Here is a 56157-nt window from a genome sequence, read left to right as displayed (position 1 = left end):
CCGACGTGAGCACGGTCAGCGAGACGGTCGTCAGCGGGTCGCTGGTCGCGGCGGCGCCGCTGGCGGCGCTCGCCGGGCTCGTCTCGTTCGCGTCGCCGTGCGTGCTGCCGCTCGTCCCCGGCTACCTGTCCTACGTCACGGGCATGACCGGCGCCGAACTCGCCGAGCAGCGGCGCGGCCGCGTCCTCGCCGGGGTCCTGCTGTTCGTCGCCGGGTTCAGCGTCGTGTTCGTCAGCTACGGCGTGATCTTCGGCGGGCTCGGCCGCTGGCTGCTCGAATACCAGGACACGATCACCCGCGTCCTCGGCGCCGTCACCATCGTGTTCGGGCTGGCGTTCATGGGCCTCATCCCGGGGCTCCAGCGGACGTTCAAGTCCGGCCGCCTCCCGGCCGCCGGGCTCGCGGGCGCGCCGCTGCTCGGCGTCCTGTTCGGGCTCGGCTGGACGCCCTGCATCGGCCCGACGCTCGGCGCCGTGCAGAGCCTCGCCGTCACCGAGGCGAGCGCCGAGCGGGGCGCGCTGCTGTCGCTGGCGTACTGCCTCGGCCTCGGCCTGCCGTTCGTCGCCGCCGCGCTCGCCTACCGCTGGGCGCTCGGCGCGTTCGGCGCGGTGAAGCGCCACTACCCGCTGGTCATGCGGACCGGCGGGGGCATGCTCGTCCTCATCGGGGTGCTGCTGGTCAGCGGCCTGTGGGGAGACCTGACCATCGAGCTGAGGTCGTGGATCAGCGGCTTCGAACCGGTGATTTGAGATGACAGAGACCAGGCACGAGACCGGCCGCGAGAGCGGCCCCGCCGACACCGACGCCCCGGAGGCGGGCACCGAGGCCCCGGCCGCGCGCCGCGCGCCGGGCGAGGCGGGCGGACGGCCGCTCGGCCTCGGCCCGCTCGGCTGGCTGCGCTGGGGCTGGCGGCAGCTCACCACGATGCGGACCGCGCTGATCCTGCTGTTCCTGGTGGCGCTCGGCGCGGTGCCCGGATCGGTCCTGCCGCAGCGCGGCCAGGCGCCGGAGAAGGTCGTCCGCTACCTGGACGAGCACAGGACGCTCGGGCCGTGGCTCGACAAGTCCTCCATGTTCGACGTGTTCGCCGCCCCCTGGTTCGCGGCGATCTACATCCTGCTGTTCGTCTCGCTCGCCGGGTGCGTCATCCCGCGCGCGGGGAAGCACTACCGGTCGATGCGGGCCCGGCCGCCCGCCGCGCCGCGCAACCTCGGGCGGCTGCCGCAGTCCGCGACGTTCGAGACGGACGCGGCCCCGGAGGACGTCCTCGCCGACGCCCGCAAGGCGCTGCGCGGACGCCGGTTCCGGGTGGACGTGTCCGGCGGCGCCGCGGCCGCCGAGAAGGGCTACCTGGGCGAGACCGGCAACCTGCTCTTCCACCTGGCGCTGCTCGCGCTGCTGTTCGCGCTCGGCCTCGGCAACCTGTTCGGCTACCGGGGCAACGTGCTGCTGACCGAGGGCAAGACGTTCGCCAACTCGCTGAGCCAGTACGACCAGTTCACCCCGGGACGCGCGTTCAGCGACGGCGAGCTGGCCCCGTTCACCGTCACGCTGGACGACTTCAAGGCCGAGTACGAGCCGAACGGCGAGAAGCGCGGCCAGGCCACCGAGTTCAACGCCAAGATCCATTACCGGAAGTCGCCGGACGGCAGGGACCAGGCGTACGACCTCCAGATCAACCACCCGCTGAAGGTGGGCGGGGCGAAGGTGTACCTGCTCGGGCACGGGTACGCGCCGGTGTTCACCGTCAAGGACGCCAAGGGCGACGTCGCCTTCCAGGACTCCGTCCCGTTCCTCGCGATGGAGCCGCGGAACCTGACGTCCGAGGGCGTCATCAAGGCCCCGGACGCCGAGCCCGACCAGCTCGCCTTCTACGCCATCCTGTGGCCCACCGCCATGGCCAGCGAGGACCAGAAGCAGATCGTCTCGGCGTTCCCCGCGCCGCTCCGCCCGGTCGTCACGATCACGGCCTTCAAGGGCGACATCGGCCTCGACTCGGGGACGCCGCAGTCGGTCTACCGGCTGGAGGGCATCGGCAAGACGCTCCAGCCGGTCAAGGGCGGGCAGAAGCTGCTGGAGCCGGGGGAGACGTTCACGCTGCCCGGCGGGGCCGGGTCCGTGACGTTCGACGGGCTGCGCGAGTACGCGACGCTGTCGGTGAACCACGACCCCGGACGCATCCCCGCGCTGATCGCCGCCATCCTCGCGGTGCTCGGCGTGGCGACGTCGTTCATGGTCCGTCGGCGCAGGGTGTGGGTCCGTGCGAGCGCCGGGAAGGGCGGGCGTACGGTGGTCGAGGTCGGCGGACTCACGCTGGGCAGCCCGACCTCGGAGTTCGACGACATCGTGACCGCCCTCCGCGGTCCGTCCCCCCACTCCGACGAGCCCGGCGAGACCAGCGGGACCGGCGAGACCGGCGAGACCAGCGAGTCCGGTGAAACGGAACAGGGCGTCGAAACCGACGCGCCCGACGAGACGGAGCCGGGCGCCGCGTCCGGTGCGAGCGAGCCCGACGCCGACCGGGACCCCGGCCCGGCGACCGAACCGAAGGAGTGAGCCGGTGAGCAACGCCGACCTCGCGAACCTGAGCGACAAGCTCATGCTGACCACGGTGCTGATGTACGTCGTCGCCCTGGTCGCCTACGCCGTGGACCTCGGCTTCGGGCGCCGGGGCGCCGCCTCGTCCGCCGAGGCGAAGGCCGAGAAGACCGCCGAGGCGAAGGTCGAGGCAAAGGCCGAGGCGAAGGCGGAGGCGAAGGTGCTCGTCGGCTCGGCGGGCGCCGCCACCGTCGACGCCGCGCCCGCGGCCGAGAAGGACGACGACGGCGGCGGCGGTGAGCGTCGGCAGGTCGACGCCATCCGGCTCGCCGTGCTGCTGAGCGTGCTCGGCTGGGCCACGCACCTCGGCGTCCTCGTGACCCGCGCCGCCGCCGCGCACCGGTGGCCGTGGGGCAACATGTACGAGTTCCTCACCGCGATCTCGTTCGCCGCGGTCACCGCCTTCCTCGTGGTGATGTTCCGCTACCGGGCGCGGTTCCTCGGCGCGCCGATGATGGCCGCCGCCGTCGTCGCGCTCGGCGTCGCGAACATCTGGCTGTACGACTCGGTCGGCCCGGTCAGCCCGGCGCTGAACTCGTACTGGATCGCCATCCACGTGACCGCCGCGATCATCGCGACCGGGTCGTTCTCCGTGGCGGGCGCCGCCACGATCCTCTACCTGCTGAAGATCCGCGGCGAGGCGCGCGGGGCCGCCGCGGCCGGGTTCCTCGCCCGCGTCCCGTCCGCCGAGACGCTCGACCGGCTGTCGATGCGGGTCACGATGTTCGCGTTCCCGATCTGGACGGCCGCGATCATCATGGGCGCGATCTGGGCCGACCAGGCGTGGGGCCGCTACTGGGGCTGGGACCCGAAGGAGGTCTGGTCCTTCGTCACCTGGATCATCTACGCCGCCTACCTGCACGCCCGCGCGACCGCCGGGTGGCGGGGCCGCAAGGCCGCGATCCTGTCGCTGATCGCGTTCGCCGCGCTGCTGTTCAACTTCTTCGGCGTGAACTACATGTTCTCGGGGCTCCACTCCTACGCCTGACCCGGAGCCCGCTCCCGCCGGGCGCCTGATCCGGGTGTAACGGTCCGTCCCGTCCGGGGAATCCGTGACTCCTGGGGATGACGGAATGTCGGCTCCCGGCTTACCCTTCCTCGGGTGGGATCCGGTCGGGCGGCGAGCGCCGCCCGCTCCCCGCGGGTCCCGTAACAGAGGAGCCTGATGCGCTTCAAAGGCGTCCATCGAAAGCCCCGGGAGCTGTGGGGCCGGGAGTCGTCGCGCGGCGGGCGGTTCCGCGGGGCCGAGGTCCGCGAGCAGGCCCGCCAGGAGATCCGCGACGACGCGGCGTACTCGCCGTCCCCGCCCGACTCGGGGCAGGTGCGGCCGCGCAGCAACCAGCCGCGCGACAGGTTCGGACGGTTCCGCAAGGCCGGACGCGACGACGAGTTCGCCACCGGCGCGGACGGCCCGGCCGCCGGGCAGTTGGACGCCGCGCCCGGCCCCACCGGCCGGTTCGGCCGCCGCCAGGTCCGCCCCCGGTCCGGCGACTACGCGTGGAGCGACTTCGAGCTGGACGACGACCGGCTGCGCGTCGAGCCGTACCCGCCGGGCATGCCGCACGCCGCGGACGGGCGGCGCAACTGCGGCGTCCTGGAGAGCGTGCTGTACCGGCAGTGGGACGACCGGCAGGGCCCGCCGCCGCCCGAGGTGATCGGCGCCGTCGACAGCCTGGCGTCGCTGCCGGACCGGCTGAAGGAGAAGCTCGCCGCCGGGCTGGACGGCATCTACGTGGGGCCGGGCGGCGTCCCGCAGCTCGACGACATGGGCCACCTGCGCGACCGTCCGCTGCCCTCCGGCCGCGCCACCTGGGACATCTGCGCGGGCGCGTACGGCGACCGCAAGATCGTGGTCGGCGACCGGCCGTCCCCGACCCCGGACGTGATGCTCCACGAGGTCGGGCACGCGCTCGACGACATCGACGGCGACGACGGCGAGTGGACGTCCGACAGCCCCGCCTTCACCCGGCTCTACGAGGAGTGCCTGCCGCATCTCGCGAGCGACTTCCACCGCCAGCCGAACGCGCTCGGCCGCCGCGAGTTCTTCGCGGACGCGTTCGCCGCGATCTCCTCCCGGCAGCGGCCCGCGCTCGTCGATATGCTCCACGGCAACATTCGGATGGCCCTAGAGGTCATGCTCTTCTTCAACCGCAGGTACGGAATCTAGGACCCTTGGACACCGTGATGTCAGGCCGCGCAACGCCGAACCGCGAGGATGGTCGACGATGTACGTGATCCGACTCCCCGACGGCACGCTGCGGGTGCCGCACAGCGTCCTGTCCGACGCGGACGAGGCCGGCCCGTCCGGCGGCGTGCCCGGCGGCGCGGCGGCCGAGCCCGGGACGACGCGGCGCGAGGAGCGGATCATCGCCGACGCCTACGTCGAGATCGGCCCGGACGACCCCGACTACGACCGCCTGCTCCGCGACTCGCTCACCGAGGAGGAGTTCGCGGACCGGCGCCGCCAATGGCGGGAGGGGGACGCCGACCTGCTCCGCCAGTTCGAGGAGTGGAAGGCGAGCGACTCCGACGAGCGGCCCTAGGGGGAGCGGGCGGCCGTTGGAGCGTTGCAATCGCAAGCCGGGCGAAACGGGAGGTGCGGGGTGGAGGAGACCCTGGCCGCCCGGGCGTGGGGACCGGCCGCGATGGGGCGGTCCGGGCGGCAGGGCCGACAAGCGGGGTGCGGTCGGCCGTTCCGGCCTGGCGGCGGCCAGGATCAGATCGGCCGGTGCCGGGTCAGCGGGCCGAATGCTCGGCGACGGGCTCCTCGCCGCGCAGCAGCGCGTGCACCTCGGACTCCCGGAAGCGGCGGTGCCCCCCAGGAGTGCGGATGCTGCTGATCCGGCCCGCGGCGGCCCACCGGGTGACCGTCTTCGGGTCGACCCGGAAGAGGGCGGCGACCTCTCCTGGGGTCAGCAGGCGCTCGCTCGTGCTCTCCACGTTTTCTCTCCCCCTTTGTCCCGCTCTCGGCGCGGGTGGACTGTTTAACAGTGTGGCGGGTCAAGACCGATTTCTCCCTTGTTTTCGGAAAAGATCACGGACCGTAGTTCGCCGAGCAGCGCCGATGACACTCGGTGCCCGCGTCATCGGCCACAGCGACCCCGCTGACCCCGTTTGACCTGCCAGGTCACGCTCAGAACCGGCGTGCGCGCCCCCGCCGGCCGTCCCGTCCGCCGCACCGCCCGCTTTCCGGGGACGCCTTCCGGAACGTCTTCCCCAGAGGGCGCGGGACGGTTCCCGGACGGCGTGGAGCGTTTGCCGGACGGCGTGGAGCGGCCCGCGCGAAGTAGTCTCCGAGCCATGTCCGATCTTGTCACGCTCCCGGAGATCGAGCGGGCCGCCGAGCGGATCGCCGGCGTCGCCGTCCGGACGCCCCTCGTCCCCTTCCCCCGCGACCCGGCCCCGGCCGCGGCCGGGGAGCCGGTCCTGCTGGTGAAGCCCGAGTCGCTCCAGCCGATCGGCGCGTTCAAACTGCGCGGCGCCTACTCGGCGATCTCGTCGCTGCCCGCGGCCGAGCGCGAGCGCGGCGTCGTGACCCACTCCAGCGGCAACCACGCCCAGGCCGTCGCCTACGCGGCCCGCGCGATCGGGATCCGGGCCGTGCTCGTCATGCCGCACACCACGCCCGGCGTGAAGGTGGACGCCTGCATCGCGCTCGGCGCGGAGGTCGTGTACGTGGAGCCGACGTCGCGGGCGAGGTCGGAGACCGCCGCGAAGCTGGCCGAGGCGCACGGTTTCACGATGATCCCGCCCTACGACGACGCGCGGATCATCGCCGGGCAGGGGACGGCGGGGCTGGAGATCGTCCAGGACCGCCCGGACGTGGACGTGGTGCTCGTCCCGATCAGCGGCGGCGGGCTGATCGCCGGGATCGCCGCCGCGGTGAAGGCGCTGCGCCCGCAGGCGCACGTGATCGGCGTCGAGCCCGAGTTCGCCGCCGACGCCCGCGACTCGATGGCGGCGGGACGCCCGGTCGCGTGGACGGCCGAGGACACCGGCCGCACCATCGCGGACGCGCTCCGCGTCCAGCAGGTCGGCGACCTGCCGTTCGCGCACATGCGCGCCCACGTGGACGGCGTCGTCACCGTCGCCGAGCACGAGATCCGCGGGGCGATGCGCCGCCTCGCCCGCGAGGCCCGGCTGATCGCCGAGCCGGGCGGCGCCGTCGCGACCGCCGCGTACCTCTACCACCGCGACGAGCTCCCCGACGGCCGCGTGCACGTCTCGGTCCTGTCGGGCGGCAACGTCGACCCGGACCTCTTCCAGGACGTCCTGCGCGGACCCCGGACGGAGGCGGCGGAAACCCGGGGATAGGCTCGAGGCGTCATGCGTTCCGTACTCCTCTACACCGCCGCGCGGCTCGTGATCTTCATCGCGACCGCGGGCGTGCTGGCGCTGTTCGGGGCCCGCGGGTTCCTGCTCCTGCTGCTTGCGCTGCTGATCAGCGGCGTCGTCAGCTACGTCCTGCTGTCCGCGCAGCGCGACCGGATGTCGGCCGTCGTCGCCCGGGGCGTCCGCGGCGGGCGGGAGCGGGTCGAGAAGGCGGTCGCCAAGGAGGACGGCGTCCGTCCCGGCGCCGACCGGCGCTGACCCGCCGATGAGCCCTCGCTGACCCGCGAGTGACCCCGGGTGAGCCCGTGCGTCGAGCGGTCGTCCGGGGCTTCTAGGCTGGTGGCATGAGCCGCGCCTCCCTGGAGAAGAAGCCCGCCGACGTCGCGGCGATGTTCGACGGCACCGCCGAGCGCTACGACCTGCTCAACACGCTGATGACCGGCGGCCGCGACCGGCGCTGGCGGCGCGAGGTCGTGCGGTCGCTGGCGGCGCGGCCGGGCGAGCGCGTCCTCGACCTCGCGGCCGGGACGGGCACGTCCTCGGTCCCGTTCGCGGACGCCGGGGCCGAGACCGTCGCCTGCGACTTCTCGCTCGGCATGCTCCGCGTCGGCACGCGCCGCCAGGCGGGCGTGAAGCGGTTGAGCTTCGTCGCGGGCGACGCGCTCCACCTCCCGTTCGCGGACGGCTCGTTCGACGCGGTGACGATCTCGTTCGGGCTGCGCAACGTCGCCGACACCGGCCGCGCGCTCCGCGAGCTGCGGCGCGTCGCGAAGCCGGGCGGGCGCCTGCTGATCTGCGAGGTGAGCCACCCGCCGAACCCGCTGCTCGCGTTCGGGCACAGGGCGCACCTGCGGTACGGGCTGCCGCTGCTGGCGCGGGTCAGTTCCAACCCCGACTCCTACCACTACCTCGCCGACTCGACGCTGGCGTGGCCCGACCAGGCGGCGCTGGCGCGGCTCGTCCAGGACGCGGGGTGGGAGCGGGTCCGATGGCGCGACCTCACCTTCGGGGTGGCCGCGCTGCACCACGCGGTCAACCCGAGCTAGCCGAGGGGGCGGTTTCCAGGACCGATCCATTCGTGGACCCGCCCAGAAGTACGCACCAGTCGTGATAAAGGAATAGACTCCCCACCGGATCCTTGTGAAGTACTTCACAAGCGAACGAGCGCAAAGAGGACCACCGTGACCGACTCCACCCGACACGCGGACGTGATCGTCGTCGGGGCAGGCCCCGCCGGATCGTCGACCGCCTACTGGCTGGCGCAGGCCGGCCTTGACGTGTTCCTGCTGGAGAAGGCCACGTTCCCGCGCGACAAGATCTGCGGCGACGGCCTCACCCCGCGGGCCGTCCGGGCCCTCATCGGCATGGGCGTCGACGTCAACGACCCCGGCTGGGGGCGCAACCGCGGCCTCCGCATCTACGGCGGCGGCGTCAAGGTCGAGCTGCCGTGGCCGGAGCTCGCCTCGTTCCCCGACTTCGGGCTCGTCCGCAAGCGCACCGACTTCGACCAGCTCCTCGCCGAGCACGCGGCCAAGGCGGGCGCGCGGCTGCTCCAGGGCTGCACGGTCACCGGCCCCATCCTGGACGAGCGCACCGACCGTATCGTCGGCGTCACCGCCGAGCACGAGGGCGAGGAACTGGAGTTCCGCGCGCCGCTGGTCGTGGCGGCCGACGGCAACTCGTCCCGGCTGTCGCTCGCCATGGGGCTGCGGCGGCGCGAGGACCGTCCGATGGGCGTCGCCGTCCGCCGCTACTTCGAGTCCCCGCGGCACGACGACGACTTCATGGAGGCGTGGCTCGAACTCTGGGACGGCCAGCGCCTCCTGCCCGGCTACGGCTGGGTGTTCGGCGTCGGCGACGGGACGTCCAACGTCGGCCTCGGCCTGCTCAACACGAGCAAGGCGTTCCAGAACGTCGACTACCGGGGCATGCTCAAGCGCTGGTGCGCGCAGATGCCCGCCGACTGGCGCTTCGACGAGGACCACGCCACCTCCAAGATCCGCGGCGCGGCGCTGCCGATGGGCTTCAACCGGCAGCCGCACTACACCCGCGGCATGCTGCTCGTCGGCGACGCGGGCGGCATGATCAACCCGTTCAACGGGGAGGGCATCGACTACGCGCTGGAGTCCGGGCGGCTCGCCGCCGACATCATGGTGCAGGCCCTCGGCCGCCGCACCCCCGCCCAGCGGGAGCGGACGCTCTACGAGTACCCGCGCATCCTGAAGGACGAGCACGGCGGCTACTTCACGCTGGCCCGGGTGTTCGTCCAGGCGATCGGCGACCCGCGCGTCATGAAGTTCCTCACCGCGCACGGGCTGCCCCACCCCACGCTGATGCGATTCACGCTCAAGCTGCTCGCGAACCTCACCGACCCCAAGGGCGGCGACGCGATGGACCGGGTCATCAACGCGATGCAGAAGGTGGCTCCGGCGGCATGAACGAGCGCATGGCGAGCGTGATTCCGCAGGTGAGCGGACTACAGTGCATTACCCGACCCCCTGAGGGGAGCGCATTTTGATCACCTTGGCTAGGGTGGCGGCGGCTCGCGGAGGACCCGAGTCCTTCCGGGGGGCGCGGGGGGCCGCCCCCCCGCACGAGAACGTCCCGGACAACGCCGTACGTCGCGAGGAGAGGCTGTAGAGAGATGGATCTCTATATTCCGGTCATCGCGCTCGGGGTGCTCGCCTTCGGCTTCGCCGGATTCTCGGTGGCGATGGCGTCGCTCACCGGGCCGAAGCGGTGGAACCGCGCGCGGTTGGACGCCTACGAGTGCGGCATCGAGCCGACCCCGCAGCCGGTGGGCGGCGGCCGCTTCCCGATCAAGTACTACCTGACGGCGATGCTCTTCATCGTCTTCGACATTGAGATCATCTTCCTTTACCCCTGGGCGGTCGCGTTCGACCGGATGGGGCTCTTCGGCCTTGTCGAGATGGTTCTTTTCATCGTCACCGTGCTCGTCGCGTACGCCTACATCTGGCGGCGCGGCGGTCTGGAGTGGGACTGAGATGGGTCTAGAGGAGAAACTTCCCAGCGGGTTCCTGCTGACCACGGTCGAGCAGGTCGCGGGATGGGCGCGCAAGAGCTCGGTGTGGCCGGCGACGTTCGGCCTGGCGTGCTGCGCGATCGAGATGATGGCGACGGGCGACCCCCGGCACGACTTCTCCCGGTGGGGGATGGAGCGCGCCTCGGCGACGCCGCGGCAGGCCGACCTGATGATCGTCGCGGGCCGGGTGAGCCAGAAGATGGCGCCGGTGCTGCGGCAGATCTACGACCAGATGACCGAGCCGAAGTGGGTCATCGCGATGGGCGTGTGCGCGTCGTCCGGCGGGATGTTCAACAACTACGCGATCGTGCAGGGCGTCGACCACATCGTCCCGGTGGACATCTACCTCCCCGGCTGCCCGCCGCGGCCCGAGATGCTGCTGGACGCGATCCTGAAGCTGCACGACAAGATCCAGAACACCAAGCTGGGCCCGCAGCGCGCGAAGCAGATCGAGGAGCTGGAAGTGGCCAAGCGCCGCCAGCTTCCGCTGCTCGGACAGGGGGCGTGAGTTGAGTTCGCAGCACCCTGAGCAGCAGGCCGAGCAGGGCGCCGACAAGCTGCCCGCGCACACCGAGGAGGAGCGGCGCGAGCAGCCGGTCGTCCGCAAGGGCATGTTCGGCGCGCGGACGACCGGCGACACGTCCGGCTACGGCGGGCTCGTCGTCCGGCAGAGCCCGAAGGTGTCGGCGGCCCGCCCGTACGGCGGCCCCGGCGGCGCGGCCGAGCCCGGCGAGTTCGACGCGGTCGCGGACGAACTCGAACGCGCCTACCCCGACTTCGGGGACGCGATAGACCGCGTCGTCGTCGACCGCGGCGAGCTGACGTTCTTCGTCAAGCGCGAGCACCTGCGCGAGGTCGCGAAGACGATGCGGGACGAGCCGTCCCTGCGCTTCGAGCTGTGCTCCGGCGTGTCCGGCGTGCACTACCCGCAGGACGAGGGCGCCGAGCTGCACTCCGTCGTCCACCTGCTGTCGATCACGCACAACCGCCGGGTCCGCCTTGAGGCGACCTGCCCGGACGCCGACCCGCACATGCCGTCGCTGGTGCCCGTCTACCCGACGAGCGACTGGCACGAGCGGGAGACCTACGACTTCTTCGGGATCGTCTACGACGGGCATCCCGCGCTCACGCGCATCGAGATGCCGGACGACTGGGTCGGCCATCCGCAGCGCAAGGACTACCCTCTCGGCGGCATCCCCGTCGAGTACCGCGGAGCGGAGATCCCGCCGCCCGACGAGCGGAGGTCGTACACATGAGCAGTACGAAGTACACCGAGTACGACGCCTACGCCGCGGAAGAGGCGGCCGAGGGCAAGGTCTTCGACATCGGCGGGCAGGACTGGGACCAGGTCGTCGCGGGCGCCGAGGACCTCGGCGACGAGCGGCTCGTCGTCAACATGGGGCCGCAGCACCCGTCCACGCACGGCGTGCTCCGCCTCATCCTCACCCTCGACGGCGAGACGGTGAACGAGTGCCGGGTGGGCATCGGCTACCTGCACACCGGCATCGAGAAGAACATGGAGTTCCGCACCTGGACGCAGGGCACCACGTTCTGCACCCGGATGGACTACCTCGCCCCGATCTTCAACGAGACGGCGTACTGCCTGAGCGTCGAGAAGCTGCTCGGCATCACCGACCGGATCCCGGAGCGCGCCGAGATCATCCGCGTGATGATGATGGAGCTGAACCGGATCTCCTCGCACCTGGTCGCGATCGCCACGTTCGGCCTGGAGATCGGCGCGACGACGGTGATGCTGAACGGGTTCATCGAGCGCGAGTACACGCTCGACCTGTTCGAGGAGATCACCGGCCTGCGGATGAACATGGCCTACGTCCGTCCGGGCGGGGTCGCGCAGGACCTGCCGTCCGGCGCCACCAGCAAGATCCGCGACTACCTCGACCGGATGCCGAAGCGGATCCAGGCGCTGCGCAAGCTGAACGACGAGAACCCCGTCTTCAAGGCGCGCACGAAGGACATCGCCTACCTCGACCTCACCGGCTGCATGGCGCTCGGCGTGACCGGGCCCGTGCTGCGCGCCACCGGCCTCCCGTGGGACCTGCGCAAGTCGCAGCCGTACTGCGGCTACGAGACCTACGACTTCGAGGTCGCGACGCAGGACACCAACGACGTGTACGGCCGCTACCTCGTCCGGATGGACGAGATGGAGGAGTCGCTCAAGATCGTCGAGCAGTGCCTGGACCGGCTCCAGACGGCCAAGGGCCCGGTGATGATCGAGGACAAGAAGATCGGCTGGCCGGCGCAGCTCGCGATCGGCGCGGACGGCATGGGCAACTCGCCCCGGCACATCGCGCACATCATGGGCACCTCCATGGAGGCGCTGATCCACCACTTCAAGCTGGTGACCGAGGGCTTCCGGGTGCCGGCGGGCCAGGCGTACGCGCCGATCGAGTCGCCGCGCGGCGAACTCGGCGCGCACGTCGTGAGCGACGGCGGGACGCGCCCCTACCGGGTGCACTTCCGCGAGCCGTCCTTCGTCAACCTGCAGGCCGCGCCCGTGATGTCGGAGGGCGGCATGATCGCCGACGTCATCGCGGCCGTGGCCAGCATCGACCCGGTCATGGGGGGAGTGGACCGTTGAGTTTCGAACCGGAGGTGCGCGAGCGCCTGGAGCGGGACGCCAAGGAGATCATCGGCCGCTATCCGCGGCCGCGGTCGGCGCTGCTCCCGCTGCTGCACCTCGTCCAGTCCGCCGAGGGGCACGTCTCGCAGGACGGCATCGAGTTCTGCGCCGAGCAGCTCGGCATCACGCCGGCGCAGGTGACGGGCGTCGCGACGTTCTACACGCAGTACAAGCACGCGCCGGTCGGCGAGTACCACGTCGGCGTCTGCATCAACACGCTGTGCGCGATCATGGGCGGCGACCAGATCTGGAACGAGCTGTCCGAGCACGCGGGCGTCGGTCACGACGAGGCCACCGCCGACGGCAAGGTCAGCCTTGAGCGGATCGAGTGCAACGCGGCCTGCGACTTCGCCCCGGTGATGATGGTCAACTGGGAGTTCTTCGACAACATGACTCCCGAGAAGGCCAAGCAGCTCGTCGACGACCTGCGCGCGGGCCGGAAGGTGCTGCCGACGCGCGGCCCCGAGAACCTGGCCACGTGGAAGGAGGCGTCGCGGGTGCTCGCCGGATTCCCGGACGGGCGCGCGAACGAGGGCGTCCAGGCCGGGCCGGAGTCGCTGCGCGGCCTCAAGCTCGCGCAGGAGCGCGGCTGGACGGCGCCCCGCACCGACGTCGACCGCGAGCGTCCCGACGAGCCGGTCAAGCCGGAGCACATCGCCGAGCCGCCGCACGAGCCGGGCAAGCCCATCCCGGGCGAAGCCAAGCCCGGCAGCCAGGAGGGACGGAACAAGTGACCACGCTCACCCCGGTCCTCACCGGCAACTGGGACCAGGCCGACTCGTTCACCCGCGCGGGCTACGAGCGCGGCGGCGGGTACGCGGCGCTGCGCAAGGCGCTCGGGACGGCGCCGGACGAGATCGTCCAGGCGGTCAAGGACTCCGGGCTCCGCGGCCGCGGCGGCGCGGGCTTCCCCACCGGCATGAAGTGGGGCTTCCTCCCGCCGAGCAGCCCGAACCCGCGCTACCTCGTCGTCAACGCGGACGAGTCCGAGCCGGGCACGTGCAAGGACATCCCGCTCATGATGGCGAACCCGCACGTGCTGGTCGAGGGCGTCATCATCAGCTCGTACGCGATCAAGTCGAACCTCGCGTTCATCTACGTGCGCGGCGAGGTGCTGCACGTGATCCGCCGGCTGCACCAGGCCGTCGCGGAGGCGTACGAGGCCGGCTACCTCGGCAAGGACATCCTCGGCTCCGGCTACGACCTGGACGTGGTCGTGCACAGCGGCGCCGGCGCCTACATCTGCGGCGAGGAGACGGCGCTGCTCGACTCGCTCGAAGGGTTCCGCGGCCAACCCCGGCTCAAGCCCCCCTTCCCGGCCGTCGCGGGCCTGTACGGCGGGCCCACTGTCATCAACAACGTCGAGTCGATCGCCTCGGTTCCCTCGATCGTCGCGAACGGCCCCGACTGGTTCGCCTCGATGGGCACCGAGAAGTCGCAGGGCTTCGGGATCTTCTCGCTGTCCGGGCACGTGACGCGGCCCGGCCAGTACGAGGCGCCGCTCGGCATCACGCTGCGCGAGCTGCTCGACATGGCGGGCGGGATCCGCGAGGGGCACCGGCTGAAGTTCTGGACGCCCGGCGGGTCGTCCACCCCGATCTTCACCGACGAGCACCTCGACGTCGCGCTCGACTTCGAGTCGGTCGGCGCGGCCGGGTCCATGCTCGGCACCCGCGCGCTGCAGATCTTCGACGAGACGACGTGCGTCGTCCGGGCCGTGCTGCGCTGGTCGGAGTTCTACGCGCACGAGTCGTGCGGCAAGTGCACGCCGTGCCGCGAGGGCACCTACTGGTACAAGCTCATGCTGAAGCGGCTGGAGGCCGGGCAGGGCACCGAGGAGGACCTGGAGACCCTGCTCGACATCTCCGAGAACATCCTCGGCCGCGCGTTCTGCGCCCTCGGCGACGGCGCGACCAGCCCGGTCGTGTCGTCCATCAAGCTGTTCCGGGACGAGTACCTCCAGCACTTCGAGCACGGCGGCTGCCCGTTCGACCCGGCGAAGTCCACCCTCTGGGCTAACGGAGGTGCCCGATGAGTGCTACTGTGAGTGGCGGCTCGGCGACTCAGAGTGCTCCCCGCGCACGCGGGGGTGATCCGGTGGAGATGGTGTCCTGCACCATCGACGGCTTCGAGATCGAGGTGCCTAAGGGCACGCTGATCATCCGGGCCGCCGAGCTGCTCGGCATCCAGATCCCCCGGTTCTGCGACCATCCGCTGCTCGACCCGATCGGCGCCTGCCGCCAGTGCCTGGTCGAGATCCCGGACGCCGGGAACGGCCGCGGGATGCCGAAGCCGCAGGCGTCCTGCACCACCACCGTGATGCCGGGCATGGTCGTCAAGACCCAGCTCACCTCGCCGGTGGCCGACAAGGCCCAGCACGGCATCATGGAGTTCCTGCTCATCAACCACCCGCTGGACTGCCCGATCTGCGACAAGGGCGGCGAGTGCCCGCTGCAGAACCAGGCGATGTCCAACGGCCGCGGCGAGACGCGGTTCGTGGAGGCGAAGCGGACGTTCCCGAAGCCGATCCCGCTGTCCAGCCAGGTGCTGCTCGACCGCGAGCGCTGCATCCAGTGCGCCCGCTGCACCCGGTTCTCCGACCAGATCGCGGGCGACGCCTTCATCGACCTGTTCGAGCGCGGCGCGAAGGAGCAGGTCGGCGCGGCGGACGGGCAGCCGTTCCAGTCCTACTTCTCCGGCAACACCGTGCAGATCTGCCCGGTGGGCGCGCTGACCGGCGCGGCCTACCGGTTCCGGTCGCGGCCGTTCGACCTCGTGTCGTCGCCGAGCGTGTGCGAGCACTGCGCGTCCGGCTGCGCGATCCGGACCGACCACCGGCGCGGCAAGGTGACGCGGCGGCTGGCCGGCGACGACCCGCAGGTCAACGAGGAGTGGAACTGCGACAAGGGCCGCTGGGCGTTCACCTACGCTTCCCAGCCGGACCGGTTGACGCACCCGCTCGTCCGGAACGAGGACGGCGTGCTGGAGCCCGCGTCCTGGCCGGAGGCGCTGACCATCGCGGCCGAGGGCCTCGCGCGGGCGCGCGGGTCGGCGGGCGTGCTGACCGGCGGGCGCATCACGCTTGAGGACGCCTACGCCTACGCCAAGTTCGCGCGGATCGCGCTCGGCACGAACGACATCGACTTCCGGGCCCGCCCGCTGTCGGACGAGGAGACGCGGTTCCTCGCCGCGTCCGTCGCCGGACGCTCCATCGAGGTCTCCTACAGCGACCTGGAGAAGGCGCCCGCCGTCCTCCTCGCCGGGTTCGAGCCGGAGGAGGAGTCGCCGATCGTCTTCCTGCGGCTCCGCAAGGCGTTCCGCAAGAACCGGCTGAAGGTCCTCGCGGCGGCGCCGTTCGCGACGCGCGGACTGGCGAAGGTCGGCGGCACGCTGCTGCCGACCGCGCCCGGCGCGGAGGCCGACACCCTCGCCTCGATCATCGGGGACGCGGAGCACTCCGACGTGCGCACCCTGCTGGAGGCCCCAGGCGCGGTGATCCTCGTCGGGGAGCGGCTCGCGACCAGCCCCGGCGCGCTGACCTCGGCGCTCCGGCTGGCCCGGGTGACCGGCGCGAAGCTCGCGTGGGTGCCGCGCCGGGCCGGGGAACGCGGCGCGGTGGAGGCCGGGGCGCTGCCCGGCCTGCTGCCGATCGGCCGTCCGGTGACCGACCCGGAGGCACGGGCCGAGGTGGCCCGCGCCTGGGGCGTCGCCGAACTGCCCGCCGCCCCGGGCGAGGACGCGGACGGCATCATCGCCGCGGCCGCGGCCGGACGGCGCGGCGCGCTGCTCGTCGGCGGCGTCGACCCCTACGACCTCGCCGACCCGGACGCGATGCTCCGCGCCCTGGACGCCACCCCGTTCGTGGTGAGCCTGGAGCAGCGGCCGAGCGCGGTCACCGACCGCGCCGACGTCGTGTTCCCGGTCGCGGCGGTCGCGGAGAAGTCCGGGACGTTCGTCGACTGGGAGGGCCGCGGCCGCCAGTTCGACATCGTGCTGAAGTCCGCCGGGAAGATGTCCGACCTGCGGGTGCTGGACGCGCTCGCCGACGAACTGGACGTCCACCTCGGCCTGCCCGGCCCGGACGCCGCCCGCGGCGAGCTGACCCGGCTCGGCGGGTACCGGGGCGAGCGGCCGGCCGCGCCGGACGTCCCGCAACAGCTCCCGCCGCGCGTCGAGCGGGGCGAGGCCCTGCTGTCCACGTGGCGGCTGCTGCTCGACAAGGGCCGCATGCAGGACGGCGAGCCGTTCCTCGCGGGCACCGCGAAGGGCGCGCTCGCCCGGCTGTCGCCCGCGACGGCCGCGGAGCTCGGCGCGACCGACGCGGTGACGGTGACCGGCCCGCGCGGCGCGGTCACGCTCCCGCTGCTCGTCACCGGCGACCTGCCCGACCGGGTGGTGTGGCTGCCGGCGAACTCGGCGGGCCTCGCCGTCCACCGGGACCTCGGCGCGGCGGCCGGAAGCGTCGTGAAGGTCGCGGCCGGGACGCTCGCGACCGCCACCGAGAACGCTGGAGGCACGGAATGAGCGCGCTCGCGCCCTACGCGACGGCCCAGGCGGCTCCCGCCGAGGGCGGGCAGCTCGCGGGCTTCGGCGAGGACCCGTGGTGGCTGATCGGCGGCAAGGTCGTCGTCGTCTTCGCGTTCCTGGTCGTGACCGTGCTGCTGACGATGTGGATCGAGCGGCGCGTCATCGGCCGGATGCAGCTGCGCGTCGGCCCGAACCGCGCCGGGCCGCAGGGCCTGCTGCAGGGCCTCGCCGACGGCGTGAAGCTGGCGCTCAAGGAGGACATCGTCCCCCGGCACGTCGACAAGGTCGTGTTCGTCCTCGCGCCGGTCATGTCGGCGGTGCCCGCGTTCATCTCGTTCGCGATCATCCCGTTCGGGCCCGAGGTGTCGATCTTCGGGCACACGACGGCGCTCCAGCTCACCGACCTTCCGGTGGCGGTGCTGCTCGTCCTCGCGATGTCGTCCATGGGCATCTACGGGATCGTGCTCGCGGGCTGGTCGTCGATGTCGCCGTACTCGCTGCTCGGCGGGCTCCGCTCGTCCGCGCAGATGATCTCCTACGAGATCGCGATGGGCCTGTCGTTCGTGGCGGTGTTCATGTTCGCGGGCTCGATGTCCACCTCGGAGATCGTCGCGGCGCAGGACAAGACCTGGTTCGTGATCCTGCTCGCGCCGTCCTTCGTCGTGTACGTGATCACGATGATGGGCGAGTCGAACCGCATCCCGTTCGACCTGCCCGAGGGCGAGGGCGAACTGGTCGGCGGCTTCCACACCGAGTACTCGTCGCTGAAGTTCGCGATGTTCTTCCTCGCCGAGTACATCAACCTGACGACGCTGTCGGCGCTCGCGACGACGCTGTTCCTCGGCGGCTGGCGCGCCCCCTTCCCGATCTCCACCGTGTGGGCGGGCGCGAACTCCGGCTGGTGGCCGATCCTGTGGTTCCTGGCGAAGGTGTTCCTGTTCATCTTCTTCTTCATCTGGCTGCGCGGCACGCTGCCCCGCGTCCGCTACGACCAGCTGATGAAGCTCGGGTGGAAGGTGCTGATGCCCTTCTCCCTCGGCTGGATCCTGCTCGTGGCGACGATCCGGGCGCTGAAGAACGACGGCCACGACATGCGGACGATCGTCATCGGCACCGCGGTGGCCGCCGCGGTCGTGCTGGTCGCCACGGTGGTCTGGGAGCTGATGCGCGGCGGCGAGGACGACAAGGAGATCGTCCCCGGCGCGGCCGGGCACGGCGGCCCGGCCGCGGCCGCCGGCGGGTTCCCGGTGCCGCCCCTGGACGCGCCGCACTACCACGGGCGGGCCCGCGAGCCGGGCGGGGCGTCCACGATCGAAACCCCTCCTGAGGAGGTCACCAGTGGGACTCACTGATTTCCTGAACCCGGTAAAGGGGTTCGGGGTCTCGTTCCACCAGATGTTCATGAAGAGCGAGACCGTTCAGTACCCCGAGGTGAAGAAGCCGACCGCCCCGCGCTTCCACGGGCGGCACCAGCTCAACCGGTGGCCGGACGGCCTGGAGAAGTGCGTCGGGTGCGAGCTGTGCGCCTGGGCCTGTCCGGCCGACGCGATCTTCGTCGAGGGCGCCGACAACACGGCGGACGAGCGGTACTCGCCCGGCGAGCGGTACGGCCGCACCTACCAGATCAACTATCTGCGGTGCATCCTCTGCGGGCTGTGCATCGAGGCGTGCCCGACGCGGGCGCTCACGATGACGAACGAGTACGAGCTCGCCGACGACAGCCGCGAGAGCCTCATCTACACCAAGGAGATGCTGCTCGCGCCGCTGCGGGAGGGCATGGAGGCGCCGCCGCACGAGATGCGGCTCGGCGACACCGAGGAGGAGTACTACCGCCTCGGCCTCCAGCCCGAAGAGGGCGGTGACGGGAAATGACGCACCTCCTCGCCGCGGAGGTCGCGGACAAGCAGGCGGGCGAGCCGTTCTTCTTCTGGCTGCTCGCCGCCGTCTCCGTCTGCGCCGCGCTCGGCATGATCCTGGTGCGCAAGGCGGTGCACTCGGCGCTGCTGCTCGCGACCGTGATGCTCTCGCTCGCCGCGCTGTACGCGATCCAGAACGCGCCGTTCCTGGCGTTCGTCCAGGTGATCGTCTACACCGGCGCCGTGCTGATGCTGTTCCTGTTCGTGCTGATGCTCGTCGGCGTCAGCTCGACGGACTCGCTGGTCGAGACGATCCGCGGCCAGCGGTTCTGGGCGGTGATCGCCGCACTCGGGTTCGTCGTCCTGCTGACGGTCGGGCTCGGGAACGCCGCGCTCGGCAGCTCGAAGGGCCTCGACCAGGCCAACGCGGAGGGCAACGTCGTCGGCCTGGCCCGGCTGCTGTTCTCCAAGTACGTGTTCGCGTTCGAGGCGACGAGCGCGCTGCTGATCACGGCGGCGCTCGGCGCGATGGTGCTGGCGCACCGGGAGCGCACCGAGCCGAAGGCGACGCAGAAGGACATGTCGAAGGCGCGGTTCCTGTCCGGCGACCACCCGGGCCCGCTGCCGGGCCCCGGCACCTACGCCCGGCACAACGCCGTCGACATGCCGGCGCTGCTGCCCGACGGGACGCCGTCCGAACTGTCGGTCAACCCGGTCATCGCGGCCCGGACCGACACCGCGGAGCGGCACGTCGACCTGTTCGGCGGCACCGAGGAAGAGGCGGTCGAGCGGGACGTCCGCGCCGTGAAGGCCGCGACCGAGGAGGCCGCGGACGCGGACGCCGAGTCCCGCTCCGTGAAGTCCGGGTCGCCGGCCTCCGGACGTGAAGGGGAGGCGGGCGAATGAGCCCCGGGCACTACCTGGCGCTCTCGGCGGTCCTGTTCACCATCGGAGCGTTCGGCGTCCTCGTGCGCCGCAACGCGATCGTGGTGTTCATGTGCGTCGAGCTCATGCTGAACGCGACGAACCTTGCGTTCGTGTCGTTCTCCCGCATGCACGGCAACCTGGACGGCCAGATCATCGCGTTCTTCGTGATGGTGGTGGCCGCGGCGGAGGTCGTGGTCGGCCTGGCGATCATCATGACCGTCTTCCGGACCCGCAGGTCCTCGTCGGTGGACGACGTGAACCTGCTGAAGTACTGAGAGGCTCGGGATGAAAGCGGAAGGCATCCAGGCCGCGTCCTGGCTCCTCATCGCGCTGCCGCTCGCCGGCGCCGCGATCCTCCTGCTCGGGGGGAGACGCACCGACAAGTGGGGGCACCTGCTCGGCGTCGCCATGTCGGTCGCGTCCTTCGCGGTGGGCGCGGCGATGTTCGTCCAGATGCTCGGATACGGCTCCGCCGAGCGGCGCCGCACCGTGCACCTGTGGGACTTCATCGACGTCGGCTCGTTCAAGGTCGGCATGGACCTGCTGGTCGACCCGCTGTCGATCAGCTTCGTCCTGCTGATCACCGGGGTCGGCTCGCTGATCCACATCTACTCGATCGGCTACATGGCCGAGGACCCCGAGCGGCGCAAGTTCTTCGCGTACCTGAACCTGTTCGTCGCGGCGATGCTGCTGCTGGTGCTCGGCGACAACTACCTGGTCATGTTCCTCGGCTGGGAGGGCGTCGGCCTCGCCTCGTACCTGCTGATCGGCTTCTGGCAGTACAAGCCGACGGCGGCGACCGCGGCGAAGAAGGCGTTCGTCGTCAACCGCGTCGGCGACATGGGGCTGATCATCGCGATCGCGCTGATGTTCGCCACGTTCGGGACGGTCGGCTTCGGCCCGATCCTCGGCACCGGCGCCGAGCACGTGGGGCTCGCGTCCCAGCTCGGCACCGGCACGGCGACCGCGATCGGGCTGCTGCTCCTGCTCGGCGCGTGCGGCAAGTCGGCGCAGCTCCCGCTCCAGTCCTGGCTGCTGGACGCGATGGAGGGCCCGACCCCGGTGTCGGCGCTGATCCACGCGGCGACGATGGTGACCGCGGGCGTGTACCTGATCGTCCGGTCCGGGCCGATCTTCGAGATGTCCGACACCGCGCAGCTCGTGGTGACGATCGTCGGCGCGGCCACGCTGCTCGCCGGTGCGATCATCGGGTGCGGCAAGGACGACATCAAGAAGGCCCTCGCCGGGTCGACGATGTCGCAGATCGGCTACATGCACCTCGCCGCGGGGCTCGGCAAGCCCGGCTACGTCTTCGCCATCGCGCACCTCATCGCGCACGGCTTCTTCAAGGCGGGCCTGTTCCTCGGCGCCGGGTCGGTCATGCACGGCATGAAGGACGACGTGAACATGCGCCACTACGGCGCGCTCCGCGCCGTCATGGTGACCACCTACGTCACGTTCGGGCTCGGTTATCTCGCGATCATCGGCTTCCCGGGCCTGTCCGGCTGGTTCACCAAGGACGGCATCATCGAGGCCGCGTTCGAGAAGGGCGGCACGTCCGGGGCGATCCTCGGCTCGTGCGCGCTGATCGGCGCGGGCATCACCGCGTACTACATGTCGCGCGTGATGTTCATGACGTTCTTCGGCGAGAAGCGCTGGGAGGACGACGTCCACCCGCACGAGTCCCCGGCCGTCATGACGTGGCCGCTGATGCTGCTCGCGGTCGGCTCCGTGGGCGCGGGCGGGTTCCTGATCCTCGGCGGCTTCTCCGACTTCCTGGAACCGGTCGTCGGGGCGCCCGAGCACGAGGCCGGCTTCAAGCCGCTGTCCCCGTCGAGCATCGCGACCTTCGTGCTGATGGTCGTCGGCGCGGCGATCGCGTGGCGGCAGTACGGCAGCCGGAAGGTGCCGCGCGAGGCGCCGAAGGGCTCGTTCGTCACCGTCGCGGCCCGCCGGGACCTGTACGGCGACGCGATCAACGAGTCGCTGCTGATGCGTCCCGGCCAGTGGCTGACCAGGCTCGCGGTCTGGTTCGACGGACGCGGCGTCGACGGCGCCGTGAACGGCACGGCCGCCGGGATCGGCGGGACGTCCGGCCGGTTCCGCCGCATCCAGACCGGCTTCGCCCGTTCCTACGCACTATCGATGTTCTTCGGCGCCGCCCTGGTGGTCGCCGCACTGCTGGCGGTGAATGTCTCGTGAACGACTTTCCCTGGCTGAGCGTCCTCATCGCGCTGCCCCTCGTGGGCGCGGTGCTGCTCAGCGTCATACCGCGGGAGCGGGAGGCGCTGGTCAAGCAGTTCGCGATCGGCGTCTCGCTCGTCGTCGCGGTGCTCGCCGGCGTGATGGCGGCCGGTTTCGACGCGGGCGGCGACCGCTTCCAGTACACCGAGAAGTACTGGTGGATCAAGGAGTTCGGGGTCCACTGGGCGGTCGGCGTCGACGGCGTCGCGCTCGTGCTGATCCTGCTGTCGGTGATCCTCGTCCCGCTGGTGATGCTCGCGTCCTGGACGGAGGCCGACCGCTCCGGCGGCGTCGACGTCCCCGCGAAGCGCTCGGTGAAGACGTACTTCGCGCTGCTGCTCGCCCTCGAAGCGGCCATGATCGGCGTCTTCGCGGCGACCGACGTGTTCCTGTTCTACGTCTTCTTCGAGGCGATGCTCATCCCGGTGTACTTCATCATCGGGTACTACGGCGGCGCGCAGCGCTCCTACGCCGCGGTGAAGTTCCTGCTGTACTCGCTGTTCGGCGGGCTGCTCATGCTGGTCGCGGTCATCTGGCTGTACCCGCTGTCGAGCAAGCCGGTGTCGGAGGGCGGGCTCGGCCGCGGCACGTTCATGTTCGACGAGCTCGCGAAGATGAACATCGACCCGACCACCGCCAAGTGGCTGTTCCTCGGGTTCTTCGTCGCGTTCGCGATCAAGGCGCCGATGGTGCCGGTGCACACCTGGCTCCCGGACGCGGCGCAGCAGTCGCCGCCCGGCGCGCTGGTGCTGATCGTCGGCGTCCTCGACAAGGTCGGCACGTACGGGATGCTGCGGTTCTGCCTGGAGCTGTTCCCGGGCGCGTCCAAGTGGGCGACGCCCGTGGTGCTCGCGTTCGCGGTGCTCAGCATCATCTACGGCGCGATCCTCGCGATCGGGCAGGTCGACCTCAAGCGGCTCATCGCCTACACGTCGGTGTCGCACTTCGGGTTCATCGTGCTCGGCATCTTCGCGATGACGTCGCAGGGGCAGTCCGGCGCGACGCTCTACATGGTCAACCACGGGTTCTCCACCGGCGCGCTGTTCCTGGTCATCGGGTTCATGATCGTCCGGCGGCGGTCGGCGAGGATCTCCGACTACGGCGGCGTGCAGAAGGTCGCGCCGATCCTCGCCGGGACGTTCCTCATCGCGGGCCTGTCCGGGCTGTCGCTGCCCGGCCTGTCCACGTTCGTCTCGGAGTTCCTCGTCATCGTCGGCACGTTCTCCCGCTACAAGTGGGCGGGCGCGCTCGCGGTCACCGGCGTCGTCCTCGCCGCGATCTACATCCTGTGGATGTACCAGCGGACCATGGGCGGCCCGAAGGTCCCCGCCGTCGAGGGCATGAAGGACCTGAACGCCCGGGAGAAGTGGGCCGTCGCCCCGATCATCGCGATCATCGTGGCGATGGGCTTCTTCCCGCAGCCGGTGCTGCACCTGATCAACCCGTCGGTGAAGGAGACGCTGGTCCGGGTCGACAGGCAGGACCCGCGGCCGGACATCACCGGTAACGTCGCCGAGAACGGAGCCCGTCCATGAACACCGGCACGCAGGTGAGCGCGGTCCTCGCGCAGGGGGGTGACATCCCCGCGCCGCACATCGAGTACGGGCAGCTCGCCCCGATGCTGCTGGTCTTCGGCGCCGCCATCCTCGGCGTGCTCGTCGAGGCGTTCGTCGGCCGGACCGCGCGCTACTGGGCGCAGGTGCCGATCGCGTTCCTCGCGCTCGCCGGGGCCTTCGCCTGGACGATCGTCCTCGCGTGGCGCGACAATCCGCACGAGGTGGCCGCGGAGGGCGCGCTCGGCGTGGACGGCCCGACCCTGTTCCTCCAGGGCACCATCCTCGTCCTCGCGCTGGTCAGCCTGCTGCTGATCGCCGAGCGGGGCGGCCGGGCCGGCGGGCACTTCGCCGCGCAGGCGTCCGCGCTGCCGGGCAGCGAGGCCGAGCAGCGCACCGCGCAGGCCGGGATCACCCAGACCGAGGTGTTCCCGCTGATGATGTTCGCCGTCGGCGGCATGCTGATGTTCCCGGCCGCGAACGACCTGCTGACGATGTTCGTCGCGCTGGAAGTGCTGTCGCTGCCGCTGTACCTGCTGTGCGGGCTCGCCCGCCGGCGGCGGCTCCTCTCGCAGGAGGCGGCGGTCAAGTACTTCCTGCTCGGCGCGTTCTCGTCGGCGTTCTTCCTGTACGGGACGGCGCTGCTCTACGGCTACGCCGGGTCGGTGCGGCTGTCGGACATCTCCGCGCAGATCAGCAAGGACGCGGGCAGCGAGACGCTGCTGCTCGCGGGCGCCGCGCTGCTGTCGGTCGGGCTGCTGTTCAAGCTCGGCGGCGTTCCGTTCCACATGTGGAAGCCGGACGTCTACCAGGGCGCCCCGACCCCGATCACGGCGCTGATGGCGTCCTGCACGGTCGTGTCCGCTTTCGGGGCGATCCTGCGCGTCTACTACGTCGTGTTCGAGACGCTCGAGTGGGACTGGCGCCCCTTCATGTGGGGTGTGGCGATTCTCACGATGGCGATCGGGTCGATCATCGCGATCACCCAGACCGACATCAAGCGGATGCTGGCCTACTCGTCCATCGCGCACGCGGGCTTCCTGCTCATGGGCGTGATCGCGGCGTCCCCGCACGGCCTGTCCAGCACGCTGTTCTACCTGCTCGCCTACGGCTTCACCTCGGTCGGCGCGTTCGCCGTCGTCACGATGGTGCGGGACGCGGGCGGCGAGGCGGGGCACCTGTCCCGCTGGGCGGGGCTCGGCAAGCGCTCCCCGGTCGTCGCGGGCGTGTTCGCCTTCTTCCTGCTGGCGTTCGCGGGCATCCCGCTGACGAGCGGCTTCACCGGGAAGTTCGCGGTGTTCAAGGCGGCCGTGGAGGCCGGCGCGACCCCGCTGGTGATCGTCGCGGTCGTGTCGTCGGCGGTGGCCGCGTTCTTCTACGTGCGCGTGATCGTGGTCATGTTCTTCAGCGAGCCGGACGCGGACGGACCGGTCGTCGTGGCGGGCCCGGCGACCGCGGTCGCGGTCGCGGTCGGCGTGACGGCTACTGTGGTACTCGGCGTGCTCCCACAGCCCGTTCTGGACCTTGCGGGACAAGCCACGACCCACATGTTCGTCCGGTAGGGAGTCCTGGGTGAGCAACCCACCATCCGCTGAGAAGACGAACGGGCCGGCTCGGGAAGAGACCGGCCCGTTCGGGCTTTCCATTGACGCCGCGCTCGCGGCGGACGCGCGGGAGCGCCTCGCCGACGTCGAGGCCCTCCTGCTGGACTGCGTGCGCGGCGAGGACCCGCTGCTCAGCGACGCCTCCAGGCACCTGGTGGAGGCGGGCGGCAAGCGCTTCCGGCCGATGCTGGTGCTGCTCGCGTCCCACTTCGGCGATCCCGCCGCGCCGGGCGTCGTGCCCGCCGCGGTCGTCGTCGAGCTGACCCATCTCGGCACGCTCTACCACGACGACGTGATGGACGAGGCGACCGTCCGGCGCGGGCAGCAGTCCGCGAACTCCCGCTGGACGAACACCGTCGCGATCCTCACCGGCGACTACCTGTTCGCCCGCGCGTCCGACCTGCTCGCCGACCTCGGGCCGGACGCCGTCCGGATCCAGGCGCGGGCGTTCGCGCGGCTCGTCCGCGGCCAGATCCAGGAGACCGTCGGGCCCGGCGCCGAAGCCGACCCGCTCAAGCACTACCTCCAGGTCCTGGCCGACAAGACCGGGTCGCTGATCGCCGTGTCCGGGCATTTCGGCGCGCTGCTCGCGGGCGCGCCCACGCACGTCGTCGACACAGTCACGTCGGCGTGCGAGAAGATCGGCGTCGCGTTCCAGCTGTCGGACGACATCCTCGACATCGCGTCCGAGACGGAGGAGTCGGGCAAGACGCCCGGCACAGACCTGCGCGAGGGCATCCTCACGCTGCCGATGCACCACGTGCTCGCCGGGATCGGCTCGGGCGCGGACGACGCGCGGCTGCGGGAGCTGCTCGTCCAGGACCTGTCCAAGGACGACGCGCCGCACGCCGAGGCCCTCGCGCTGCTGCGCGCCCACCCGGCCATGGACCGCGCCCGTGCCGACCTGCGCCGCTGGGCCGAGGACGCCCGCGCCGAGCTCCTCACCCTCCCGGCCATCCCGGCGCGCGACGCCTTCACGCACCTCTGCGACTACGTCGTCTCCCGGACGGGCTGACGAGGGCCTGCACGCGACAAGCGGCGGCGGGCACCGGGATTCCCTCCGGTGCCCGCCGCCGCTTCGCGTCAGACCTGCTGGGGCGCGGGCGCGTCGACCAGCCCGCGGACCTTCATCGCGTGCAGGACGAGGTCGATCAGCACCTGCTTGCACGAGTCGATCTTGCGGGCGTCGCAGAGCATCACCGGGACCTTCGGGCCCAGGTTCAGCGCCATCTGGATCTCCCCGAGGTCGTAGCGCTTGGCGCCCTCGAAGCAGTTCACCGCGACGACGAACGGCGTCTGGCGGCGCTCGAAGTAGTCCACGGACGGGAAGCAGTCGGACAGCCGCCGCGTGTCGGCGAGGACGACCGCGCCGAGCGCGCCGAGGGCCACCTCGTCCCACATGAACCAGAAGCGCTTCTGGCCGGGCGTCCCGAACAAGTACAGGACGTACTCGTTCCGCATGGTGATGCGGCCGAAGTCCATCGCGACGGTGGTGGAGTCCTTGCGCTCCACCCCGGAGATGTCGTCCACGCCGACGCCGACGTCGGTGAGGAGCTCCTCGGTCCGCAGCGGCTGGGTCTCGGAGACCGTGCCCACCATGGTGGTCTTGCCGACTCCGAAGCCGCCCGCGATCACGATCTTGACCGCGGTGGGGAGCCGGCGGGCGCGCACTTCTCGTCTAGAGGGCCCGGAGACCATCGATCACCGCCTTGTAGAGCCTGATGTCGTGCATGTCCGCCTCCGGTTCGGGTTCCTGCATGGAGACGAACCCCTTGTCGAGCAGGTCGCCGAGCATCACCCGAATGGTCGCGACGGGAAGGTCGAGGTGGCCGGTGAGTTCGGCGACCGACATCACGTTCTGGCAGAGCCGGATGATGGCGAGGTGCTCGGGGCCGAGGCCGATCGTGCCCTCGGGTTCGGGACCGACCGCCACCACCAGGGTGATGAGGTCGAACTTGCCGCGGGTGGGCTCGATCCGCCCGCTGGTCATCACGTACGGCCGCACCATCGGACCGGCGTGCTCGTCGAGGAAGCGGTCCTCGGCGGGCGGCGCCGGGGGCGTCGGGTCCTCCGGCCAGGGGTCCTGGGCCGGGTCGTCCGGCGGGATCATGTCGATCGTCCCTCCGCGGCGGGCTCGGTGCGCGTCGGTGTGCTGAGGTGGTGGCCCATGCTCGTGACCAGCATGGCCATCTCGTAGGCGATCAGGCCGACGTCGGCGTCCTCGCCCGCGAGCACCGCGATGCAGGCGCCCTTCCCGGCGACCGTGACCAGCAGGAACGCCGACTGCATCTCGACGATCGTCTGCCGGACGGGCCCGCCGCCGAACCGCGTCCCGGCCCCCTTGGCGAGGCTCTGGATCCCGGCGGCGACCGCGGCGAGGTGCTCGCCGTCGTCCTGCGGGAAGCCCTCCGACGAGGCCATGAGCAGGCCGTCCGCGGACAGCACCACGGCGCTGCGCGCGTGCGGGAGCCGGTGGACCAGGTCGTCCAGCAGCCAGCCCAGATCGGAGGAGGAACCGGTCTTCTGCGTCACTGATCTGCCTCGCCTTCCGCTGTTTCGGTGCCGGTGTCCCCTGCTTCGACGCCGTCCGCGCCGACCCGCGCGGCGATCTTCGGCCGCAGACGTGGGTTGCGGAAGGGCATCAACAAGTCCTCAACGATTTCCCGAGCGGCCTACGGACCGCCGCGATGGGGGTTCGGGGGCCGTGGTGTCCAGGCTCGCGGCGCGATAGGTAAGCCATCGCCTCCGCATCGCCAGTACCTTAGCAACGTTGCGGGCTCAGAAGATGTACTTTGTTCCCCTCATTTGAGGGTTTTTGCTATTACCGCCCTACCCTGTGGTGCAAAAGACATGAACGATGTGTTGATGTCAGCTCTGTTCGATGGTATGGACGTACTTCCCGACGAGATGCCGAGCAGCCAGGACGGACGCGCGCACCACGGCGACCGGTAGGTACAGATCCTTGTCGTGCCAGAGCGCGGGGCCGAGAAGACGTCCATTGTCGGAGGGCGCCGGGAGAAATTCGTCCCCCCGAGTTATAGATTCCTTGTATTTCCCTGCCGGGTCCTTCGCGTTGAGCGCGGCGGCGGCGTCGGCGGACGGCAGCAGAATCTGAAGCGCGTACGCCGTTTCCTCCACCGTCCCTTCCCAGAGGCCCCATGAGCCGTCCGGGCGTTGGGTGTCCAGGACCCACGCGCGGGCGCGGGCGAGGGTTCCGGCCGCCTTCCCGCCGCCGAAACGGCTCAGCGCCGCGACGCAGCACAGCGTCGCGTAATAGGGAGAGGCGTGCCACCGGTCGGTCCAGCTTCCGTCCTCGCGCTGCTGGTCGCAGAGGAGCGTCACGAGGTCGCCGACCGTCTTCGTGTATCTCGGAATGGACACCGAAGGCGTCTCTCCCGTTCTGAGGATGGCGCGCAGGTACTGGCCGAACGCCTCAAGCACATGGGCGTTGACCGTGACTGAGAAACCTTCCTCGCCGGGCCAGGTGCAGAAATGCGTCGGCGTCTCGTAGGCCCAGAGCGCCTCCGGGGGTCTCGGCTTTCCGAGCAGGCCGAGCGCGTAAAGGACGGCCGACGTGGTGTCCGCGTCCGCCGGGAGTCCCTCCGCCGCCGGGGTGCCGGCCGGTCCGAGCGCGGCGGCGAGGCCGTCCAGCAGCGCGGGCGGCGCGTTGGACACGATCCCCGTCCGGGCGAGGGTGCTGAGGACCCACGCGCGCTCGAAGACGGTGATCGGCGAGCCGCAGGGCACCGCTCCCGCGTGCTCGTCGGAGACGGCCTCCAGGAACAGCCGGGCCGGGTTGCGCGGCTCCCGCGCGCCGCGTTCGCCGAGCCACGCCGCCGTGGCCGCCGGGGACGCGCCGACCGCCCCGACCGGGCCAGGACGGATCGTCCGCGCCTCGCGCGCGAGGTCGCCCGTCACCTCCAGGGCGTGCGTCATCTTGTCCGGGAGGGCGGCGCCCGCGGTGAGGGCGGCGCGCATCTTGGCCAGGCGCGTCCGGTCCAGGCCCTTCGGGTTTCCGAGCCGGCCCTCGGGCACGGGCCCGACGACCGGGCAGTCGCCGCCCAGTTCGTCCAGATGCCGGTTGATCGAGCCGACGAGTGAGTCGACGATCAGGTCGTTGGCGGGCATGTCCGGGAACCTGGTGAAGTCCAGGGCGGGCAGCCGCCGGAGGAGCCGGGGGAGCGACCGGCCGAGCGCGTCCGCCGCCTCCCTCGGGTCAACGCCGTCCGCCTGCCGGAAGCCGTTCGAGTCGCCGTCGTCGAGGCTCCGGACGACCGTGAGCAGCGCCTCCACCGCGCTCAGCGTCGGGACGACCGCGTACGCGCCCGGCGCGCCCCACAGGCCGTCCGGCCGCTGCGCGTCCAGGATGTGCCTTACCCGCCGCGCGTGCCCCGCCAGCCACGGCGTCAGCGAGACCACGCGCCCGGTCTCGTAGATCGACGGCGAAACGTGCCCCCAGGGGCGGCTGAGGAGTCCGCGCAGGAGTTCGCGGGCCGCGCCCGCCACGTCGTCGGAGTCCTCCTCCCGTCTGGCCCCCGACGGCGTCGCGCATTTGCGGCTCACAATTCCTCCTAGGGGTCGGTCCGCCGTGACACTCGGTGCAGAATTCGAACTGCCATTCGAGATACGGCCGGGCACAGATGACCGGCTCAAAGTGTCGCGGGCGTCCTCGCCAAGTGAGTGACCATGGGCGCCTCGGCCGCGTGGACGGGCCGGGGACCGGCATCGGCGGACATTCTCGATCCCTTTGTACGGCTGGCTCCGAGGAAGCCCTGGTGGGGGGAACTGAGAGTTATCGAGCATGCAGAAGCTGGGGGTGCCCTTTGGTGCAAGATGGGCATTCTGACCGAGTTACTGGAAGTATCACATGATCATTTGACGAAAACAAGCGTTCCGCCGGCAGTAATTGCGCGTATCCGTGGGTGACGTGCCTCACCTTGCAAGTGATATGTCGCCCCAGTCAATGGCTCTTGACAATGCGGGCGCAGTTGTCCGCACTTCATGATCAATTGATGATCGAGGTCGGCAGAATTCGCGCGGCGGCCTAGCGGGCGGTGCTCAGCAGGGTCGGCCAGACGAGCCGTCCGGCCACTCTGAGCTGGCCTTTCACCGATAGTCGGCCGCACCGCGCGGTGACCGTGTAGGCACCGGGCTCGGTGTTCTCGCGGATGGTCGCCGTCCCCCGCACGACCGGGTGGTCGAACGCCTCGGACGTCACCTCGTGCCTGCCGACCGTGCACTGCGGGGAGGAGACCTCGACCCGCTCGCCGGGGCGCGCCACGTCCGGACTCACCCGGACCTCGTCGTGGTGGGTCGCGGTCGCCTCACCCGTCCCGGGCGCCAGCATCCCCGCCGCGACGAGTGCCGATCCCAAGACGGTGACGCTGACCAGACGCACCGAGAGCTCCCTTGTATCCGGGCCGTGTGACGTCCGGAACTTTAGCCCCTTCAGACCGTTTCGGGCACCGCTTCGCGACGTGCGGCGGCGACCCCGTCCCACGTCAAGATCACCAGCGCGAGCCATACCAGCAGGAAGCCGGCCCAACGGCTCGCCGGCATCTCCTCATGTTGGACAAAAAGCCCGATACCGAACTGAAGCACCGGCGCTAGGTACTGCAGCATCCCGATCACCGACAGCGGGAGCCTGATCGCCGCCGCGTTGAACAGCATCAGCGGGACGGCGGTCACCACGCCCGCGAGCGCCAGCAGCACCGCGTTCCCCACCCCGTGGTGCCCGAACGCCGCCTCGCCCCGTCCCTCCAGGACGAGCACGAACCCGAGCGCGGGCAGGAACATCATCGCCGTCTCGACCGCCAGGCCCTCCGCCGACGGCATGTCGACGAACTTCTTGAGCATCCCGTAGACCCCGAAGGCGAGGCCCAGGACCAGCGCGATCCACGGCGGACGCCCGTAGTCGGCGGTCAGCACGACCACGGCGGCCGTCCCCATCCCGACCGCCCACCACTGCCGCGGCCGGAGCCGCTCCCGGAACACCGCCACGCCGAACATCACGCTGATCAGCGGGTTGATGAAGTAACCGAGCGCGGCCTCGATCGTCCGGCCGTCGTTGACGGCGTAGATATAGGTGCCCCAGTTGACGCTGACCACCGCGGCCGCCAGCGCCAGCAGCAGGCCGCGGCGCCAGGTCAGCATCCGGAGCCAGCCCCGGTTCCGCGACACCGCGAGGACGACGGCGACCGCCACGAGCGACCACATGATCCGGTGCGCGAGGATCTCGACCGCGCCCGCGGGCTCCAGCAGCGGCCAGTACAGCGGAAACAGGCCCCACAGCGCATACGCCGCGATCCCGTACAACATCCCCCGCTTCACCACGAGGGGCAACCTACCAGGGACGTAATCAGCCACTATCACGCACACTCATGTCTGCGGCGGCGAGCTAGGCTGAAAGCATGTTCGGCTTCGCGAAGACCCAGATGGTCAGCCCTGACAAGGCCCTCCCGGGACGGGACGAGCCCATCCCGGTCCCGCCCCGCCACGAGGTCCTCGACGCCCCCCTCGCCCCGCCCTACCCGGACGGCGCCGAGATCGCCGAGTTCGCCCTCGGCTGCTTCTGGGGCGCCGAGCGCATGTTCTGGCAGACCCCCGGCGTCCTCTCCACCGCCGTCGGCTACGAGGGCGGCCACACCCCGAACCCCACCTACGAAGAGGTCTGCAGCGGCCTCACCGGCCACGCCGAAGCCGTCCGCGTCGTGTACGACCCGTCGAAGATCAGCTACGAGGAGCTGCTCCGCGTCTTCTGGGAGTCCCACGACCCCACCCAGGGCATGCGCCAGGGCAACGACATCGGCACCCAGTACCGCTCGGCCGTCTTCACCCGCACCGAGTCCCAACAAGAGGCCGCCGAAGCCTCCCGCGACGCCTACCAACCCGTCCTGACGAAGTCCGGCTACGGCCCCATAACCACCGAGATAACCCCGGCCACCGACTTCTACTTCGCCGAGGACTACCACCAGCAGTACCTCTCAGACGCCAAAAACCCAAACGGCTACTGCGGCATAACCGGCACCGGCCTATCCTGCCCCGTAGGCGTAGCCCCCACCGAATAGTCGGTGACCTTCGGAAACGGTCGTCAGGCCGCGTGTGTGTCGAGCACTTCCCGCACTTCGGGGACTTGCCGGTACGGCTCTAGCTTCGTGAGGACGATGCGTCCGCGCTGAGCCGTGCGCTCGCTGGCGGAGTCGGCCGAGAGGTCGAGCATCCGGCGCGCGGTTTTGGCGGCTTCCTCTGGTTCGTTGGCGTCGACCAAGGCGACGGCGAGCCATGAGAGGTAGAGGGCGAGTTCGCGGGTGTGCGTCGAGTCGTACCGGCTGAGCACTTCTCGCAGGAGCGGGACGGCACGCAACGGCTTGCGAAGCTCTGTGTAGACGCGGGCGTCCATCACGTCGAGTTCCTCGGGCGAGACCCAGTAAGCCCAGTCTGGAGACGCGTGCGAGTCTTCGACGGCCATGGCTTCGTGGGCTTCGATGAGAGCCCGCAATGCCGCTTGGGCTTCGCCCGCCTTGGTGTGCGCCCATGCGACCCGATCGAGGTAGAGCGCGCGGGCCTTGGCGGGTGCGTCGGGGCCTGCCTCGTCCAGCGCGGCACGGGCGAGACTCACACCGTCGTCTTCGTGACCGGTGTTGGAGAGCTGATAGGCCAGGCTTCCGGCAAGGTTGCCCACGAGAGCGTGGTCTCCGGCCTCCCTAGCGGCCGAGACTCCGAGCCGATAGGTGCGCTCCGCCTGGTCGTGTTCGCCCGCGTCACTCGCGATCCACCCCGCGATCTGGGCTATTTCCCCGATGCTGCTGAGAAGTGAGCGGCCGGTCTCCTCGGAATGCCTCGTTTCTCGGTAGAGCCGGACGGCTCCGTCCAACTCCCTAAGCGCCGGGGCAAGCAGATCGCCTCCGGCGATGACGTCATCAGCGAGCCGTAGGCCATGCGCCCGGTCAGCCAGAGCGGCCGCTGTAGAGGCTCCGACCCGGCGTCCCGATTCACTCGCCAGTGGCCCAAGGTCCACATCGTGATCTGGAAGGAAGTAGGCAAGTGCCTCGGCCGGACCGCGCGGCCCAGTTCCAACATCTTCACCTCGCGCATGGGCGGCTCCGCGCTCCAGGGCGTCGAGGGGAACACTCAGGGCCGTCGCGAGAGCAGGAAGCCAGACATCCGGGACGCGTTCGCCTCGCTCCCAACGGCTGACCTCGTGCCGCGTCACAGAAGGGACACCGGATATCCGGCACAACGTCTCGGCCACTTGCCGCTGACTCTTGCGCGCGTCCCTCCGCAACTGCGCCAGGTACGCGCCAAACCGCTTCCGCTTCGCGTCGCCCACGGTCGCCCCTCCCCCCTCAAGTCTGGCCCCTCCCTGGCTCCCTAGCCGGTGCCTCCGAGAGATCCGGCGAGAAAGACAGGCTCAGAGCCCATGGAACGGGCGGCATCCCTCGCCGGTCAACCAGGTCGGCAACGGTCGGCGGCGTCGCTTCCGGCTCAACCCCCGTGTTCGACGGAAGGAACAGCTATGGCAGACGGCATGGACAGGCCGCTGGACGAGTTGGCGGTGCAGCTCCTACAGCGGGGATGCCGCGTGGAGGTGCGCGGGACCACGCTCACGGTGTCGTTGAGCGTGCGTTGGTGACGGCTCCGGCTCAGGCGCGGATGCTGGTGGTTCGCGCGAACGGCGCGCAAGGTGCGACAGACCGTTTCGCGCGAACGAGTGCCCCGGCTCGCGGGGGTCCCGGGGGCGGCGCAGCTCCCTGGTTCGAGCCCGCTCAACTGACTTCTCTATAACCCTCGTAGGGGCGATGAGGACCCCATGGTAAAGCCGCTGGCTGGGTGTCGCCTCGGCGCGCGCGCACGGGGTGCGATTGCAGCAAACCTCCGGTTGTGCGCGAGCCCCCGGCGTGTCGCTGAAATGATCAAGTCGAACTTGATGGCGGACACGTATGCAGCGTCTCAGACGTTCCCGTCGCTCGTACTCTCTTGGGGCGGGTTCCCGGCGGTGGCCTTTTCGTCGTCGGTGGACTCCGCTACCTCCAGTCGGCCGGGGCGCTCGGCGGGCTGTCGGTTGATCTTGTGCTGGTAATGGATGCGGTGTCCGTCTCGTTCCTGGCCAGCACGTAGGGGGATGGATCGTGTCACGTTCGGTAACGCTTGTCGGTGGTTCTGTTCTCTGGCCTGACGCGATGCCCTGCCCCAGGGAGGCCCTGCAAATGGGCCCCTCGGGTGGCCTAGGAGGCGCTTGTCTTTCGTGTTCGGCCAGTGTCGCTTCGTCCGCGTGAGTCGGGTGGGGGACGGGGAGCTCTCGCGCCTCTGGGCGGAGCACTCGGGTCTCGCATTCCCGGAAGTTCTGCGCTGGTTGGACGCGCCAAGTGGTGAGTCGGTGGCGACACTCGATGCCCACATTGCCGGATGCGTCTCCGCCTACCTACGAAACGGGGCTTTCGGAGTCGAGCGCCAGCAGGTTTCGCTGGGGTGGCGGAAGGATCTTCGAAGCGTCATGTCGTACCTGGATGGCGAAGAAGCCGAGTACGTGGCCCGACTACTCCGAATGGCGGAACTGATCTCCGCTAACTGAGTGTGGAGGCATGATGTTCGAGGCTCCGCCATTGTTGCAATCTGCCGCCGAAGCCTCTCAGTAAATAGAAGCCGCGTGTCTTGGCGTCTGGAATAATGGTCAAGGGTGTTAGGCGCGGTAAGGGTCGATCAGTGATGTTGGAGTCCTTGCTGCGGTAAGGGGCGGCTCGGGGAAGCGAGGACCTTCGATATACGAGCGGGCCCGTGTGCGACCAACGGATACGAGGATGCCTGCGCTTGTCAGTTCACGTAGGTCGCGCTGGGCTTGCTGAACACTCAATCCCTCAGCGTGTTCGTAACGCAGGCGCCGGACTTTTCCGGTCATTGCGACCTCGTGTAGAGCGGCGACCAGGCGCTCGTCCAGACCCTCGTCCGTCACGAAGTCTGTGAGGAGTCCCAGAACGCTCCTTGTTCTGTCCAGTCTGTTTCTGACGGTCTGCGCCTGCTGGTGGTAAGCGGTCAGATTGAACTTGATCCAGTTGGAAACATCCTGGTCGGGTTGATAGCGCGAACCTCGGTCATTGAGCTGGCGGTAATACTCCCAGGTGTTCCCCGGACGTCCCAACCACGCTTCGATCGACGAAAACTCCGGGGCGAGCACGCCCTCGCGGGCGATCAGGAGGGTCTGGACTGACCGTGACATCCGACCGTTTCCATCGCTCCACGGATGGATGGAGACGAGGTGGAGATGAGCCATTGCGGCTTTGATCAGAGGGTGGGTGCCGTTGTCTTCCGCCAACCAGTTCACCAGTTCGTCCATCAGACCTGGGACGTCTTCGGCGTCAGGGCCCGTGTACGCCGCAATACTGGGGTCTCTGGGATCGGTGACATACACCGGGCCTCGACGCCATTGACCGGCCGGCCTGGAAGCCGTGTGGCGGTGTCCCTGGAGCATCCAGTGAAGCGCGTTCAGCAGCCCCTTGCTGAAGGAAAAGTCTTCCGCGTCATGAAGCGTCTGGATGTAGGTCATCATGTGTTGGTAGGCGAGAGTCTCGTCGCGGTTATCCTCTGACAACTCGACGTCGCGCTCGCCCTCCATCAGGTCCACCACGTCGACCGTGGACACCCGAAAACCTTCGATGGAGTTCGAGGCCGCTACCGCGTCCGCCGTGAGGTACTTCCGAAGACCTTCCGTCCACTTCACGGCTACCTGACGTACCTGGTAGCGCAGGTCGGCTCGCATCTGCTCGATTTCGTCCAAGACCTTGCGATCGAGGTCGTCCAGCGCGGGTGTGGGGAAGAGCATGTAGACCATGATAGGTTGACGCAATCATTGCGTCAACACGTAGAGTGATGGTACTTGGGGCGGTGTCACCAGCGGTCGGCTTCGGCAGCGTTGCCTAACCTCAGCGTCGTGTTCGACGGAAGGAACAGCTAGGGCTGACGGGACGGGCAGGTCGCTGGACGAGTTAGCGGTGCAGTTCTCATAGCGTGGATTGCGCGCGGAGGTGGACGCAGGCAGTTGTTGGTCTCGCTGGGCGGGTGTGGTGAACCGGGGATCGCCTGCGATGTGCGCGTTTCTGGTGAGGCGGTGAGCGCGGGCACGTCGTCGGCACGGTGGGCGCGGAGTCGGCGGTGTCGGACCGCGCAGTGTTGGTGCTGCGGCAGACCCGGCGGTGGTCGTGATCGTCTGGCATGCATGGAGTGTGGTTGCGGCGAACCTCCGGTTGTGTGTGAGGGTCTGGCGTGTCGCTGAAATGATCAAGGTCGATTTCGTCGGCGAGTGCGTTTGTGGCGTCTCAGGTGGGCCTGGTCGCTTGCCCTTCTTGGGTGGGTTTCTGGTGCCGGACCTGTCGTTGTTGGTGAACTGAGGGATCGGCGTTCGTGGGCGTAGGCGACGCCGTCGGGCGTGTCGCCGTAGCCGCGCGCGGGGCTGGCCGTTCCAACTGGCCAGAGCTCGTCGGCGCGGTGGATTGCGGAGACGCTGGCCGCCGCACGGACTCGGCGTAGTCCAGGCGGTGGACGCTGCGGGTGCCTGAGATCAGACGGTCGCACTCGGGTGCGTCTCGACGGGGAACGCGTCGCGGTATTGCTGTGTGGGTGTGAGGGCCTCAATGCTGCGGCCATGGTCCAGAACTGCGCTTTCACTTGTGAGGTTCACACGTGTGTCGGCTGCTGCGGCAGCCTTCTTCGGAAAAGAAGGAGGGGGGTGGGGGCGCTGGGCTTCTTTTCGATCTCCGAGACAAGTCCGGGAGTCTACTTTCACCCACCCCCCTTAAGCCGCGGACCCGCGAGGGGTGCTCAGACCGACTTCAATGCGTCGCACGATAGCGACTGCCTCCGACACCATGCCAGGGCTGCCGAGCCCGTGGGCGGCCGGGGACGTTGGCTGTTGTGGTGAGTTAGGAGGATGTGGTGATCACGATGAGTGCTACTGCCACGGTTGCGGCTAGTGCGGTGCCGAGGATCGCGAGCGGGATTCGGTAGGGGTGACGTTCTGCCCACGACAGCAGGCCCGGATGCGTCTTGTCGAACTCTTTGCCGCTGGCGAAGTAGGTGGGACCGCTGCTCGGCACGTCGAGTGTCTCGACCAGTCGGTCTACGTTCTCGCGCTTGTAGTAGGCGACGTTCACTCTGGTGAGCAACTTGCCGTGTGCGTCGAGTAGGAAGAGGCTTTCGCCTGCCCCTCCGTTCGGCATGTGGATCGTCGCGCGCATCGCCCTGGTGATGTGTGAGCGTGGCCGGCGCTGGCGGACGAACAGCCCCCGAACGACGATCTCGTGCGAAGTCAGGGTGATGCGGGACGTGAGGAGGACTGCCGTCCCCAATATGATCAACACGGCCCAGGTGGTGCCCACGATTGGAGCGAACACCGTCGGGGCGTTGCCGATCAGGATCGCGGCGACGATGCCCACGCCGCTCAATCCCATGGCGACCAACACCGTCAGTCCCATCCCGCGACCTGGCCGCAATTCGAGGGTCGCCTGAACATCGCGCACGTCAACGTCCCCCTTCTGCCAGTCCGTCAGAGGTTGCCACATCGGTGGCGGGCTTCGACACGCGGGGCTGGACGGGGGGTCAAGGCTCCATGTTGGGTGATGCCGTGCGGTTGCGGGAGGCGGGCCAGTCATGGGCTGGGGGAAGTGGCGAGGGCGGGACGTGGTGGTGGGGCGAGGGGATCGGATGACGTGGGTCAAGCCGTACTTCTTGTGGATGATGTATCGGTGCGGCTGGGGCATGAAAGCGGGGCAGGAGACCGTTCTCGCCGTGGAGATCACACGTGAGGGCTTTGAGTGGGCGCTGCGGAACTCATGTCTTTCGCACTACGAGCGCGGGCTGTACCCGGATCGGGATGCCTGGCGTCGCCAGCTCAAGCGTGCGCCTGCTCGGGTGCAGTGGGATCCTGAGCGTGACCTGCGGGGGAGGGCCTTGCCGTATCGATCGCTTCAGCTTGGACTGTGTGGTGAGGCCGTACGGCGATACGCGGATGAGTGGATCGTCTCCATCGGTGATGTGACGCCGCTGGCTCGGGAGATTCATGGGCTGGTCAGGGGTGGTGAGCTGGAGGCGGCGGCTCGACTTCTGCCTCGGGAGCGTCCTTATGAGTAGGGCTGGCTGGTATGGGGTTCGTTGCGTTTTTCGATGGGTGCATGAGGGACGGCAAGTTTATGAGGAGAACGTTACTGTTTGGCGTGCCGGGGATTTTGGGGAGGCTATTGAGAAGGCCGAGGCTGGGGCGTTTGAGTATGCGGCCGGGTGTGATGGGCAGTATCTAGAGTTCGCCCAGGCGTATTTCATTGGCGAGGACAAGGTGATTGGCGAGGGTGCTGAAGTCTTCTCGCTGATGCGGGAGAGTGAGCTTGGGGAGCGTGACTACGTCACCAGGTACTTTGACACGGGGGACGAGCGTCAGGGGAATGTGTTCCTTAGTTAGGGATCGTCGGGTTGGCGGGTGGCTTTGGTGAAGGTCTTGTACGTGTTCGCGTGTGGGGCCCCGGCTGCGTCTGAGCTCCCGGACTTTGTGGGACGGGCGCAGCATGCGGGATGGGATGTGCGGGTGATCGCTACCCCCATGGGGGTCAATTTCCTGGACGTTGAACGGCTCGCCGCCCTTACCGGTGCGCCCGTGCGGACTGACTTTCGGTTGCCGCATGAGACGTCCAATGGGTTGCCTCCCGCTGATGCCGCCGTGGTCGCGCCTGCCACCTTCAATACGATCAACAAATGGGCGCTGGGGATTACCGACACCGTTGCGGTTGGCATGCTTTGTGAGCTCGTCGGCATGGGTGTTCCTGTGCTGGCGGTTCCGCAGCTCAAGGCTGAGCTGGCCAGTCATCCCGCCTTCAAAACCCATCTGGACGTTCTCCGCTCCATGGGCGTCCGCGTCCTGTTCGAGGCGGGCGCGCCCATGGCGAGTTGGGGAGACGTCCTGGCAGCGCTGGACGGGTGAGGCGGCTGGTCGCGAGGTTGCCGTCCCGTCCCGGCGGGTGCCATCATCCGCCAGGTGAAGCCCCTGAAGCTCTTTGAGACCACGCCCGGCAATTTCTCGTTGCTGTTGGACGCGGGAACCACCCAAGTAGACGAAACCGTCCAGGAGCTCGGCCATGAGCCGAACGGCTACTTCTGGGAAGGCGTGGCGCAATTCCTCGTCAGCACCGAGGCGAAAACGCTCGACGGACGGTTCTCGTACGACCCCGAAGCGGGAATGTTCTGCGCCTACGGCACCGACCGTGACGCGCTCCAGGAACTGGGCGATCTGATGAGCGCCATCGCTGCCGACGCGGATCGGATGCGCGCTCTCGTCGCCGCCGCCACGGCCGCCGGGTTCGAGTTCGACGACTGACCGAACGCCTCCCATCGAGGTCTGGACTGTTGGACTGGGTTCCATTAAGGTCCGTCTGCGCCTGGCCCGCGGCCTTTTCCGGGGCGGGTGGCCTCGGCGGGAGGATCCTCGATGGTGGATTCATTCGATGGCGCGTTGCGCGCGGCGATCCAGGCGCGAGGTCTGAGCCTTGAGCGGCTCCATGTGCGGCTCGCCGAGCGCGGAATCCACGTCAGCGTGGCGAGCCTCAGCAACTGGCAGCGCGGCAGCAGCCGTCCGGAAAGGTCGCGGTCGCTGTCGGCCGTCCGGGCGCTCGAGGGGATCCTGGAGGTGCCGCCGGAATCGCTGTCCGCGCTGCTCGGGCCGCGCCGGCCGCGCGGGCGGTGGGTGCACCAGGCGCCCGGCGCGCTGTCGTACCGGGACGTCAGCCAGGTGCACGCCAGCGTCGACACCCTCCTCGGGCAGATCCGCAACCCGGTGGACGGGCAGCTCCGCTGGCTGAGCTGCGACGAGAGCTTCCGCGTCGGAGCCGACCGCGACGAGCGGTCCGTTCGGACGCGGGCGGTCTTCCAAGCGCGGGTGGACGGTGTCGACAGGCACGTGGCCGTCCACCACTGCGAGAAGGGGATTCTGCCCGACATTCGGAGGGCGTCCCACTGCCGCCTGGGTCAGGTCCGCACCGATCCTGGGACGGGTGTCACCGCAATGGAGTTGCTGTTCGAAAAGCCTCTGCGGCGCGGCGACACGTACATGATCGAGTACGAGTTCGGCTATGGCGGCGGCGGGCCCGAGGCGACCTTCTATCACCGCTGGTTCCGCCATCCGACGCACATGTACCTGCTGCACGTCCAGTTCGATCCGGACGCGCTGCCCGTCCGCTGCCACCGGGTCTGGCAGCCGAACGCGGCGACGCCGAGCGCCGACGTCGGAGAGCTGCAACTGTCCGGCTGGTGCGCCGTGCATATGGCCGATATGGAGGTCCGGCCCGGCGTCCACGGCATCCGCTGGGAGTGGGACTGACCCCGGGCGGCGCCTTTCTCATTTATTGGCCGCCTACACCTTGAAATTCCGCCACGGCGCAGGGGCTTGTCTGGGATTCGCGGCGGGGGGACCATTCCTTTCGACGTTCCGCGGACGTCGAGGGCGCCCGACACCCCCATCCTTCGACCGTCCCCCAGGAGTGCATTCTCCATGCTTACCCGCACAGCCTGGCGCGCCGCCGTGGGCGCGCTCGCACTCTCGGCCGTGGCCGTGCCCGGCACCGCCGACGCCGCCGCCCTGAAACTCGGCATCACCATGCAGGCCCAGGAAAGGACCAACTGGTGCTGGGCCGCGTCCGGCAACACAGTGGCCGCCTATATGGGCAGGTCCTACAGCCAGAACCAGTTCTGCAACCTCGCCTTCAACCGCGCGATGAACTCGTCCTGCCCCAACGAGCAGGCCACGCTGGCCAACGACCAGAACGCCTTCCGCCAAATCGGAATCAATCCCGGGAGCTACGTCTACACCTATCTCACCTACGCCGCGATCGTCCGGGAGGTGGACGCGCGCCGTCCCATCATCGCCCGCATCCAATGGACGAGCGGCGGCGGGCACATGCAGGTCCTGTACGGCTACGACACCGGTTCGAGCATGGTCTATTGGGGAGATCCCTGGCCCTCGAACTACCGCTACAACTGGGCGTCGTACAACTACTACGTCAGCAACAACTCGTTCCTCTGGACCCATTCCCTCGACTACATCGGCGCCTGAGGAGACGTGAGATGAAACTGTTCGCAGGTCTCGCGCTCAGCGGCGCGATCGTGATCGTGACGGCGGCGCCGGCGGCCGCCGCGTCCCCCGCCCCGACCCGGCCCCCGGCCGCCGACGTGGCCGCCGCCCGGCAGGTCGCCGAAGCGGCGTCCCCGACCGTCGCCCGCTTCTTCGCCGCCCGCGGCGGCACCGCGAAGATCACCGCCAGCGCGGCGGCGCAGATGGCGCCCAGGCTGACCGGCCCGACCGTGCCCGTCTACGAACTCGACCCCGGCTTCGTCACGGGACGTTCGGACACGGTCGCGCGGCTGTCCTTCCTCGCCACCGAGGCGGTCTCGGCAGACGGGCAGCGCGCCTCGGTCTGGGCCGTGCGCAGGGACGGGGCCTGGCGGCTCGCCAATATCGCGTCCGGCGCGGACGAGCAGAACTACGCGCGCAACACAGGAACGGTCTTCCGCGAGCCGCAGATCAACGGCTGGTACCGGCTGGACGGCGGCCGGGTCTACCCGCTCAATGCGGAGGCTCGGCAGGTGACGGGCGCGCCTTCCGTCCCGCTGGCGGCCTACCAGCGGGCGGTTCGCGGTCGCTACGGGGACCGCCTGCCCGGTTCGGCCTATGACCGGCAGGGCATGGCTGGAGGCTACGGCCCGAAGCCCAGCGAAACCGGAGACAACAACGAAGCCCCGGTCGTGTTCGCCGGGCTCGGGCTCCTCCTCGCCGCCGGCGGCGGCGGTCTGTTCCTCCGCCGCCGGGCCGTCCGGCGCTGATCTCAGGTGGCGGCGCGGGCGACCGCGCCGCCATCGGCCGTCGGCCTGTACGGGACCGAACGCTTATGTCACGATGGGCAAGAGTCCGGAGACGCCGTAAAGGGCGCTTCGAGACAGTCGAACGGGAGTCGCCATGGCGCGTATTTCGCATGCCCAGGAAATGCAGGACGCATCCGTTTATGGGTCGTCCGGCCGGGTCACGGTCCGGGACATCGCAAAGGCGAAGGAACGCGGCCACCGATGGGCGATGCTCACCGCCTATGACGCGATGACCGCCGCCGCGTTCGACGAGGCCGGAATCCCGGTCATCCTCGTCGGGGACACGATGGGCAACAACCATCTCGGATACGACTCGACCGTCCCGGTGAGCCTGGACGAGATCGCACTCCTCGCGGCGGCCGTCGTCCGGGGAACCGAGCGCGCCCTCGTCATCGGCGACCTCCCCTTCGGCAGTTATCAGCAGGGGTCCGAGCAGGCCCTGCAAAGCGCCTTGCGGCTGGTCAAAGAGGCCGGGGTGGGCGCGGTCAAACTGGAGGGCGGGGAGCGTAGCGCGCCCCAGATCAGCGCGATCGTGTCCGCGGGAATTCCGGTCATGGGGCACGTGGGATTGACGCCCCAGTCGGTGAACGCCTTCGGCGGCTATCGGGTGCAGGGGCGCGGCGACACGGCGGCGCGGCAACTCCTCCAGGACGCGCGGGCCGTCCAGGACGCGGGCGCGTTCGGAGTCGTCCTGGAGGCGGTGCCTGGAGAACTCGCCTCGCAGGTCACCGACTCGTTGGACATCCCCACCATCGGCATCGGCGCCGGGCCGGAATGCGACGCTCAGGTCCTCGTCTGGACCGACGCGCTCGGCGTGACACCCGGGCGGCTTCCCCGCTTCGTCAAGCAGTACGCGGAAGTGCGGCAGACCATGGTCGAAGCCGCCCGCGCCTACGCCGAAGAGGTCGCGGACGGCGCCTTTCCCGCGCCCGAGCACGTCTACCGCTAGAAAAGGAACTCAGGCGAACTTGTAGCTGGTGTGCGTGAAGGTGCCCTTGCCGAAGGCCAGCACCTTCGCCGGACGAACCGCATACACGTAGGCGTCGCCCCCGACGTCGTTAGAGAAGCCGTCGTCGGTCACCCCGAACTGCCATTCCCCGTTCCATTTGGACGTCCAGGCGGCGGCGAGCCGTTCGAGCGCGGGACGGTCGGTGACCCGCTCGGCCTCGCCCTCGACCATGACGTCGAGGCCCCCGTCCCACCGGCCGTCGCCCGTGGTCAGGACGACCTGCGGGTTGCCCGCGAGGTTCCGCGTCTTCTGCTCGGACGGCCCGGTGCAGAAATGGAACGCGCCGTCCAGCCACACGGCCACCAGCGGCGTGACGTGCGGACGGCCGTCGCCCCGAACGGTGGCGATCCACGACAACTGCGCGTTTTCCAGAACTTCGCGAGCGTTCTCCCATGGCGTGGCCTGTGTGCCGGGATCGCTGAACCGTTCGTCCAGCCGGGAAACGGGTTCGCTCATAGTCGCTCCTCAATGGGACGGCCTGAATGACGGACGCCCCGACCGTACTGGTCGGCACTGACATTCGAGCGGACCCGGACGGTAGGGTCGGGGGATGGCGTTCGAGATTGTGTGCGAGGTCGAACCGCCCATGAAGCCGGATCTCACCAGAGTCCGGCATCAGATCGGCGTGTTGAGCCCAGTCGCTGATTCTTTCCTCATCCCTGACAACCACATTGGGCGGGCGACCGTGTCCAGCGTGGCGGTCGCCCACGAAGTGCAGGCGATGGGCGCGCGCGGCATCGCGTGCCTCAACTCCCGCGACCGCAATCTGCTGGGATTCCGCCGCGACCTGCTGACCGCCGCCGCGTACGGCGTCGACCGTTTCCTGTTCGTTTACGGGGACAAGCCGTCCATCGGCGGCCGGACGAGCGAACTGACCGTCCGCGCGATGATGGACGAGACCCGCGCCGCCGCCGAGGACGCCGTTTTCGCGGGCTGCGCTCCGTTCCAGATCGGTGTGACGACGGGCCTCCGCAAAACGCCCGAGTGGAAGCGGTCCGCCGACTTCACGTTCGTCCAGGTGAGCTATTCAGTAGATGATCTGCTCCGCTGGCGCGACGACGCCCGGCTGAACGGCCCCGTCTACGCCGGAGTGATGGTGCTCGCGAGCGCCGGGATGGCGCGTAATCTGGCCGCCGCCATTCCCGACATCGCCATTCCCGCCGAACTCGTCGACGCGGTCGAACGGGACAGGGCGGCGGGCGTCGCGGTGGCCTGCGAGCAGGTCCTCGCGATCCGGGACAGCGGCGCGTTCGACGGCGTCCACCTGGTGCCGGTCAGCCGGTACCGGGAGGTCGCGGCCCGGCTCGAACGCGAGCTGTGAGGCGTGGAGCCGGGTGTGCGAGCGGAGACGTCCCTGCTGGTCGAGGAGGAGGACACGGCCGTCAGCGCGGGCAGTGGCGACGTTCCCGTGCTCGCCACGCCGCGCCTTCTCGCGCTCGCCGAGGAGGCGACGGTGAAGACCGTCCGGCCGTTCCTGGGCGAGGACAAGACGTCGGTCGGGACGCGCGTCGAACTGGAGCACCGTGCGGCCAGTCCGGTCGGCGCCCACGTGACCGTCGAGGCCGAACTCCGTGAGGTGGACGGGCCCCGGCTCGTCTTCGGGTTCACCGCCACGGACGAGCGCGGAACGGTCGTGGGCACCGGGGTGATCGAGCGGGTGGTGGTCGACCGGGAACGGTTCCTGGCGCGCGCCGCCCGCTGAAAGCGGTCAGTACGGCAAGAGGCGGCCCGAAGGGGTCCGCAGGTCGGGCGGGCTCGGTTGACGTGGGGGCCGCGGGCGTTTGATGAGCTGCTGCCGTGCCATGGTGATCATCTCCCCCCGAGGGGCGGGATTCAATCGTCGAGCGCGCCTGGTGCGCGCTTCTGTTCGTAGGACGCGCTCGCCGTGTGTGAGGTTCGCAGAGCTTATGCGACTTCGTCTGCCGGTTCGACCGATTTTCGCGGACGGTCCGTGACCGGAAACATCCGGAATTCGCTCTCAGGAAACGATGTCGCGCGTCCGGAACCGGCGGAACGCCAGGGCGAAAAGCACCGCGGCATAGGAGATCGAGACGGCCGCGCCCTTCGCCATGCCCGTCCATTGGACCTCGGGCTGGAGGACGTCCATCCACGCGTACATCCAGTGGGTGGGGAGGAAGTCGCGCGCCGAGCCGAGCGCGGTGACCGCGTCCAGGATGTTGCTGACGATGACGAGCCCGACCGCGCCGCCGACCGCGCCGAGCGGCGAGTCGGTGGTGACCGACAGCAGGAACGCGAGCGCCGCGACGACGAGCTGGGAGACGAGCGCGTAGCCGACGACGATCGCCATCCGGCCGAGCGCGGTGTCCACCGGGACCGTCCCGCCGGTGGGCAGGTGGACCTCGTCCCAGCCGAACCCCGCCGTGCCCGCGACCAGCGACATCAGCGGCAGGCTGACCACGGCGAGCACCGCGTAGGACAGCGCGACGATCAGCTTCTGGCGGAGCAGCCGGGCGCGCGGCACGGGCGCGGCGAGCAGGTACCGCAGCGACGACCAGCCCGCCTCGCTCGCCACGGTGTCGCCGCAGAACAGCGCGACGGCGACGACGAGCAGGAACCCGGTCGAGACGAACAGGGCGAACAGCGCGAAGTTCAGCGCCCCGGCCGTCGCGACGTCCACCAGCCCGGGGACGCCGTCGCGGCTCGGGTCGCCGCCGAGCTTGAACGCGGCGACCAGGACCCACGGCAGGACGAGCAGGATCCCGAACGCGACGAGCGTCCGCCGCCGCCGGAACTGCCGCACCGCCTCCACCCGCAACGGCAACGTCCGCCGCACGTCATAGACGCTCATGAGCTCTCTCCGATGATTTCCAAGAAAGCGTCCTCAAGCCTTCGTCCGGCGCCGGTGATCTCGGCGACCGGGCCCGCGGCGACGCGGCGGCCGCGGGCCATCACGACCGCGTGGGTGCAGGTCTGCTCGACCTCGGCGAGGAGGTGGCTGGAGACGATGACCGTTCGTCCGGCCGCGGCGTAGCGGACGAGCACCTCCCGCATCTCGCGGATCTGCGGCGGGTCGAGTCCGTTGGTGGGTTCGTCCAGGACGAGGAGGTCCGGCAGTCCGAGCATGGCCTGCGCGATGGCGAGACGCTGCCGCATCCCCTGCGAGTACGTCCGGACAGGACGATCCAGGGCCGATCCCAGGTCGGCTATCTGCAACGCCTCGTCCAGGTGGGCTTCGTCCGAGGGACGGCCGGTGGCGCGCCAGTAGAGGTCCAGGTTGTCGCGACCGGTGAGGTGGGGCAGGAATCCAGGCCCCTCGACGAACGAACCCAGCCGCGCCAGGACGGCCGCTCCCGGATACACGCGATGACCGAAGATGCGGATCTCACCCGAGTCGGGGTGGATGAGCCCCATGAGCATCCTCAGCGTCGTCGTCTTCCCAGCACCATTCGGCCCAAGGAGACCGAGCACCTGCCCCTTCTCGACGCGGAAAGACAGGTCGGCCACGGCAAGGTGACCGTTCTTGTACGCCTTCGTAAGCCCGACTATCTCCAGCGGGACGTCGCTGTCCTCTTCGGGCCCGCGCCGGAGCCGTCCCGGCAGGACGATGGCAAGCGCCAACGCAACAGCGACCAACGGAAGCCCCCACACCCAACCAGGTATAGGAGTCGGTGCCGCCTTCAACGACGGAACAGTCGGAACGCTCAACGGCGACACCACCCGCACGTTGTACGACGCGGGCTTCGCCGGAGTGGCGAAACCCATGTCGGTCGTGGCGATGACCAGCCGCACCCGGTGCCCCTGGTCGAAGTGGTAGTCCATCGCGGGCAGTTCCACCGTGACCTGCCCGCCGGACGCCCGGAACGGCGCGGCCAGCCGCCGCGCCAGCGTCGTGCCGCCGCCCGGCGCGACGTCGTAGAGCTTGGCGAACAGGGGGCCGTCGCCGTCCGTCCGCAGCGTGACGCTGGCCGCGCCCGTCAACTGGAGCGGACGCGCCAGCGGCGCCGTGTCGAACGCCGCGAACTGTCCGGGCTGCTCGGCCGCCAGCCGTCCCCCTCCGAGCCCGCCGCCGAGCGAACTCAAAGCGCCGAGCCCCGGCAGCGCGGAGATCGCGGTGGGCGACCCGCCCGGCGGGTTGTAGATCGTCTGCGGGCCGCCGCTCAGCGCCAGCGGCTGCCGGTCGTTGGACAGGCCCGGATACGTCCGGGACGTCGCCTCGTCCACCACGACCCGCTGGGTGGACGAGTCGAGCCCGCCCGCCCGAGTCACCATGAAGCGCGGCGCCGCCCCGTCCGCCCCCTTCAGCCGCGCGTCGAAGAAGCCGAGAACCAGGTCGTCGATCCGGTCGGACTCGGGGTCGCCGCCGTCGTGCCCGCCCTGGTACCAGACCACCGACACCGGCGCGCCGTTCCGGGCGATCGCGCGGGCGGTGGCGTCGGCGTGGTCGAGCGGGAACAGCGAGTCGGCCTGCCCTTGGACGAGCAGCGTCGGCACCTTGATCCGGTCGGCGACGGTCGAGGGGCTCGACCGGCGCAGCGTCGCGATCGCCGCGTCGGTGGGCCGTCCCTTCTCCGCGATCTCCTGGTACATCGCGCAGAGGGACGGCAGGAAGCGTCCGCAGGCCGTCCGCCCGGCGCCGCTGGTGAAGAACAGGCCCGCCCACAGCTTCTTGAACACGCCGTTCGAGGGGTTCGCGGCGGCGGCGTCCGGGAACAGCGCGTCCGCGAGATCGTTCCAGGTGATCATCGGGGCGATGGCGTCGACGCGTCGGTCGTAGGCGGCGGTGAGCAGCGCGATCGCGCCGCCGTAGGACGCGCCCGCGATGCCGAGCCGGGGGTCGCCGGGCGCGTCCAGCCGGACCTCGGGACGCCGCGCGAGCCAGTCGACGAGCTGCCGGGTGTCCTTGACCTCGTAGTCGGGGGAGTCGAGCGCGATCTCGCCGGTGGAGCGTCCGAAACCGCGCGCCGACCAGGCGAGGACGGCGTAGCCCGCGCGGGCGAGGTCGCGGGCCTGGCGGTCGACGTCGGCCTTGCTGCCGCCGAAGCCGTGCCCGAGCAGGACCGCCGGGGCCCGGCGGCCGCCGACCGGCTTGTAGAACGTCGTGTCGAGCGAGACCCGCTGGTCGTCGTGCGGGCCGTCCACGACCGCGATGCGCTGGTCGAGGGTGCGGACGCGCGGCGCGCCGCCCGCGGCGACGCCCCACGCGACGGCTCCGGCGGCGAGCGCGACCGCCGTCCCGGCGGCGGCCCAGCGCGCGGACCGTCCCGTCCTGCCCCATCGCGCGCGGAGCGCGCCCCCCGGCCTCATGAAGATCAGCCTATGCGGGGCGCCCGGCGGGCCGTCCGGCCGCTGAGCCGGTCCTCACCGCGACCCGGAGCGCGGGGCGAGCGCGGCGGTGAACATCGCGGTCACCCGGTCGATGAGCTCGCCCGGGTCGACGTCGTGGAGGTCGTCGGTGCCGAGCAGCCGCCGGATCGGCCCGCCGCCCATGATGATCGTGGACGCGAGCAGCGCGCGGGCGCGGGCGTCGGGGCCGTCCAACTGGGCGACGATCGGCTGGACGACCACGTCCTCCAGGTACCGGAGCAGGATCTTCTTCACCTCGGGATGCCCGGCCGACCGGTCCAGCATCCGGGACACGGCGGTGACCTGGCGCTGGTCGATGTGCCGGACGAAGTGCTCGGCGAGCCGCCGCGGCAGCCCCGCCGCGTCGCCCGCGATCACTCCGCGCAGCGCCGACTCCCCGGCGAGGACCTCGCCGAACAGCGCCGGCTTCGAGCCGAAGTAGCGGTGCACGAGCGCCGTGTTCGCCTCCGCGCGGGCCGCGATCATCCGGACGGTGACGCCGTCGTACCCGTGCTCGCCGAACAGGTCGCGGGCGGCGTCGAGGATCCGGCGGCGGGTGGCCTCGCGGTCGCGTTTCGGCCGCTGGTCTGCCTCGTCGGCGGTCTGGTTCTCGACCCGCATCACGATCCCCGGGTAGTCGGTCACATCGGGTGACCATTATCCAACGAGTTGCAAGTAAACATGCGTCTACATAAGATACATGCAGAGCACAGGTAATCAACTGGGTAATCGCAGCATGGGGGCAGGGTGGCTCAAGCGAGCGTGGCCTCGGACGGGCCGCTGACGGCTGAACCGGCGAGACCGCAGTACACGCACCGTCAGATCCTGGAGATCCTCTCCGGGCTGATGATGGCGATGCTGACCGCGATGATCTCGACGTCGGTCATCGCGACGGCGCTGCCGACGATCGTCGGCGACCTCGGCGGCCAGGACAAGCTGTCCTGGGTGGCGAGCGCGTCCCTGCTGACCATGACGGCGTCCACGCCGCTCTGGGGCAAGCTCTCCGACATCGCGGGCCGCAAGCTGATGTTCCAGACGGCGCTGCTGACCTTCGTGGTCGCGTCGGTCGCCGCCGGACTGTCGCAGAACATCGGGCAGCTCATCGGGGCCCGCGCGTTCCAGGGCCTCGGCGTCGGCGGGCTGTCCGCGCTGGCGCAGGTCATCCTCGGGGACGTGGTCGAGCCCCGGCAGCGCGGCCGCTACGCCGGGTACATGGGCGCCGTGTTCGGCGTCGCGACCGTCGCCGGGCCGCTGCTCGGCGGGTTCATCGTGGACGCCGACGGCCTCGGCTGGCGCTGGTGCTTCTACGTGTGCGTGCCGCTCGCCGTGGTCGCGTTCCTCGTCATCCAGCGGGTGCTGAAGCTGCCGAAGGTGCGCCGCGACACCCGCGTGGACGTGTTCGGCGCGTTCACGATCACCGGCAGCGCCGCCACGCTGATGCTCGTCCTGTCGATGGGCGGCACGGAGTTCGCGTGGAGCTCCAAGTGGACGTACATCCTGCTCGGGCTCGCCGCCGTGCTGCTCGTCCTCGCGGTCGTCGCCGAGCGCGTCGCCCGCGACCCGATCCTGCCGCCGCGGCTGTTCCGCAACCCGACGTTCCTGCTCACCTCGTTCGTCTCGATCTGCGTCGGCATGGCGATGTTCGGCGCGATGATCTACATGCCGCAGTACCTCCAGATCGCCAAGGGGATGAGCCCGACCGCGTCCGGGCTGATGACGCTGCCGCTGGTCATCGGCATGCTGGTCACCTCCACCGGGTCCGGGCAGATCGTCACCCGGACCGGCCGCTACAAGATCTTCCCGGTGCTCGGGCTGGCGAGCGTCGCGGCCGGGCTGTTCCTGCTGTCCCGGCTGCACACCGACTCGTCGAAGCTCGTCATCGGGGCCGACCTCGCCGTCCTCGGCATCGGCATGGGCCTGACGCTCCAGATCCTCATCCTCGCCGCGCAGAACGCCGCCTCGCCCTCCGACCTGGCGTCGACGACGTCCGGCATCTCCTTCTTCCGCAACCTCGGCGGCGCGATGGGCGTCGCCGCGTTCGGGGCGATCCTGACGAACCGGATCGCGGACGAGATCGCGTCCGGGTTCCGGAAGGCGGGGCTGCCGCAGGCGTCCGGAGGCGGCGGGGGCGAACTCGGCTCGCCGGACGACATCCAGAAGCTGCCCCAGCCGATCAAGGGCATCGTGCAGGACGCGTTCACCACGTCGTTGGAGACGGTGTTCCTGGTCGGCGTGCCGGTCGCGATCGTCGGGTTTCTCGCCGTGCTGGCGTTGAAGGAGCTGCCGCTGCGCGGCTCCGCCGGGCGCGGCAAGCCCGACCCGGTGCAGAACGGCGCGCCGGTCGCACCCGAGGGGCTCGCCGCGCCGTCCGCGGACGCCGGTCCGGGCACCCTCGCCACGGTCGGCGCGACCCCGCTGGCCACGACGGTGTCGCCGAACGGGACGTCCCCGGCGGAGGCGCAGCTCCTCGTCCAGGAGAACCCCATCAAGCTGGACGTCAGCGACTCGAACGGCTCCAACGGCTCGAACGGGAGCGGCGGCGCCCCGGTGCACGGCGTGGTGCGGACCGCCGACGGCGCGGCCGTCCCGTCCGCCGCGCTGACCCTCATCGGCGTGGACGGCCACCAGCTCGCCCGCGCCGTCACGCAGGACGACGGCCGCTACGCGCTGCCCACCCCCGGCCCCGGCAGCTACGTGCTGATCGCCGCCGCGGGCGAGCACGAGCCGCAGGCCGCGACGCTCGTCGTCGGCGACCGTCCGGTGGCCTTCGACGTCCTGCTCGCCGGGAACGGCGGCCTCATCGGGACGGTCCGCAGCGGCGACGGCGAACCCATCGCCAACGCCATGGTCGTCGTCACCGACGTGCGCGGCGAGGTCGTCGGCACCGAGCGCACCGACGCGGGCGGACGGTACGCCTTCAAGGACGTCGTGTCCGGCGCCTACACGCTCGCGGTCAGCGCGGCCGCGCACCGCCCGGTCGCGCTGCCGGTCGAGGTCGCGGGCAGCGGCCGGACCAGGCAGGACGTCGAGCTGCCGCCCGGCGCCCGGATCCGCGGCGTCGTCCGCGACGGCTCCGGGCGCCCGGTCGCGGACGCCCGCGTCACGCTCGTCGACGCGGCCGGGAACGTCCTCGCCCTGGTGATCACCGGCCCGGACGGCGAGTACGCCTTCGCCGACCTGTCCGGCGGCCGGTACACGGTGATCGCGTCCGGCTACCCGCCGGTCGCCACCGGCCTCTCGCTGTCCGGCGCCGGGCTCGACGACCACGACCTGACACTCGGCTACCCCGACGAGTGACGGAACACCACCCCTCCCCGGACCGCCCGGCGACGGCGGCCCGGCCACACGAGATGCGGATCGGCGATGAGCGCTGAACGAGGTCTGCGCGGCACGGTGCGGACGAAGGACGGCTGGGCGGTGCGGCACGCCGTCGTCACGGTGACCGACCTGGCCGGGAACCAGGTCGCGCGGGAGCGGACCGGGGAGGACGGCGTGCTCGCCGCCGGTCCGCTCCCCGCGGGCACCTACACGGCGATCGTCACGGCGCAGGGCTTCCAGCCCGCCGCCGCGACGCTGATCGCGTCCAGCTCCGGGACCGCCGACATCGGCCGGGTCACGCTGGCCCGCGCGGGCGGCGCCGACCTGCCGCCGCCCGGCCCGTGGACGATCGACCCGGCGCACTCCAGCGTCGGCGCGGTCGCCCGGCACCTCGGGCTGTCGAGCGTGCGCGGCCGGTTCGGCGTGTTCGAGGGCCGCCTCGACATCGCCGACCCGGTCGAGGAGTCGCGGGTCACGGCCCGCATCGAGGCGTCGTCCATCGACACCGGGAACAAGATCCGCGACGACCACCTGCGCTCGGCGGACTTCCTGAACGCCGACGTCCACCCGTACATCGAGTACGCGGGCACCGGCCTGACCGCGGCGGGCCCCGACCGCTGGACGGTGCACGGCGAGCTGACCCTCAACGGCGTCACCCGTCCGGTCGACCTCGACCTCACCTACCTGGGCTCGGGCGCCGACCCGTGGGGCGGGACGCGCGCCGCGTTCCGCGCGACCGCCGAGCTGCGCCGCGCCGACTTCGACATCCGCTTCAACGAGGTGCTGGAGGCCGGGATCGCGATGGTGGGGGAGAGCCTGCGGTCGGAGCTGGAGATCCAGGCAGCCCAGGGCACCGAACTCCCACAGATGTGACCACCCTCGGACATGTAGTGATTTAGGTCGTAACCGCGTGATCTTTATGGCCGCGTGCCATACTCCCGTCGCTGGTCGGGCGGGTGGGAGGGGCGGCGGGGATGACGCGTGCGAAGAAGTCGGGGCGGTCGGTCACGGCGAGAAGGGTGGCCATCGGGCTGGTCGCGGCGGCGGCGTGCGGCCTGCTGGCGACCCTCCTGATCAGGAACTTCGGCGCGCTGGGCAGCGAGGCGGGCGGCTCCTGCGGGACGCGGCGCGGTCCGTGCCCGAACCACTGGGGCCTGATCTTCGCCCTGTCGTTCTTCCCGCTGATGATCCTGGTACCGGCGGCCTGCTACGGGCTGTACAAGCTGGGGCGGCTGGGCTGGGTGGCCGGGCCGGTCGCGGCGGCCGTGTGCGTCTACCCCGGCTGGCTGCTCTTCGACGTCCTGCACGGGCCGACGCTGCGCTTCGCGTGGTCCGCGCCGTCCGACCGGGCCTCCGACACCGACACCGAGGGCGTCTGGATCACCGGTGACGCCGTCGTGCGGGGCAAGTTCGACGGCCTGACCGCCTACGCGGCCGGGACCGGCGAGCAGTCCTGGAACTCGGTCCTGCCCGGCCGCGACACCCTCTGCGCGATGAGCCGGACGGCCGAGGGCGGCATCGGCCTGATCGCCCACGAGCCCGGCTCCGGCCAGTGCGGCTCCCTCGCCGCGATCGACACCGCCACCGGAAAGACGCTCTGGAACCGGACGCTCCCCATCGGCCGCCCGGCGCTCACGGACAAGGCCGACTCGCTCGCCATCGCCGGAACCACCGGCGCCTACCGGACGAACGACACCGTCGAAGGCTTCGCCGTCCGGGACGGCAAGACCCTCTGGAAGCAGGAGCACAAGCTCAACGGCTGCTCCTTCGAGTGGGTGGCGGGGACGTCCGCCCAGGTCCTGCTCGGGGAGCGCTGCACCCGGACCACCGGCACCGGTGTCACGGCGACCACCACCAGCCAGCTCGTCCGGGCGGTCGACCCGGCGACCGGCCGCGAGCTGTGGAAGACCGACCTCCGCGTGGTCGGCAACGCCAACGTCGACCTGGTCAACGCCGCGCCGCTCGTGGTCGCCGTCCGCGAGTCCGACGCCCGGGGCAAGAAGACGCTGACGGTGCTGGACGCCCAGGGCCGCGTCACCGCGACCATCCCCACCGACGACCCCGGCCGGAGCATCGACACCTTCGACCAGTCGGGCTCGGCGGCCGTCCCGACCCGGAAGATCGCGGTCTCGGCCGACACGCTCGTCGCCGTCGCCCGCGCCGACCGCGGCGAGAACTCGCTCGTCGGCTACCGCGTCAGCGACGGCCGCCGACTCTGGACGACCGGGACCAGCCGCAACACGATCGACGCCATCGCCTTCGACGGCAAGGACGTGCTCACCCTCACGACCCGCTTCACGACGCTGCAACTACGGTCGTACGACTCGTCCATGGGCAAGGAAATGACGTCGGCGGTCGTCCCGTCCCGCTGGAACGACTCCCGCCCCCGCCTCCTCGCATCCCCCGCGGGCCTGATCATCGCCAGCTCCTCAGGCCGCACCCCCTACGCCCCCCTAAAAATGCTCCCCCGCCCCTAGCCACACCGACCCACATACGAACGGCCCCGCCGGGAGGACGAGGCCGCTTGTTCGGGAGGCTGGATCAGAAGTCGAACTCGTCCGCCTTCACGGCAGCGACGAGCTGAGCAAAGCTCTCGGCCGAAAGCACGAGGTGCCCGCCTTCCGGAGCCTTGCTGTCCCTGATAGCGCGCCCCTTCGGGAGGGCCGCGACCTCAACGCACTCATTGCCGGACGCGTTGCTACGACTGGCCTTACGCCACTTGATCACTTCATGGCCTCCATGATCCGACCGATATGACTGCGGGATGCGGAAGCAGATAGTGCTTCCGACCGTATTAAGTCAAGGCGTTTGCCGAAGTCCTCAACGCTCGCGGGCTCATGCGTCAGTCTGCCACCTGTGTTGGCTTCCATGTAGGCCGCCGACCACCTTGCTCCGGTGAGGAGGGTGAACGACCCGTCGAGGCCGATGTGCGCGCCCACATCCCGGGGGACCACTTGCAGGATGACGTTGCGAGCGTGGCTGATAGCGATCAAATGCGTGAGTTGCCCACGCATGACCTCAACACCGCCTACCGGTTGATCTAGTGCACCTTCGTTGATGAGTACGCGCAGCTCCGGAGGCTTCTCCCGAGTGAGGATCCCTTGTCGCGCCATGCGCGCGGACACGGCGTCCTCGACATTCTCAATAATCTGCCCGTCCTCCATGAGGGCCCGCGCGTAGTCCTCGGTCTGCAGCAGGCCAGGAATGATCGCTAGAGCCCAGTACGAAACTCGGGAGGCCCGGGCTTCCAGTGGCGTGTACTGGCTCCACCAGCCGGGATCGTGCGCTCGCTCCGCCAGACGACGAAGCCGGGTGAAGTGCCCCGCAGTACGCCATACCAGGTCAAGAGTTTCGGCGTGCTTCATGGGCAGGTTCTCGCGGGCCGATTCCCAGTTCGAAACCTGAGTTTTTGTCACCCCAAGAATCTCGCCGAGAGCGGGCTGTGTCATGTTGCGCTCAAGCCGCCATACCCGCAGGTCAGCGGCTAGCCAGTGCCAATGATCGTTATCTGGATCAAGATCGTTCCGAGGGGGCATTCGAGATCCTGGAAATACAGATTGTTTGGTTGAACGCTAGAACTGTACCCGCAGACGGCAGCCTTTGTCGCGAGAAACAGAGACCCGAAAGGGCTGCCCATGGACGCCGCCACGCGCAAAACAGACCAGACCAACCAATTTGCGGTGAGAGTTACCGCATGTCGCGAAACCGTGTATTTGACGCGCGATCTCGTGCGAAGCAGCCTCAATGTGTGGGGGCTCAACGCCTACCGCAGTGACGCCTGTCAGATCATGTCGGAGCTGGCGTCCAACGCGGCACGCCATTGCGTGAGCGAGAAAATGCGCGCGTGGGTCAGCCGCCTCGACATCGGCATCGAGATGTGCGTCTGGGACGACCACCCCGGCCGCCCGCTGTTGCAGACTCCCGGCTACTTCGGCGGCCACGGCCGGGGCCTGATCATCGTCCAGGCGTTCGCGACCGGCGGCTGCGGCTGGACGGAACTCGCGGCGGGAAAGGTCGTCTGGGCCCGCATCGCGATCGACGAGCGCTTCATCCGAGCCGCCGCCCTCTCCGCCGGATGCCCCATAGTCGGCGCCCTCCCGCACCTGGACAGAGCACACCGCATGACGGTCTCCCCCTAGACAGGCCCTCGCCCCTGCGGCAGCACCCCCCACGCACGTTCGCGCCCCCCACCGAACGCGCACCCGCCGCCAAAGGGGCGAGGGCCGCCGTCCCCGGGCGGCCGCGGTGGGTGCGCGGCCGCCCGGGGTTCGGTTTTCGTTCCGCTACGCCGTGAATTCGATGACGGCGTCC

Annotated in this window: 56 protein-coding genes (1 of these 56 running past the window's edge); 39 read left to right on the top strand and 17 right to left on the bottom strand. The window is 70.0% G+C overall.

Annotation, left to right across the window (positions count from 1 at the left end):
- Positions 1 to 5: 5 nt before the first annotated feature.
- From FXF65_RS00935 to FXF65_RS00915, 5 genes are all read left to right on the top strand, one after another.
- Entirely contained in the window at positions 6 to 749 is a 744-nt protein-coding gene (locus FXF65_RS00935; RefSeq protein ID WP_148347600.1) for a cytochrome c biogenesis CcdA family protein, read from the top strand.
- Position 750: 1 nt separating this feature from the next.
- A complete protein-coding gene (resB, locus tag FXF65_RS00930) occupies positions 751 to 2556 on the top strand; it encodes a cytochrome c biogenesis protein ResB (RefSeq protein ID WP_148347599.1) in 1806 nt (601 codons plus the stop codon).
- A gap of 4 nt (positions 2557 to 2560) precedes the next feature.
- The gene (gene ccsB, locus FXF65_RS00925) at positions 2561 to 3586 is read left to right on the top strand and encodes a c-type cytochrome biogenesis protein CcsB (RefSeq protein WP_187412007.1); all 1026 of its coding nucleotides are present in this window, start codon (positions 2561 to 2563) and stop codon (positions 3584 to 3586) included.
- A gap of 177 nt (positions 3587 to 3763) precedes the next feature.
- Complete coding sequence (locus FXF65_RS00920) at positions 3764 to 4765, top strand: hypothetical protein (protein WP_148347598.1); 1002 nt, start codon at positions 3764 to 3766, stop codon at positions 4763 to 4765.
- Between the two features lie 58 nt (positions 4766 to 4823).
- Entirely contained in the window at positions 4824 to 5141 is a 318-nt protein-coding gene (locus FXF65_RS00915) for a hypothetical protein (protein WP_148347597.1), read from the top strand.
- 193 nt (positions 5142 to 5334) lie between these two features.
- Here the strand turns inward: FXF65_RS00915 and FXF65_RS00910 are convergent, their stop codons facing one another.
- Positions 5335 to 5538 carry a BldC family transcriptional regulator gene (locus tag FXF65_RS00910; RefSeq protein WP_021593176.1) on the bottom strand — a complete coding sequence of 68 codons (204 nt, stop codon included), beginning with the start codon at positions 5536 to 5538 and terminating at the stop codon, positions 5335 to 5337.
- A gap of 360 nt (positions 5539 to 5898) precedes the next feature.
- On the opposite strand from FXF65_RS00910, the gene FXF65_RS00905 reads away from it, so the two are divergent.
- The 19 genes from FXF65_RS00905 (at position 5899) to FXF65_RS00815 (ending at position 26340) form a co-directional block, all read left to right on the top strand.
- Complete coding sequence (locus FXF65_RS00905) at positions 5899 to 6912, top strand: threonine ammonia-lyase (protein WP_148347596.1); 1014 nt, start codon at positions 5899 to 5901, stop codon at positions 6910 to 6912.
- A gap of 12 nt (positions 6913 to 6924) precedes the next feature.
- Entirely contained in the window at positions 6925 to 7188 is a 264-nt protein-coding gene (locus FXF65_RS00900) for a DUF4229 domain-containing protein (protein WP_148347595.1), read from the top strand.
- Positions 7189 to 7274: 86 nt separating this feature from the next.
- Positions 7275 to 7976 carry a demethylmenaquinone methyltransferase gene (locus FXF65_RS00895; RefSeq protein WP_148347594.1) on the top strand — a complete coding sequence of 234 codons (702 nt, stop codon included), beginning with the start codon at positions 7275 to 7277 and terminating at the stop codon, positions 7974 to 7976.
- A 135-nt stretch (positions 7977 to 8111) separates the two neighbouring features.
- Positions 8112 to 9368 carry a geranylgeranyl reductase family protein gene (locus FXF65_RS00890; RefSeq protein WP_148347593.1) on the top strand — a complete coding sequence of 419 codons (1257 nt, stop codon included), beginning with the start codon at positions 8112 to 8114 and terminating at the stop codon, positions 9366 to 9368.
- A gap of 206 nt (positions 9369 to 9574) precedes the next feature.
- Positions 9575 to 9934 (top strand): NADH-quinone oxidoreductase subunit A, encoded by a 360-nt coding sequence (locus FXF65_RS00885; RefSeq protein ID WP_148347592.1) that lies wholly within the window; start codon positions 9575 to 9577, stop codon positions 9932 to 9934.
- A gap of 1 nt (position 9935) precedes the next feature.
- A complete protein-coding gene (locus tag FXF65_RS00880; RefSeq protein WP_148347591.1) occupies positions 9936 to 10481 on the top strand; it encodes a NuoB/complex I 20 kDa subunit family protein in 546 nt (181 codons plus the stop codon).
- A gap of 1 nt (position 10482) precedes the next feature.
- Positions 10483 to 11229, top strand: coding sequence for an NADH-quinone oxidoreductase subunit C (locus FXF65_RS00875; protein ID WP_148347590.1), 747 nt, complete (start codon positions 10483 to 10485; stop codon positions 11227 to 11229).
- On the top strand, positions 11226 to 12572 hold the full coding sequence (locus tag FXF65_RS00870; RefSeq protein WP_148347589.1) for an NADH-quinone oxidoreductase subunit D: 1347 nt from the start codon (positions 11226 to 11228) through the stop codon (positions 12570 to 12572). The genes FXF65_RS00875 and FXF65_RS00870 overlap by 4 nt, the downstream gene beginning before the upstream one ends.
- On the top strand, positions 12569 to 13348 hold the full coding sequence (gene nuoE, locus FXF65_RS00865) for an NADH-quinone oxidoreductase subunit NuoE (protein ID WP_148347588.1): 780 nt from the start codon (positions 12569 to 12571) through the stop codon (positions 13346 to 13348). Before FXF65_RS00870 ends, nuoE begins: the two co-directional genes overlap by 4 nt.
- Positions 13345 to 14649: an NADH-quinone oxidoreductase subunit NuoF gene (gene nuoF, locus FXF65_RS00860; protein WP_148347587.1), complete on the top strand. Its 1305-nt coding sequence runs from the start codon at positions 13345 to 13347 to the stop codon at positions 14647 to 14649. The genes nuoE and nuoF overlap by 4 nt, the downstream gene beginning before the upstream one ends.
- Positions 14646 to 17138: an NADH-quinone oxidoreductase subunit G gene (locus FXF65_RS00855; RefSeq protein ID WP_148347586.1), complete on the top strand. Its 2493-nt coding sequence runs from the start codon at positions 14646 to 14648 to the stop codon at positions 17136 to 17138. The genes nuoF and FXF65_RS00855 overlap by 4 nt, the downstream gene beginning before the upstream one ends.
- The gene (gene nuoH / locus FXF65_RS00850) at positions 17135 to 18493 is read left to right on the top strand and encodes an NADH-quinone oxidoreductase subunit NuoH (protein WP_148347585.1); all 1359 of its coding nucleotides are present in this window, start codon (positions 17135 to 17137) and stop codon (positions 18491 to 18493) included. The genes FXF65_RS00855 and nuoH overlap by 4 nt, the downstream gene beginning before the upstream one ends.
- The gene (nuoI, locus tag FXF65_RS00845; RefSeq protein ID WP_148347584.1) at positions 18480 to 19013 is read left to right on the top strand and encodes an NADH-quinone oxidoreductase subunit NuoI; all 534 of its coding nucleotides are present in this window, start codon (positions 18480 to 18482) and stop codon (positions 19011 to 19013) included. The genes nuoH and nuoI overlap by 14 nt, the downstream gene beginning before the upstream one ends.
- A complete protein-coding gene (locus FXF65_RS00840) occupies positions 19010 to 19903 on the top strand; it encodes an NADH-quinone oxidoreductase subunit J (protein WP_148347583.1) in 894 nt (297 codons plus the stop codon). Before nuoI ends, FXF65_RS00840 begins: the two co-directional genes overlap by 4 nt.
- Complete coding sequence (gene nuoK, locus FXF65_RS00835) at positions 19900 to 20199, top strand: NADH-quinone oxidoreductase subunit NuoK (protein WP_148347582.1); 300 nt, start codon at positions 19900 to 19902, stop codon at positions 20197 to 20199. Before FXF65_RS00840 ends, nuoK begins: the two co-directional genes overlap by 4 nt.
- Before the next feature lie 10 nt (positions 20200 to 20209).
- Complete coding sequence (nuoL, locus tag FXF65_RS00830) at positions 20210 to 22126, top strand: NADH-quinone oxidoreductase subunit L (protein WP_148347581.1); 1917 nt, start codon at positions 20210 to 20212, stop codon at positions 22124 to 22126.
- On the top strand, positions 22123 to 23703 hold the full coding sequence (locus FXF65_RS00825; protein WP_148347580.1) for an NADH-quinone oxidoreductase subunit M: 1581 nt from the start codon (positions 22123 to 22125) through the stop codon (positions 23701 to 23703). The genes nuoL and FXF65_RS00825 overlap by 4 nt, the downstream gene beginning before the upstream one ends.
- Positions 23700 to 25283 (top strand): NADH-quinone oxidoreductase subunit NuoN, encoded by a 1584-nt coding sequence (gene nuoN / locus FXF65_RS00820; protein ID WP_148347579.1) that lies wholly within the window; start codon positions 23700 to 23702, stop codon positions 25281 to 25283. The genes FXF65_RS00825 and nuoN overlap by 4 nt, the downstream gene beginning before the upstream one ends.
- 82 nt (positions 25284 to 25365) lie before the next feature.
- A complete protein-coding gene (locus FXF65_RS00815) occupies positions 25366 to 26340 on the top strand; it encodes a polyprenyl synthetase family protein (protein WP_246198336.1) in 975 nt (324 codons plus the stop codon).
- A gap of 68 nt (positions 26341 to 26408) precedes the next feature.
- On the opposite strand, the gene FXF65_RS00810 is transcribed toward FXF65_RS00815, so the two are convergent.
- From FXF65_RS00810 to rarD, 6 genes are all read right to left on the bottom strand, one after another.
- Positions 26409 to 27023: a GTP-binding protein gene (locus FXF65_RS00810; protein ID WP_148347577.1), complete on the bottom strand. Its 615-nt coding sequence runs from the start codon at positions 27021 to 27023 to the stop codon at positions 26409 to 26411.
- Positions 27004 to 27435: a DUF742 domain-containing protein gene (locus FXF65_RS00805; RefSeq protein WP_148347576.1), complete on the bottom strand. Its 432-nt coding sequence runs from the start codon at positions 27433 to 27435 to the stop codon at positions 27004 to 27006. The genes FXF65_RS00810 and FXF65_RS00805 overlap by 20 nt, the downstream gene beginning before the upstream one ends.
- Positions 27432 to 27857 carry a roadblock/LC7 domain-containing protein gene (locus tag FXF65_RS00800; protein WP_148347575.1) on the bottom strand — a complete coding sequence of 142 codons (426 nt, stop codon included), beginning with the start codon at positions 27855 to 27857 and terminating at the stop codon, positions 27432 to 27434. The genes FXF65_RS00805 and FXF65_RS00800 overlap by 4 nt, the downstream gene beginning before the upstream one ends.
- Before the next feature lie 336 nt (positions 27858 to 28193).
- On the bottom strand, positions 28194 to 29888 hold the full coding sequence (locus tag FXF65_RS00795; RefSeq protein WP_246198285.1) for a prenyltransferase/squalene oxidase repeat-containing protein: 1695 nt from the start codon (positions 29886 to 29888) through the stop codon (positions 28194 to 28196).
- A 481-nt stretch (positions 29889 to 30369) separates the two neighbouring features.
- On the bottom strand, positions 30370 to 30723 hold the full coding sequence (locus FXF65_RS00790; protein ID WP_148347573.1) for a hypothetical protein: 354 nt from the start codon (positions 30721 to 30723) through the stop codon (positions 30370 to 30372).
- Between the two features lie 50 nt (positions 30724 to 30773).
- The gene (gene rarD, locus FXF65_RS00785) at positions 30774 to 31643 is read right to left on the bottom strand and encodes an EamA family transporter RarD (protein WP_148348309.1); all 870 of its coding nucleotides are present in this window, start codon (positions 31641 to 31643) and stop codon (positions 30774 to 30776) included.
- A 92-nt stretch (positions 31644 to 31735) separates the two neighbouring features.
- Between rarD and msrA the strand changes: the two genes are divergently transcribed.
- Positions 31736 to 32392 carry a peptide-methionine (S)-S-oxide reductase MsrA gene (msrA, locus tag FXF65_RS00780; protein WP_148347572.1) on the top strand — a complete coding sequence of 219 codons (657 nt, stop codon included), beginning with the start codon at positions 31736 to 31738 and terminating at the stop codon, positions 32390 to 32392.
- Positions 32393 to 32415: 23 nt separating this feature from the next.
- On the opposite strand, the gene FXF65_RS46395 is transcribed toward msrA, so the two are convergent.
- From FXF65_RS46395 to FXF65_RS00765, 3 genes are all read right to left on the bottom strand, one after another.
- Positions 32416 to 33654 carry a helix-turn-helix domain-containing protein gene (locus FXF65_RS46395; RefSeq protein ID WP_148347571.1) on the bottom strand — a complete coding sequence of 413 codons (1239 nt, stop codon included), beginning with the start codon at positions 33652 to 33654 and terminating at the stop codon, positions 32416 to 32418.
- Between the two features lie 1350 nt (positions 33655 to 35004).
- Entirely contained in the window at positions 35005 to 36141 is a 1137-nt protein-coding gene (locus tag FXF65_RS00770) for a Fic family protein (RefSeq protein WP_148347570.1), read from the bottom strand.
- A 1096-nt stretch (positions 36142 to 37237) separates the two neighbouring features.
- Positions 37238 to 37834, bottom strand: a complete 597-nt coding sequence (locus tag FXF65_RS00765; protein ID WP_148347569.1) for a hypothetical protein — start codon at positions 37832 to 37834, stop codon at positions 37238 to 37240.
- Positions 37835 to 38018: 184 nt separating this feature from the next.
- Between FXF65_RS00765 and FXF65_RS00760 the strand changes: the two genes are divergently transcribed.
- From FXF65_RS00760 to panB, 8 genes are all read left to right on the top strand, one after another.
- Complete coding sequence (locus tag FXF65_RS00760; RefSeq protein WP_246198284.1) at positions 38019 to 38444, top strand: DUF4291 domain-containing protein; 426 nt, start codon at positions 38019 to 38021, stop codon at positions 38442 to 38444.
- A gap of 37 nt (positions 38445 to 38481) precedes the next feature.
- Positions 38482 to 38769, top strand: coding sequence for a hypothetical protein (locus FXF65_RS00755; RefSeq protein WP_222868300.1), 288 nt, complete (start codon positions 38482 to 38484; stop codon positions 38767 to 38769).
- Between the two features lie 18 nt (positions 38770 to 38787).
- On the top strand, positions 38788 to 39285 hold the full coding sequence (locus FXF65_RS00750) for a flavoprotein (protein WP_148347566.1): 498 nt from the start codon (positions 38788 to 38790) through the stop codon (positions 39283 to 39285).
- Between the two features lie 54 nt (positions 39286 to 39339).
- Complete coding sequence (locus FXF65_RS00745) at positions 39340 to 39678, top strand: Imm51 family immunity protein (protein ID WP_148347565.1); 339 nt, start codon at positions 39340 to 39342, stop codon at positions 39676 to 39678.
- A gap of 114 nt (positions 39679 to 39792) precedes the next feature.
- A complete protein-coding gene (locus FXF65_RS00740) occupies positions 39793 to 40677 on the top strand; it encodes a helix-turn-helix domain-containing protein (RefSeq protein ID WP_246198283.1) in 885 nt (294 codons plus the stop codon).
- A gap of 171 nt (positions 40678 to 40848) precedes the next feature.
- Entirely contained in the window at positions 40849 to 41409 is a 561-nt protein-coding gene (locus FXF65_RS00735) for a papain-like cysteine protease family protein (RefSeq protein WP_148347563.1), read from the top strand.
- An 11-nt stretch (positions 41410 to 41420) separates the two neighbouring features.
- Positions 41421 to 42176: an LPXTG cell wall anchor domain-containing protein gene (locus tag FXF65_RS00730; RefSeq protein ID WP_148347562.1), complete on the top strand. Its 756-nt coding sequence runs from the start codon at positions 41421 to 41423 to the stop codon at positions 42174 to 42176.
- Positions 42177 to 42309: 133 nt separating this feature from the next.
- Positions 42310 to 43164, top strand: a complete 855-nt coding sequence (gene panB / locus FXF65_RS00725; protein ID WP_148347561.1) for a 3-methyl-2-oxobutanoate hydroxymethyltransferase — start codon at positions 42310 to 42312, stop codon at positions 43162 to 43164.
- 9 nt (positions 43165 to 43173) lie between these two features.
- On the opposite strand, the gene FXF65_RS00720 is transcribed toward panB, so the two are convergent.
- The gene (locus FXF65_RS00720; RefSeq protein WP_148347560.1) at positions 43174 to 43680 is read right to left on the bottom strand and encodes a pyridoxamine 5'-phosphate oxidase family protein; all 507 of its coding nucleotides are present in this window, start codon (positions 43678 to 43680) and stop codon (positions 43174 to 43176) included.
- A gap of 238 nt (positions 43681 to 43918) precedes the next feature.
- Between FXF65_RS00720 and FXF65_RS00715 the strand changes: the two genes are divergently transcribed.
- Together FXF65_RS00715 and FXF65_RS00710 are read left to right on the top strand one after the other, a co-directional pair.
- The gene (locus FXF65_RS00715; protein ID WP_246198282.1) at positions 43919 to 44545 is read left to right on the top strand and encodes a methylenetetrahydrofolate reductase; all 627 of its coding nucleotides are present in this window, start codon (positions 43919 to 43921) and stop codon (positions 44543 to 44545) included.
- Between the two features lie 15 nt (positions 44546 to 44560).
- A complete protein-coding gene (locus FXF65_RS00710) occupies positions 44561 to 44926 on the top strand; it encodes a thioesterase family protein (RefSeq protein ID WP_246198281.1) in 366 nt (121 codons plus the stop codon).
- 276 nt (positions 44927 to 45202) lie between these two features.
- On the opposite strand, the gene FXF65_RS00705 is transcribed toward FXF65_RS00710, so the two are convergent.
- Genes FXF65_RS00705 through FXF65_RS00695 form a run of 3 tightly spaced genes read right to left on the bottom strand, consistent with a single transcriptional unit; the run spans position 45203 to position 49173 of the window.
- Positions 45203 to 46033, bottom strand: coding sequence for an ABC transporter permease (locus tag FXF65_RS00705; RefSeq protein ID WP_148347557.1), 831 nt, complete (start codon positions 46031 to 46033; stop codon positions 45203 to 45205).
- Positions 46030 to 48489 carry an alpha/beta fold hydrolase gene (locus FXF65_RS00700; RefSeq protein ID WP_148347556.1) on the bottom strand — a complete coding sequence of 820 codons (2460 nt, stop codon included), beginning with the start codon at positions 48487 to 48489 and terminating at the stop codon, positions 46030 to 46032. Before FXF65_RS00700 ends, FXF65_RS00705 begins: the two co-directional genes overlap by 4 nt.
- A gap of 54 nt (positions 48490 to 48543) precedes the next feature.
- A complete protein-coding gene (locus FXF65_RS00695) occupies positions 48544 to 49173 on the bottom strand; it encodes a TetR/AcrR family transcriptional regulator (RefSeq protein ID WP_246198280.1) in 630 nt (209 codons plus the stop codon).
- A 102-nt stretch (positions 49174 to 49275) separates the two neighbouring features.
- Here FXF65_RS00695 and FXF65_RS46085 point away from each other — a divergent pair, with 102 nt between their 5' ends.
- From FXF65_RS46085 to FXF65_RS00680, 3 genes are all read left to right on the top strand, one after another.
- Positions 49276 to 51825, top strand: a complete 2550-nt coding sequence (locus FXF65_RS46085) for an MFS transporter (protein ID WP_148347555.1) — start codon at positions 49276 to 49278, stop codon at positions 51823 to 51825.
- A 66-nt stretch (positions 51826 to 51891) separates the two neighbouring features.
- Positions 51892 to 52719 carry a YceI family protein gene (locus FXF65_RS00685; RefSeq protein WP_148347554.1) on the top strand — a complete coding sequence of 276 codons (828 nt, stop codon included), beginning with the start codon at positions 51892 to 51894 and terminating at the stop codon, positions 52717 to 52719.
- Positions 52720 to 52820: 101 nt separating this feature from the next.
- Positions 52821 to 54323: an outer membrane protein assembly factor BamB family protein gene (locus FXF65_RS00680; protein WP_148347553.1), complete on the top strand. Its 1503-nt coding sequence runs from the start codon at positions 52821 to 52823 to the stop codon at positions 54321 to 54323.
- A gap of 64 nt (positions 54324 to 54387) precedes the next feature.
- Here FXF65_RS00680 and FXF65_RS00675 read toward each other — a convergent pair whose 3' ends face one another.
- Both FXF65_RS00675 and FXF65_RS00670 read right to left on the bottom strand, forming a co-directional pair.
- On the bottom strand, positions 54388 to 54573 hold the full coding sequence (locus FXF65_RS00675; RefSeq protein ID WP_148347552.1) for a DUF397 domain-containing protein: 186 nt from the start codon (positions 54571 to 54573) through the stop codon (positions 54388 to 54390).
- Positions 54570 to 55382: a helix-turn-helix domain-containing protein gene (locus FXF65_RS00670; RefSeq protein WP_148347551.1), complete on the bottom strand. Its 813-nt coding sequence runs from the start codon at positions 55380 to 55382 to the stop codon at positions 54570 to 54572. The genes FXF65_RS00675 and FXF65_RS00670 overlap by 4 nt, the downstream gene beginning before the upstream one ends.
- A gap of 192 nt (positions 55383 to 55574) precedes the next feature.
- Here FXF65_RS00670 and FXF65_RS00665 point away from each other — a divergent pair, with 192 nt between their 5' ends.
- Positions 55575 to 55985: an ATP-binding protein gene (locus FXF65_RS00665; RefSeq protein ID WP_148347550.1), complete on the top strand. Its 411-nt coding sequence runs from the start codon at positions 55575 to 55577 to the stop codon at positions 55983 to 55985.
- Between the two features lie 144 nt (positions 55986 to 56129).
- Here the strand turns inward: FXF65_RS00665 and FXF65_RS00660 are convergent, their stop codons facing one another.
- Positions 56130 to 56157, bottom strand: partial view of a hypothetical protein gene (locus FXF65_RS00660; RefSeq protein ID WP_148347549.1) — the end only. 461 nt of this gene lie beyond the right edge of the window; only the last 28 of its 489 coding nucleotides appear in the window; the start codon falls outside the window, past its right edge; its stop codon occupies positions 56130 to 56132.

The organism is Actinomadura syzygii (genome assembly GCF_008085905.1).
GTDB classification, from domain to species: Bacteria; Actinomycetota; Actinomycetes; order Streptosporangiales; family Streptosporangiaceae; genus Spirillospora; species Spirillospora syzygii.
This window is presented reverse-complemented; position numbering and strand designations above follow the sequence as displayed.

What these genes read in the sequence shown, in the direction of transcription:
- resB (WP_148347599.1), top strand. Translation starts at nt 751, where the DNA reads ATGACAGAGACCAGGCACGAGACCGGCCGCGAGAGCGGCCCCGCCGAC.
- FXF65_RS00920 (WP_148347598.1), top strand. Translation starts at nt 3,764, where the DNA reads ATGCGCTTCAAAGGCGTCCATCGAAAGCCCCGGGAGCTGTGGGGCCGG.
- FXF65_RS00915 (WP_148347597.1), top strand. Translation starts at nt 4,824, where the DNA reads ATGTACGTGATCCGACTCCCCGACGGCACGCTGCGGGTGCCGCACAGC.
- FXF65_RS00905 (WP_148347596.1), top strand. Translation starts at nt 5,899, where the DNA reads ATGTCCGATCTTGTCACGCTCCCGGAGATCGAGCGGGCCGCCGAGCGG.
- FXF65_RS00900 (WP_148347595.1), top strand. Translation starts at nt 6,925, where the DNA reads ATGCGTTCCGTACTCCTCTACACCGCCGCGCGGCTCGTGATCTTCATC.
- FXF65_RS00895 (WP_148347594.1), top strand. Translation starts at nt 7,275, where the DNA reads ATGAGCCGCGCCTCCCTGGAGAAGAAGCCCGCCGACGTCGCGGCGATG.
- FXF65_RS00885 (WP_148347592.1), top strand. Translation starts at nt 9,575, where the DNA reads ATGGATCTCTATATTCCGGTCATCGCGCTCGGGGTGCTCGCCTTCGGC.
- FXF65_RS00880 (WP_148347591.1), top strand. Translation starts at nt 9,936, where the DNA reads ATGGGTCTAGAGGAGAAACTTCCCAGCGGGTTCCTGCTGACCACGGTC.
- FXF65_RS00870 (WP_148347589.1), top strand. Translation starts at nt 11,226, where the DNA reads ATGAGCAGTACGAAGTACACCGAGTACGACGCCTACGCCGCGGAAGAG.
- FXF65_RS00855 (WP_148347586.1), top strand. Translation starts at nt 14,646, where the DNA reads ATGAGTGCTACTGTGAGTGGCGGCTCGGCGACTCAGAGTGCTCCCCGC.
- nuoH (WP_148347585.1), top strand. Translation starts at nt 17,135, where the DNA reads ATGAGCGCGCTCGCGCCCTACGCGACGGCCCAGGCGGCTCCCGCCGAG.
- FXF65_RS00840 (WP_148347583.1), top strand. Translation starts at nt 19,010, where the DNA reads ATGACGCACCTCCTCGCCGCGGAGGTCGCGGACAAGCAGGCGGGCGAG.
- nuoK (WP_148347582.1), top strand. Translation starts at nt 19,900, where the DNA reads ATGAGCCCCGGGCACTACCTGGCGCTCTCGGCGGTCCTGTTCACCATC.
- nuoL (WP_148347581.1), top strand. Translation starts at nt 20,210, where the DNA reads ATGAAAGCGGAAGGCATCCAGGCCGCGTCCTGGCTCCTCATCGCGCTG.
- nuoN (WP_148347579.1), top strand. Translation starts at nt 23,700, where the DNA reads ATGAACACCGGCACGCAGGTGAGCGCGGTCCTCGCGCAGGGGGGTGAC.
- FXF65_RS00810 (WP_148347577.1), bottom strand. Translation starts at nt 27,023, where the DNA reads ATGGTCTCCGGGCCCTCTAGACGAGAAGTGCGCGCCCGCCGGCTCCCC.
- FXF65_RS00805 (WP_148347576.1), bottom strand. Translation starts at nt 27,435, where the DNA reads ATGATCCCGCCGGACGACCCGGCCCAGGACCCCTGGCCGGAGGACCCG.
- rarD (WP_148348309.1), bottom strand. Translation starts at nt 31,643, where the DNA reads ATGTTGTACGGGATCGCGGCGTATGCGCTGTGGGGCCTGTTTCCGCTG.
- msrA (WP_148347572.1), top strand. Translation starts at nt 31,736, where the DNA reads ATGTTCGGCTTCGCGAAGACCCAGATGGTCAGCCCTGACAAGGCCCTC.
- FXF65_RS00770 (WP_148347570.1), bottom strand. Translation starts at nt 36,141, where the DNA reads ATGCTCTTCCCCACACCCGCGCTGGACGACCTCGATCGCAAGGTCTTG.
- FXF65_RS00760 (WP_246198284.1), top strand. Translation starts at nt 38,019, where the DNA reads ATGACGTGGGTCAAGCCGTACTTCTTGTGGATGATGTATCGGTGCGGC.
- FXF65_RS00735 (WP_148347563.1), top strand. Translation starts at nt 40,849, where the DNA reads ATGCTTACCCGCACAGCCTGGCGCGCCGCCGTGGGCGCGCTCGCACTC.
- FXF65_RS00730 (WP_148347562.1), top strand. Translation starts at nt 41,421, where the DNA reads ATGAAACTGTTCGCAGGTCTCGCGCTCAGCGGCGCGATCGTGATCGTG.
- panB (WP_148347561.1), top strand. Translation starts at nt 42,310, where the DNA reads ATGGCGCGTATTTCGCATGCCCAGGAAATGCAGGACGCATCCGTTTAT.
- FXF65_RS00720 (WP_148347560.1), bottom strand. Translation starts at nt 43,680, where the DNA reads ATGAGCGAACCCGTTTCCCGGCTGGACGAACGGTTCAGCGATCCCGGC.
- FXF65_RS00705 (WP_148347557.1), bottom strand. Translation starts at nt 46,033, where the DNA reads ATGAGCGTCTATGACGTGCGGCGGACGTTGCCGTTGCGGGTGGAGGCG.
- FXF65_RS00700 (WP_148347556.1), bottom strand. Translation starts at nt 48,489, where the DNA reads ATGAGGCCGGGGGGCGCGCTCCGCGCGCGATGGGGCAGGACGGGACGG.
- FXF65_RS00685 (WP_148347554.1), top strand. Translation starts at nt 51,892, where the DNA reads ATGAGCGCTGAACGAGGTCTGCGCGGCACGGTGCGGACGAAGGACGGC.
- FXF65_RS00680 (WP_148347553.1), top strand. Translation starts at nt 52,821, where the DNA reads ATGACGCGTGCGAAGAAGTCGGGGCGGTCGGTCACGGCGAGAAGGGTG.
- FXF65_RS00670 (WP_148347551.1), bottom strand. Translation starts at nt 55,382, where the DNA reads ATGCCCCCTCGGAACGATCTTGATCCAGATAACGATCATTGGCACTGG.